Source organism: Shewanella sp. SM68, assembly GCF_025653925.1.
Taxonomy (GTDB): domain Bacteria; phylum Pseudomonadota; class Gammaproteobacteria; order Enterobacterales; family Shewanellaceae; genus Shewanella; species Shewanella oncorhynchi.
Window position 1 is genome coordinate 1 of sequence record NZ_JAKKRU010000015.1, and the last position, 57,671, is coordinate 57,671.

The window sequence follows — 57,671 nt, forward strand, 5'->3', positions numbered from 1 at the left end:
TCCAATCGCGGAAGGCCCGAAGGTCCCCTCCTTTCCCCCGTAGGGCGTATGCGGTATTAGCAGTCGTTTCCAACTGTTATCCCCCTCGACTGGGCAGATCCCTAGGCATTACTCACCCGTCCGCCGCTCGCCACCTCAGGAGTAAACTCCCTTGTGCTGCCGCTCGACTTGCATGTGTTAGGCCTGCCGCCAGCGTTCAATCTGAGCCATGATCAAACTCTTCAATTAAAGTTTTGTTGCTTCCGTCTTACGACTTCAGCGGCTCAATGAATTCTACTGTTTTGATTCGCTTTGCTCACTAAGAAGCATCGCGTTTCAATTCATACATTACTGTATATACATATTACTATGAACACTCAATCATGCTTCCCGTTAAGGAGAATGACTTGAAAACATTGATTTAAATTTTTGACTGCCAACCCGAAGGCTAAGCAGTTTCGATTAACTCAACACCTGTGAGTGTCCACACAGATTTCTTGTTTTATCTTGTTAAAGAGCAACTCAATATTCATAAGAGAACTTGAGTACCACACTGAGCGTCGAACGCTTCCAGTTGGCTAGGGCTGCGTATTCTACGCATTTCCCGTTTCGCGTCAAGGAGTTTTTACAAACTTTCTCAACACTCATCAATCAGTAAACTCATCGATGAACTGTCACATCAGGCAGCTTAACGCCGTCTGCCGTGTCAGTGGATGCGCATTATAGGCAGCAGGAGATTTTGTGCAACCCCTATTTTCAGGAAATTTGCAGTTAATGCTAATTATCTAATCTAGCCACACCATACCCACCACTTACCCCCAAAGTTATCCACAATTCAGTCAAGACTACGCCTTTGTTTCGCATTATGTATAGCCAAAAGCCATCAGATGATTTGTTAGTAGTTATAAAAATAGAAGACTTTCGTCTTTTAAAATGAAGATTAAACGAGGCTAAGCGTGTGATTGACCTACGGATCGGCTTAAATGGATTTGTTTTAATGGCGACAACGCGTGACCATTAGTAAGTAGCGAGTTTGCGATGTAAGAACTAAAGCATGACTATGATAGGGTTCATTGGTGCATATAGATGTAGAAATAAAACAAACCCACAAAAAAGCCAGCTTACGCTGGCTTTTTACATCAACTTACCTTAACGGCAATCGATTACACAGCTGTCTGGAAGATCACTTCCGATGCTTTTTTTGTGTAAGACTCGATTTGATCAAAGTTCAAGTAACGGTATGTGTCAGCTGCAGTTGCGTCTAACTCTTTAGCGTATTCTTGATATTCTTCAGGTGACGGCAGACGACCTAACAGCGCAGCAACCGCAGCCAGTTCAGCAGAGGCTAAGTAAACGTTAGCACCTGTACCTAAACGGTTAGGGAAGTTACGGGTAGAAGTCGATACCACAGTTGAACCTTCAGCTACACGTGCTTGGTTACCCATACACAGTGAACAACCTGGGATCTCGATGCGCGCGCCTACACGACCAAAAATCGCGTAGTAGCCTTCTTCAGTCAGCTGATCTCTATCCATCTTAGTCGGTGGTGCAATCCACAGACGTGTTGGCAGGGTTTTAGCAAACTTGTCTAGCATCTTACCGGTTGCGCGGAAGTGACCGATGTTGGTCATACAAGAACCGACGAACACTTCATCAATCTTAGTTTGCGCAACAGATGACAGTAAAACGGCATCATCAGGATCGTTTGGCGCACACAGGATTGGCTCTTTGATGTCATTTAAGTCGATTTCGATTACTGCAGCATACTCAGCATCTTTATCGGCGCTCATCAGCTCAGGATTGGCTAACCACTCTTGCATGCCTTTGATACGACGTTCAATCGTACGACGATCGCCATAACCTTCAGCGATCATCCACTTGAGCATGATGATGTTTGAGTTCAGGTATTCAATGATAGGTTCTTTGTCTAACTTGATGGTACAACCGGCAGCAGAGCGCTCAGCTGAAGCATCTGACAGTTCGAAAGCTTGTTCAACTTTCAAGGTTTCAAGACCTTCGATTTCCAGTACGCGACCAGAGAAGATGTTTACTTTACCTTTCTTCTCAACGGTCAGCATGCCCAGTTCAATGGCTTTTAATGGGATAGCATGAACCAGATCACGCAGTGTGATACCCGGTTGCATTTTGCCCTTGAAGCGCACTAATACTGATTCAGGCATGTCGAGTGGCATAACGCCAGTCGCAGCAGCAAACGCTACTAAGCCAGAACCTGCTGGGAATGAAATACCGATTGGGAAACGCGTATGTGAGTCACCACCCGTACCAACGGTATCTGGTAGCAGCATACGGTTTAACCACGAGTGGATAACACCGTCACCTGGACGCAGTGATACACCGCCGCGATTCATGATGAAATCTGGCAGAGTATGATGTGTGTTCACATCAACTGGCTTTGGATAAGCCGCAGTGTGACAGAATGACTGCATAGTCAAATCAGCACTGAAACCTAAACAAGCTAAATCTTTCAGCTCATCACGGGTCATAGGACCTGTCGTGTCTTGTGAACCGACAGACGTCATCTTAGGTTCGCAGTATTGACCAGGACGCACACCCGCTACGCCACAAGCTTTACCGACCATCTTCTGCGCAAGTGTATAACCTTTACCGGTATCAGCGACATCTTGAGAACGTACAAAGACGTCAGATAACCCTAAGCCTAATACGTCACGGGCTTTGTCAGTTAAACCACGACCGATGATCAATGGAATACGACCACCAGCACGAACTTCGTCTAACAAGACTTCAGTTTTTAAGCTGAATTCTGAAATCACTTCGTCGCTATCGTGACGCTTAACCACACCAGCGTATGGGTAGATGTCAATTACATCGCCCATTTCCATCTTGTTTACGTCAAGCTCGATTGGCAGTGCGCCCGCATCTTCCATAGTGTTGAAGAAAATCGGTGCAATTTTACCGCCAAGGCAGAAACCGCCAGCGCGCTTGTTGGGTACAAATGGAATATCATCGCCCATAAACCACAGTACTGAGTTAGTCGCAGATTTACGTGATGAACCCGTACCCACAACGTCACCCACATATACTAATGGATGACCTTGTGCTTTTAATGCTTCGATTTTTTTCACTGGGCCAACGGCGCCAGCAACATCAGGCTCGATACCATCACGGGCGTTTTTCAGCATAGCTAACGCGTGCAATGGGATATCAGGACGTGACCATGCATCTGGTGCAGGTGACAAGTCATCGGTGTTGGTTTCACCAGAAACTTTAAATACTGTCAGAGTGACTTTGTCGGCAAGTTTTGGACGGCTTAAATACCAATCTGCATTCGCCCACGCTTCAACCACTTGCTTAGCAAACTCATTGCCCGCTTCCATCTTCTCAACCACATCGTGGAAAGAATCAAACATCAGCAGAGTGTGAGATAACGCTTTAACAGCTAAAGGTGCTAACGCTGGATTATCCAGCTGCGCGATCAGAGGTTCGATGTTGTAGCCGCCTTGCATTGTGCCTAACAACTCAGTAGCACGCTCAGCAGACAGAATCGGTGATTTTTCAGTGCCTTTGGCAACCGCATCTAAAAAAGCAGCTTTAACATAAGCAGCTTCATCAACACCTGGGGGAATTCGATTTTCAAGCAGGTCGAGAACGAAAGCCTCTTCACCTGCGGGTGGATTTTGAACTAACTTAACCAGTTCAGCCACTTGATGTGCATCTAATGGTTTAGGGACTACGCCCTCTGCAGCACGTTCTGCGACGTGTTTACGATATGCTTCTAGCACGGCAACATTCCTCTTTGTTTGGCGCTCTAACAACGAAACTGCACGTCTTCTTAATTGAAGCTGACAGTCCGACATGATCGACCCGTATTTCCGGCCTGCAGTATACTACACCTTTGCAAAAGTATGAATCAGGTCACACTCGGCAAAAAGCGAAATAAGGACTAAATCCGGCGGCGAATGCCAACTTACGGGAAGATTAAAACAAGTGAAATTAGACAATAGTTTGAAAACAGACAAAAAACCATACACTACAAATAGTTAACAATGTTTTATTAATTTTAAATCGAACAAGCAATTTTCCGTGTCAGAGAGCAAATAGGTATAAATTTTTCTCATCTTGCTGCATTTTGGCTTTTAAGATGCAGTGCGAGAACTTACACTCAGGCTTAATTTACTGCATATCTCAGTTATTTCCTTAGTCCATCGGAGTACCAATGACATCCCTTAGCATTCAAGCCGTTATTTTTGATATGGATGGCGTTTTAATCGATTCAGAACCCCTATGGCAGCGAGTCGAGTATGAAGTGTTATCCGCACTCGGCGTGCCAGTGACGATAGAAACGATTCAACAAACCACGGGCTTACGCATCGATCAATGCGTCGATTATTGGTACCACAAGGCACCTTGGCCACACTATGATAATGCCAAGGTCAGCCAAACGATTGTTGATAAAGTTGCAAATGAAATTCTGGTTAGCGGCGAAGCTATGCTGGGCGTTTACGAAACGATTGACCACTGCCAAGCGTTTGGCCTTAAAATCGGCTTAGCGACTTCATCCCCAAACACCATTATCCAAGCAGTATTAACGAAGTTAGATCTCAGTGAAAAGTTTATGGCGATAGAATCGGCTGAACACCTAATCTATGGCAAACCCCACCCAGAAGTTTATTTGAATTGCGCTAAAGCGTTAGATGTTGATCCCCGTTGTTGTCTTGCCATCGAAGATTCCTTTAACGGCTTAATTGCCGCCAGAGCAGCCAACATGCAAACGGTCGCGATCCCTGCGCCAGAACAAAGAGGCGATGCTAAGTGGATTATCGCCCATCATCAGGCCGAGAGTTTGTTGGCATTAACAACAATTTTGGCAAAATAACGTCACAACACACCGAGTTTCTGCAGGGCAGATAAGCTTAGTCTTTGCCCTACGGATAAATGACAGAATGGTGTATGCACCAGAAGGAATTCAATGTGAAGTACCTATCCTTAATACTGCCCATGGGCTTAATACTCATGTCCACCTGTTTACCCGCTAGCGCAGGTGAGACCATGCACTGTAAACAACAAGTGATCAATACGGGCGATACTTTAACGACTGTGCAGGATAAATGCGGCTCGCCCAGCGATATTCGAGAATACAGTCTGCCAGCGACTTATCTCAACGCTAACGGAGACAGGGTGATCGATCCTAGCAAGTTGCCGACTGAGTATCAAGAATGGACCTATGACTTTGGACCAACACGCTTAATGCGCCGCCTGTATGCCACTGATAATAAAGTCACAAAAATTGAATCCTTAGGTTACGGACATTAATCGGCAGCATCCTAGATTATGGTCATCAATAAAAAAGCCAGACATTGTCTGGCTTTTTTATTTCAATCTGCTGAATTTATTACCAAATTTTTACACGTTCATCTGGTGTTAAATACATTTTATCGCCTTCTTTCATATCGAAGGCCTTATAGAAGGCTTCCACGTTACGTGGCGTACCCATGGCACGATAATGGCTTGGTGAATGCGGATCTGTCAGCAAACGACGGCTCAGCTCTTCATCACGATAATTACGGCGCCATACTTGCGACCAACCCACAAAGAAGCGTTGCTCGCCCGTTAAACCATCGAGCACAGGCGCTGGTTTGCCGTTAAGGCTCATCAAATACGAACGTGCCGCTACGGTTAAACCACCTAAGTCGCCGATGTTTTCCCCTAAGGTCAAATCACCATTAACAAACTTGCCGGGCATTGCCTCATAACCTGAGTATTGGGCAGACAACTGCTTACCGCGCTTTTGGAACTCTTCTCTGTCTTTATCTGACCACCAATCACGCAGGTTGCCATCACCATCGTATTTAGCGCCTTGGTCATCAAAACCATGGCTAATTTCATGGCCGATCACGGCACCGATACCACCGTAGTTAACGGCATCATCGGCATCCATATTAAAGAATGGCGGTTGCAGAATCGCAGCAGGAAAGACGATTTCGTTTTTCACTGGACTGTAATAAGCATTCACCGTTTGTGGTGTCATACCCCATTCGGTACGATCAATTGGCTTGCCTAGCTTGTTGATCATGTCTTGATATTCAAACTGAGCGTAACGCATGTAGTTACCCACTAACTCGTCAGCCTTAATATCTAAACCTGAGTAATCTTTCCATTTATCTGGATAGCCAATTTTGTAAGTAAATTTAGCCAGTTTTTCTTGGGCGGCGACTTTGGTTTCTGGCGTCATCCACTCAAGTTCATTAATGCTGACTTCAAAACCTTTGATCAAGTTTTTGATCATGGTTTCCATGCGCGCTTTAGCTTCTGGCTTGAAGTATTGCTTAACATACTCTTCGCCCACTAACTCACCAATCACTTGGTCGGCGCCATCAACTGCTTTTTTCCAGCGTGGCTGCTGCTCTTCGATACCCATTAAGGTTTTGCTCTTAAAGGCGAAGTTCAAATCAACAAAGTTTTTACTCAGTAACTCGGCGTAGCTATCCACTAAGTGGAACGCAAGATAATCTTGCCAAGCCGATACAGGGAATGTCTCAAAACTGGCGCCGAGTTTTTCAAAATAAGAGGGCTGACGCACGATCACTTCAGTCACTTTATCGCCTAAGCCCGCACTCGCAGCAAAGGCATTAAAATCGAATTGACCGGTTAACTTTTGCAGTTCAGCACCATCTAACTTGTTGTATGCCTTGTTGGCATCACGGGATTCGACTCGGCTCCACTGACTTTTGGCGATCATCATTTCGATGTCGGCGACGTTTTTAGCCGCGCGTTTAGCGTCCTTGTAACCCGCTTCGGTCAGTATGTCTGTCACATACTTGGCCATGGCTTGGCGATTAGCGGCAAACTTAGGATCATCTTTTAGGTAATAATCGCGGTCAGGCAACGTAAGGCCAGACTGGCTTAAATACACCGCATACTGAGTTGAGTTTTTAGCGTCATTATTGACGTAAAAACCAAAGGGAATACTAGAACCCGTCGTCAGTAACTTGCCCATAACAGCGGGTAAGTCAGCGTGCGTTCTTGCGGCTGCGATATTGGCCAGCAAAGGGTTTAGTGGTGTAACACCTAAGGTTTCAAGTAAATCGGTATTCATGAAACTGGCATTGAAATCACCGATTTTCTGCTCATTCGAGCCTGCGGCAGGATTCTTTTTAGCGGCCGCTTCGTCGATAATTTTCTTCAATGCATCTTGGCTTTGGTCGTACAACACAGAAAACGCGCCATAATTAGATTTGTCAGCAGGAATAGGCGTATTCGCCAACCATTTTCCATTAACGCTGTAATAGAAATCATCTTGATGGCGGACTGAGGCATCAAAGTTTTGCAATTCAATGCCAGACACCGCGACGGCTTCAGTTTTAGGCTCAGTACTACAAGCCGCTAAACCTAAACTCAAGGCGATACTCAGTGCCAGTGTGCTTATCTTCTTCATTACTTTCCCCAGCTTCCGTTGAGAGTTATTATTTTTCCCGCAAAACCTTAGCATCTTGGCACGCCTCACAGTAGTAAGATTTTGTAAAAGGATATGACACTTTAGCGACACCCTTAGCTATTTCGGCAAGATAACTTCCATAGGGATGACGCTTATAGTTTTTCCATCGACCAAAAAGTAAGGGCACAACCTCAGTCATGCCCTTAAGTTCTTTACACAAATCTCAAACTAGAAGTTTTTACCCACAAATAAATAGAAAGACTTATCGCCAAGATCTGTGATCCCAAAACCAAGTGCCGCGGGTCCCATGGAAGTATCTGTACCGATATAAAGACTCGATGCATAAATCAGATCGGTCAGGGTGACGTCAGTGCGCTCGTCCCAGACATTCCCTGCCTCTAAGCTCCAACCTAGGTATAGAGGATAATCTGTCATACCTAGCGCATCACGCCCGAGATCATATTGATAAATAAAGGCCCCAAACACTTTATGTGCGCCCATAATGGAGTCTTTATGGTAACCAGACAGGTTTAAGAATCCTCCCAGCTCAGATAAATGCAGCATATTGACACCATCATTATTGTTGGTAGCAATCGATGCCTTACCAACAAAAGCGTGGTTACCTACACTCAAGGCACCTTTCCAGTCGGCCTCTATTTGCACGCTAAATTGGTTTTGATTATCGTCGATAATGTCATTGAAATCTTCATTGCGCACATAGACGTTTAAAGTTACGCGATTACCTGATGTTGGAAAGCTAATGCTATCTAAGCTATCGTAACCGAACCTAAAGTAAGCACCATAGGAACTAAAATCTAAGTCCTGCGTTAGCCAAACATCATTGACTATCGACCCCTTCTCTGCGACTAAGCCTAACTCAATCATCCCTTGTAAGGTGTAGTTATAACCTATGCCTAATTCAATAGTATGGGTTTTCTTGTCGAAGGTTAAGATACGACTGTTATTATTGTATAAGTCCCAATCACGGGTATCGTATTGATAGCGGGCACGGCTAAAGAACTGTTGATCCCTATCTAAAGGCTGATAAAACTCAGTTGCAAACAACTTTTCAATACCGAGTTTGACCTCATTGCGCCACTCGCCACCATTAAAGGTCAAATCGGTCATGGTATAAGCCATATCAAAACTGATGGCAGATTCTGAATTAAAGTCATCCTCCCAATTAAAGCCCAGTTGGAAATAATTCGGCCCCCAAGACTTAGCCTTAGTGGTGACTGTGAGTATGCGGCCATCCTCACCTTCTACAAATTCAGCATCGACACGTTCAAATTTATTGAGGGAGTAAATACGCTTTAACGCCTCATTAAGCTCGTCTTTAGATACAGCTTGCCCAGGTTTAATATCCAAGGTTTCCGTCAAGAGATTCAAACTCACCTTAGATTGGTTTTCAAATACGATTTCATTAATGGGATGACGTACATCCGCCATTAATAATTTACCTTTGGCTTTTTTAGCCTCGACGTAGGCGGCATATTCCTCAGGGCTCACGCTCATACTGCTCAACTTATAAAGCTGACCATTAGCGGCTTCTTTTCCAAGGGTTAATGCCAGCGGCATAATAGTGAAATCAGTGGTGCTGAGGGCGTCAATCGCGGGTCGGATCAATACATCTTTATCTGTCAGTAATTGTTTTTGTTTTTCAGTGCTGGCATTGGTCAAAAAATTAGAGAGCTGATCGAGCACTGCGATAGTACTGTCTAATTTATCTTTTTTGACCAGAGGCGAACCAATATCGACGGCGATAATAATATCGGCTCCCATGGCCTTAACCACATCGACGGGCATGTTATTAGCAATACCACCATCGACCAATAACTTGCCTTCAATTTGTGCTGGCTGAAGTGCACCAGGTACAGTTGCAGACGCTTGCATGGCTTTAACCATACTGCCATGACTAATCACCACAGGTAAGCTAGTTTCTAAGTCGGTTGCAACCGCTCGGTAGGGAATGGCTAAATCATCAAAATGACCAAATTGCTGTACCAGATCTGTCGACTGACGTAAAAGTTGTGACATAGTCTGTCCACGTAGCAGACCACTTGGCGCCCTCACTTGGCCTTCGTTATAGCCAATGTTTAACGGAATATTGTAACGGTCGCGTAACTGTTTATCCCTGTAACTCAAAATATTGCGCGGTATGGTGTCCGAGTAGCCACTGTCCCAGTTGACCCCCATCATGATAGCTTCCACTTCACTCGCACTGTAACCCAGTGAATACATGCCAGCGACATAGGCGCCTATGCTGGTGCCCGCGATATAATCGACTGGGATGTTATGTTCTTCTAATATTTTGAGCACGCCCACGTGAGCGGCGCCTTTAGCACCACCACCACTGAGTACGACACCAATTTTAAGGCGCTCTGCAGCCAAAGACGGGGTAACACACAAACACAAAATAATAGAAGCGAGTAGTTGACGCATCATGTGAGGCTACTTTTTATGGGATAAAAATCCGAGTTATATTAACAAACTTATCAATTTAACCGTCAGTCATATTTTATCTGGACCGACTAGTGATAAGTTTGTGTACTCTTTATACAAACAGATGAAGTTTAATTGAATAAACCGCTAAACAAAATATCCATCACCACTGAAGACGATAACGTTTACATCTCAAGCTCACAGGCTTATATCGTGCAGACGATTGCCCATCAGCTGTACAAATATTAAGTATTCGCGAGCCAATAATAGACTATGTTTCTAGCTTAATGATCAATAGAGACGATTTTGTTATCTGTCTCTAAATAGCGCTCAAAATCATCAACGCACATAGGTTTAGCAAAATAATACCCTTGAATAATATAACAGCCACGGCTAAAGACTTGCTCTAACTGCTCAACCGTCTCAATCCCTTCAGCAACCACATTTAATTTAAGGTTACGGGCTAATTCAATAATACTGCTCACAATCGCTTGATCTGCGGTATTAGTGGCGATATCAATCAAAAAGGAGCGATCAATTTTTAGGGTATTGACTTCAAAATTACGCAAATAAGCCAGTGAAGAATACCCAGTACCAAAGTCATCGATGGCAACCTCGATCCCCAAAGATTTCAATCGAGTAAGATGGTCTTTAGCGACATGCAACTCCTTCATCAATACGCCTTCGGTGATTTCTAATCCTAAAGATGCAGTTGGCATTTGGGTTTCTTGTAAAATTCTTTGGATATCTTCAATAAAATCTGGCTGCCTAAAATGCACAGCCGAAATATTAACCGACAACTTAAAGCCCGAGCCATAGCGCTTAGTCCAATTGGCTCCCTGCACACAGGCTTGTCTTAATACCCAGCGGTCAATATCAACAATTAAACCGCAGGCCTCGGCGACTTTGATGAAAATATCGGGACGAATAAACCCGTCCAGCGGATGTTTCCAGCGAATTAATGCCTCCATACCTATAAGCTTATCGTTACGTAAAATATCAATTTGCGGCTGATAATAAAGCTCGAACTCTTGTCGTTCTATGGCTTTGCGTAAATCGGCCTCAAGCCGTAAATGATAGAGGGCTTGAGCATTACGCTCCGAGGAATAATATTGGAAATTCCCTCGCCCTTCTTCTTTGGCATGGTACATAGCAAGATCGGCATTCTTGATAAAAGCCTCTGGCTGCACCGCATCGTCGGGCCAAATACTGATGCCTATGCTGGTCGAAATATAAAATTCCCGACCATATAACTTAAAAGGCGCGACAATTTGCTCCAACAGGCGCTCGGCGACATGGTTAATATCGTCAATGCTGTTTGCATTGCGGAGTAAAATCACAAATTCATCGCCACCAAAACGACAGAGTAAATGCTCGCTGGAAATACAAGATTGCAGTCGGCTTGATGCTTCGACCAGCAGAGCATCGCCCATGCTATGACCATAGGAATCATTAACATGCTTAAATCTATCGAGATCTAAAAACAGTAGCGCCAGTTTCTCACCTGTTTGTTGTGCAGCTTGAATCGACTGTAATAGACGGCTAGAAAATAAGGAGCGATTTGGCAACCCAGTAAGCACATCGTAATTAGCCAAACGGCGTAAATCGGCTTCAGTACGTTTACGCTCCGTAATATCAGAAAATACCACCACATAGTGGGTTACTTTCCCGTTAATGCTTTGCATCACCGACACGTTTAGCCACACAGGACAAAGTTGCTGATTGGCGCGGATTAACTCACGCTCTCCGGTCCAAGACTGACTATCACGGAGAAGTTGCTTAATCTCCGATGCTAACCCGTCATTCATCTGTACGAATTGTGCAAATGGTTGCCCGACTAAGTCGTCAGAATCTATACCAATAATTTGTTGCGCAGCGTAATTCGCAACGCGAATACCGCCTTCGACATCTAAAATCAACACACCTTCAGAGGTATTGCCAAACGCTTTCGCCAATAAATTAATTTCATCTTCTAGCTGGCGTTGCACAGTAATATCGCTATAAATACCCGCGACCCGTTCAATTTCATTTGAGTACTTATTGCGAGCAACTGGCCGCCCTCTAACCCTAAGCCATCCCCAATTACCGTCCTTACGCTGATAGCGATATTCGGCCTCGAATCGGTCAATCTCACCCGCCATCATGTTATCCCACTGAGCGAGAGCTTTCTCCCTATCCTGCGGATGCACAGGTAAATCCTCTAAGCTCACCACAATCTCATTGGCATGCGTACCAAGCACCGAACCGCGATTATCAAGGTGAAATGCCTGAGTATTTTTATGCCACTCCCAGAGATCTGAGTCACTGCCGCGCAAAGACTGCCTTAACCTGTCCTCACTCTCCGTTAATGCCAGATTCATCTGCTTAAATGTATTGATCTGTCGTTGTCGATACCAAGCAAGACTTAAAGCAATAATTGAAAATAACAGCAGCAAAATACCTTTAAAACCTTGGGATAACCACCAATGCTGCTCAACATAAAAAGGATAAGAGAACGGCTTATCTGACCATATCCCATTAACTTGACTCAAAATATCTAACACATAGCCACCCGCCGCTAATCCTGCGAGGTTGATCTGAGATTCCCCCTGCAACAAGACGTAATGGCTATCTTCATCCTGATAACGTAATCGGTATTTAAATTGAATTGGCGAATCATCGAGGTAATCTAAGTTAGTGATTTGAAAACTCACCATATTCGCATCGGGTTTGATGGTCATCAGGTTACGCGGCAACAAGGATACTTCTGTCGTGTTGTTATAGTACACAGAGACAGATTCAAGCATCACATGGTCATCGGTTATACGATTGACCAGCCTATTGACATCGAGTCGCATCACACCTTCAGGTGTTCCTAAGTAAAAGCCTGTTTTTGGCGAATAAAAATAAGCGCCCTCGTTCATTTCATCGGAAATCAAACCATCGAGTTGATTAAACATGGCGATATTGCCAGTTTGAATATCCTGACGAATCAAAGAATCAGCACAACCCACAAGATTTGACTTAGGGGTCTTTTGAATAAAAAACACTGAACTACAATTTAATTGCCATTCGGAAGTCAGTGAAACTAACGATTCCGCCTGCTGCTGATATTCAAACAAACCTTTTTCATAAGAACCAAACCAGATAATTCCCGGGGACATTTCTTCAATATGGCTAATCGTTGGTTGTGCCGCAAAAGCATTAAATAAGTGCCGTTGATCATGAAACTCGTTTTGACTGTCTATGTAACCAAAGACTTTTTTACCGCCAACCCAAAGACGACCGTCAGAGGTACGATAAATCGTGCGGATCACTGGCCGCTTGGGGCCATCAAATTCGTTCGATGACTTATCAATATCAAATGGCTGGGGCTCATAGAGTCCCATTTCCCAAAAATAGAGTCCCGTGGTAGTCGCAATCCAGACGCGTCCTTTCAGTTTGGGATCCCGATAAGTTTTATATATGAGCTTATTTTTAAAGTCATCCTGACCGTGAGTCCATTTAGAAAAACTACTTCCTTGCAAGGTCTCTTTATCAATAACAAAAAGACCACTGGTTGTTGAGATCAGTAAATAATGGTCCTCAAACTCACTAATATCATAAATACTTTCGTGGGGATTAAACCCCTCAATCGGAATGTTAACCGCTTTTTTACTGCCCTTAGCAACAAAATCTACACTGGAAGAACCGAGCCAAACCCCTTCATCACTGGCATGTACAGACCAAGTCATGGCATCGCTCAGCTGATAGGGTTCATCTGCCGCATAAGTATCAAGAATGAAATCAGGCGGTGACGCTAACAATGCCAATCCATCACCAGAGCCTCCAACCCACATCAAGCCTGCATCATCAAACAACATGGCTTTCAGCGTTTCCATGTTGGCCTCAGCCTTCAACTCTTGCTGATAATTCTCAATCAACCGCGTCTCAGGCGACCATTTTAACAAGCCAATACGACTGGCAAACCACAAATACCCTTTAGCATCTTCAATGATCGCTGTGCTCCAATCGGGTAATTCTGGCACAGGTGTAATTTGATGAGCGATTTGATCTAATTGATAAACACCACGCCCTGTCGCAATCCAGATCCTATGTTGAGTATCCTCCAACATATCGAGAATACTGCCCATAGATTCGGTCCAAGGGTATTGGAACAGCCGTTCGCCCTTGTTATCGAGGAGCTCTAGTTGCAACTGCCCCGCAACCAACATGTGTCCATTGGGCATAAGCAATAACTTGCGCCAAGGAAGGTCGCGATTAACAGCTAATTGGGTGATAAGGCGCAGTTCAGACTTTGAAGGGGAAAACTCATAGATCTGACCATTATCAATTAATAATCGCCATGTTTTGCTATTCTTGCGGGCTGCCGATATCAGCGCACCACCTGGAAACTGCGGGAATAGATAGGGAGAACCAAACGCGGTAAATTGATTTTGTACTATATCGTAAAGGTAAATCGCGGCATTGGTGCTGACCAATAACTTGTCTCGGTCGATGTTTACCACTGTCGTTAAAAAGTCATCCGCAAGCCGTGATTCCGTGCCAATTTTATCAATGCGCCGCACCTTAGAATTACTGACCCGATACAAGCCCTGCTCAGTCGCTGCCCATACAAAACCATAGTCATCTAAGGCTAAACCTCGGATGCTGGTGACAGCTAAACCGTCTCTATCGGTAAAAACACGCTGCACAAAGCCGCCCGCCCAAGCCGAATGGACGCTAATCAGTGAAAGGATGAAACATGTCAGAATTGTTCTAATTATTTTTGTTTGCATGTGACAACTTACTTCATACATATACCCAAACCACCTCAAAATGCAGCATTCAGCGGGAATTTAACGCACTTTAGGCAAGACGGCTATTTGCAGGCCTAGTGGGCTAAGTCAAAAATAGCCAACACCGCATAAAGTGCGTTACCCCGTGGTTAACATCAGCCACCGGGACGGAGCACCCAGAGCACTCCACTTCCGTGTTGCATCAATTCAAAAGGTGGCCACATTTTTTCATTGATGCGCCTTGAATTGAAGCACCCTGGGCGCTCTGAAACTCGTATTTTGAGGTCGCTTGGGTATAACTGTACTGTAGCAGCTCAATCCCTTCAATTCATCCGCTTGTTTACATAAAAGTTACAAAAAAATACAGGCAATAAAAAAGCGCTCAAGTGAGCGCTTTTTTAATCGACAGCTAAATTACTTTTTCTTTGCCTTTGGGTTTGGCAAATCAGTAATAGAACCTTCGTACATTTCAGCCGCTAAGCCGACTGATTCGTGCAGTGTTGGGTGAGCGTGAATGGTTAATGCTAAATCTTCAGCATCACAACCCATTTCAATCGCTAGACCGATTTCGCCTAACAGCTCGCCGCCGTTAACACCCACAATAGCACCACCGATCACGCGGTGAGTGTCTTTGTCGAAAATCAGCTTAGTCATACCTTCAGAACAATCTGACGCAATCGCACGACCACTTGCAGCCCATGGGAAAGTTGCGGTTTCGTAAGCAATACCTTGCTCTTTCGCTTCTTTCTCAGTCAAACCAACCCAAGCGACTTCTGGGTCAGTATAAGCAATTGATGGGATGACTTTTGGATCGAAGTAGTGCTTCATGCCAGCGATAACTTCAGCCGCTACGTGGCCTTCGTGCACGCCTTTGTGAGCCAACATAGGTTGACCAACGATGTCACCAATTGCATAGATGTGCGGTACGTTAGTACGCAGTTGCTTATCAACCTTGATAAAGCCACGCTCATCAACGTTAACACCTGCTTTTTCAGCATCTAACGACTTACCATTAGGTGCACGGCCAATAGCCACTAATACGGCATCGTAACGAACGGCTTCAGTTGGCGCGCTCTTACCTTCCATAGAAACATAGATACCGTCTTCACGGGCTTCGACCGCTGTGACTTTAGTTTCAAGGATCAGGTTGAATTTCTTCTTGATTTGCTTAGTAAATACGCGAACCACATCTTTATCAGCCGCAGGGATCACTTGGTCGAACATCTCAACCACGTCGATTTGGCTGCCTAAAGATGCGTACACAGTACCCATTTCTAGACCGATAATACCGCCGCCCATCACTAACAACTTGCCTGGAACTTCTTTCAGTTCTAATGCGTCAGTCGAATCCCAAATACGTGGATCTTCATGCGGAATAAATGGCAGTTTGATTGGGCGAGAACCCGCTGCAATGATCGCTTGCTCGAAAGTCACTTTAGTCACAGTGCCATCTTCAGCAGTCACTTCTAGCGTGTTAGGGCCAGTGAATTTACCAAAACCGTTAACCACGTTAACTTTACGCATTTTGGACATGCCGCCCAATCCGCCAGTTAATTGGCCAATGACTTTTTCTTTAAAGCCACGTAACTTATCTAAATCGATAGTTGGCTCGCCGAAGACCACACCGTGAGCGGCAACCGCTTTGGCTTCTTCGATAACTTTAGCAACGTGCAGTAAGGCTTTAGATGGGATACAACCCACGTTAAGACACACGCCACCTAAAGTGCTAAAACGTTCAACTATGATGGTTTCCAGACCTAAGTCAGCAGCACGGAAAGCCGCAGAATAACCTGCAGGACCTGCACCTAATACCACTACCTGAGTTTTGATTTCGTTACTCATGTTTTCCTCTAATTCTCATTCAATCCGTTGGAGGAGCTATCCTGCCAACCGAAAATGCGCCAGCGCGTAAGGTGGGCGCATTTTAACCTGTGTTTGATACTGATCACAATAAACAAAAGGCTGCTCAAGATGAGCAGCCTTATATGCTTACAGAACCAAAGTACGAATATCGGACAGAATTCCTGACAGCGTTACACTAAAACGTGCAGCCATGGCACCATCGATCACGCGGTGATCGTATGACAGTGACAGCGGCAACATCAATTTAGGTTCGAACTCTTTACCATTCCACTTAGGCTTAATTTCAGATTTAGACACACCTAAAATCGCCACGTCTGGGTAGTTCACGATAGGCGTAAACGCCGTACCGCCAATACCACCTAAACTTGAAATGGTGAAACAGCTACCTTGCATATCAGCAGATTTCAGCTTGCCATCACGGGCACGGATAGAGATATCAGCCAGTTCACGAGATAACTCGATAATGCCTTTCTTATCCACGTCACGCACGACTGGCACAACCAAACCGTTTGGCGTATCAACCGCCACACCGATGTGGAAATACTTTTTCTGGATCAGTGATTCGCCATCAGAGCTTAAGCTCGAGTTGAACACAGGGAACTGTTGCAACGTTTTAGCCACAGCTTTCAGCATAAACACTAAAGGCGTGATCTTGTAATCGGCTTTTTTCTTCGCCGCTACATCGTTTTGCTGCTTGCGGAACTCTTCCATTTCAGTGATATCAGCTTCATCGAACTGAGTCACGTGAGGGATAGTCACCCAGTTGCGGTGTAAGTTAGGGCCAGAAATCTTCTGGATACGGCTTAATGGAATCTCTTCCACTTCACCAAACTTACTGAAATCAACTTTAGGTGCTGCAATCACTTGCAGACCACCGCCGTTACCTGAACCAACAGAAGTTGCAGCAGTCGCTTTCGGACGCGACAGTTCGTATTTCACATACGCCTGCACATCTTCTTTCATGATGCGACCTTTACGGCCAGAACCAGTCACTTGGGTCAAGTCGACACCAAACTCACGGGCTAAACGGCGTACTGCAGGAGACGCATGTACCGCACCAGTAGACACAGGTGTACCTGCGCTTGGGTGATGGGGTACTGGTGGACGGCTTGCAGGTGTTGGGGCTGCAACGGGTGCAGCGCTCACTGGAGCAGGAGCCGCCGCTTGTGCAGCAGGTGCTGGCGCACTTGCTGTTGCAACAGAAGTCGTCTCAATCGTCGCAATGACGCTACCTTGAGAAACCTTGTCACCCACTTTAACAGTCAAAGACAGCAGTTTACCGGCGAATGGCGCAGGCACTTCCATGGTGGCTTTGTCAGTTTCAAGCGTAATCAAACCTTGGTCGGCAGTGATTTCATCACCGACAGAGACGAGCACTTCGATCACATCGACATTGCTGGCATCGCCAATATCCGGCACTTGAATTTCTTTTACCGCAACCACACTTGCCGCTGGTGCAGCAGGTGCTGCGGCCACTGGCGCTACCGTAGTGGCAGGAGCAGCTTGGGCAGCAACAGTTGGCGCGGCTGCAGGTGCAGCGCCGCCCACTTCAAGCATGATGACTAAAGAGCCTTGCGACACTTTATCGCCAACCGCAACTTTAACGTCTTTAACCACACCCGCGAAAGGTGATGGCACGTCCATCGTCGCTTTGTCTGTTTCTAGGGTAATTAAACCGCTATCAACTTCAATCTTGTCACCGACAGCAACCAGGACTTCGATAACCGATACATCTGTGTCGCCACCGATATCTGGTACTGTCACTTCAACCACTTTGGTTGCGCCCGTCGCAGGAGCCGCAGCCACAGGGGCAGGAGCCGCTTGAACTGGTGCAGATGCTGGTGCCGCCTGAGCGGGTGCTGCAACTGGAGCCGGAGCGGCTGCTGCCGCGCCCGCCGCTTGCATCATAGCAATCAAAGTACCTTCAGATACTTTATCGCCCACAGCCACTTTCAATTCGGCTAAAACACCGGCGAAAGGCGCTGGAATATCCATAGTCGCCTTGTCGCTTTCGACGGTAAGAATCGATTCTTCTGCCGCTAGGGTATCACCCACAGCCACACAAATTTCGATCACTTGCACTTCATCGCCGCCGATATCAGGAACAAAAACTTCTTTTAATTCAGCCATTTTCATTGCCTCTTACGCGTACTGTGGATTGATCTTGTCAGCGTCGATACCATATTCTTTAATGGCTTTTGCTAACACATCGACAGGCAGCTCTTTGCGATCAACCAGTGATTTCAGTGCCGCAATAACGATAAACTTAGCGTCCACTTCGAAGTGGTGACGCAGATTCTCGCGGCTGTCTGAACGACCGAAACCGTCAGTACCTAACACTTTGTAATCGGTAGGAATATAAGCACGTAACTGTTCGCCGTAAATCTTCATATAGTCAGTCGCGACGATTGCAGGTGCATCACTTGAAATCACTTGGCTGATATAGGCTTGTTTTGGCGTTTCGGTTGGGTGCAGCATGTTCCAACGTTCAGCGGCTTGACCATCGCGAGTCAATTCGTTAAAGCTGGTCACACTGAATACGTCGGCAGTAATACCAAAGTCTTTCGCCAGTGCTTGCGCCGCTTTACGAGTTTGTTCAAGGATAGTGCCACAGCTCATTAACTGAACTTTGCCTTTACCTGAACCCGCAACCGTTTCTAACTTGTAGATACCTTTCACTATGCCCACTTCCGCGCCTTCTGGCATGGCTGGTTGCTCATAGTTTTCGTTCATTGTGGTCAAGTAGTAGAAGATATCTTCTTGATTCTCGCCGTACATACGACGGATACCATCTTGTACCACAACGGCGATTTCGTAGCCGTATGTTGGATCGTAAGTAATACAGTTAGGGATAGTGTTCGCCAATACGTGGCTGTGACCATCTTGATGCTGTAAACCTTCGCCGTTAAGCGTTGTACGACCGGAAGTACCACCGACTAAGAAACCACGAGCACGCATGTCACCCGCTGCCCAAGCCATGTCGCCAATACGTTGGAAACCGAACATTGAGTAGTAGATGTAGAACGGGATCATAGGTGTATCGTTGACTGAGTAGCTCGTCGCTGCTGATACCCATGAAGACATAGCGCCGAGTTCGTTAATCCCTTCTTGCAATACTTGGCCGGTTTTATCTTCACGGTAGTAAGCAACTTGGTCAGAATCCTGCGGAATATATTTTTGGCCTTCGTGAGCATAAATACCCACTTGACGGAACAAACCTTCCATGCCGAAAGTACGGGCTTCGTCAGGAATAATTGGCACAATATTTTTGCCAATTTTCTTGTCTTTCAGCAGGGCTGTCAGAACACGAACGAATGCCATAGTCGATGAAATTTCACGGCCGTTAGAGCCCTGTAAAATCGAATCGAAAATCTTCAGTGATGGCACTTCCATCTCTTCGGTGAACTTTTGACGACGTTGTGGCACGCTACCATACAGCGCTTCACGACGGCTCATCATGTACTTCACTTCTTCAGAATCTGGACCTGGGTGATAGAAAGGCAGATCTTCTAACTGGTCATCTGGGATCGGAATATTGAAACGATCGCGGAAGTAACGGATAGACTCGATACCCATTTTCTTCACGTTGTGAGCGATGTTTTTACCTTCACCCGCATCACCTAAGCCATAACCTTTTACAGTTTTAGCTAAAATCACCGTTGGGCGACCTTTGGTTTTTTGTGCGTGATCTAAGGCAGCGTACACTTTCACGGGATCATGACCGCCACGGTTTAAACGCCAAATGTCATCATCTGACATATTAGCAACCATTTCGGCCGTTTCAGGATACTTACCAAAGAAGTGTTCGCGAGTATAAGCGCCACCTTTGGCTTTACAGTTTTGGTATTCACCGTCAACGGTTTCTTCCATTAACTGCAGTAACTTACCGCTAGTGTCACGGGCCAATAATGGATCCCAGTAACGACCCCAAATCACTTTGACCACTTCCCAGCCTGCGCCGCGGAATTCGCCTTCAAGTTCTTGGATGATCTTACCGTTACCACGTACAGGGCCATCAAGACGCTGTAAGTTACAGTTAACGATGAAGACTAAGTTATCTAATTCTTCACGGGCCGCTAAACCAATCGCACCTAAGGCTTCTGGCTCGTCACACTCACCGTCACCTAAGAAACAGTAAACGGTTTGTGCTGAACAATCTTTCAGACCACGGTCAGTCAGATATTTCAGGAAACGCGCCTGATAAATCGCTTGGATAGGACCTAAGCCCATAGAAACGGTTGGAAATTGCCAGTAATCCGGCATCAGTTTTGGATGTGGGTATGAAGACAGACCCTTGCCATCCACTTCTTGACGGAAGTTAGCCAGTTGGTCTTCGCTTAAACGACCTTCTAAGAATGAACGCGCATAAATACCAGGGGCAATATGGCCTTGGAAATACACTAAATCGCCACCGTCTTTTTCATTGGGTGCGCGGAAGAAGTGGTTAAAACATACGTCATAAATAGTCGCGCTTGAGGCGAAGCTTGAAATATGGCCGCCTAATTCTAAATCTTTCTTAGAACCACGAAGCACCATAGCTAAAGCGTTCCAACGGATGATGGCGCGAATGCGACGTTCCATCTCTTGGTTGCCAGGCATGTGCGGCTCTTGACCCGCAGGGATAGTGTTCAGGTAAGCCGTTGTGGCGTTATAAGGCAAGTGAGTGCCATTACGACGCGCTTTATCGATCAGCTTTTCTAGTAAAAAATGCGCGCGCTCTGGGCCTTCCTGTTCCAACACGGCTTGCAGGGCATCAACCCATTCCTGAGTCTCTAACGGATCTACGTCTTGTAGCATATCTTCAGACATGACACTGTCCTTCTCTATATACATGATAATGAATGGTGTTTGCGGCATATTCCGATTTAGCTGGCAGCTAAATCACAGAACTTAAGCGCCACTCTTTAAACGGCGCAAGCTTCGCTGCAACCGGCTATCTTCTTCCCGCACAGATAACATCACCTCTTCGATGTAACTTAAGTGTTCATTCGAGGCTTCTCTGGCGGCGTCGGGATCACGACGAACGATGGCAGCGAGCAAGGCCCGTCTGTGATCGTTAGCCATAGTAGAAGCTTCTTCGCGGCGGCTTAAAAGCTCCAGGTTTTGCGCCACATTTTGATGCAGCACAGGGGTTAAACTAAGAACGAGGTGTAACATAGCCACGTTATGTGACGCTTCCGCCACAGCACGATAAAAACGCACAATCGCAGCAGCTTTTTGTTCGATATCGGTGGCGGCTTCCACCTCGAGGATCATACGCTTGATATTTTGCATATCGGCGTCGGTACCACGCAGGGCCGCAAAATAGGCCATCATGCCTTCGGTGGCATGGCGGAACTCCAGTAAGTCGTACTGACTCTCTGGATCTGAATTCATCAGTTCAACAATAGGATCGGCAAGGGTCTGCCAGAGTTGTTCTTTGACATAAGTACCACCGCCTTGGCGGCGCATTAACAGTCCTTTTGCCTCAAGCTTTTGAATAGCTTCACGCAAAGAAGGTCGAGACACTTCAAACTGGATCGCCAGTTCGCGTTCAGGCGGTAACTTCTGACCGGGCTGTAAACTACCCTCTAAGATCATTTGCTCTAATTGCGCCATGATCACGTCAGAAATTTTTGGCTGATTAATTTTACTATAGGCCATCAGGCGCTCAGCTCCGTTGTAAATTGGTCTTACCAATTTTTTTGAGTGAGCGCACTTTATCAAATCAGCGTTTTGATGTCCAGATTGAAGATCACTCCTTAAAAGCGATCTCGATCAAAAGCACTCACGAAGAGAGAGCATAGCGGAAAAAAATGTTTATGGGGTCAGACCATTTGACAAAAGCATGGGCTTCGCCCTACTAGTCGCTGCAAAAAGCGCAGCGGATAGATTCTAGGCTCTAGACTCTAGACTAGAAGGAGCACAGTGACACCCTAGCAGCGAAGCGTTCTCGATTCTCGCTGCGAAGCGTCCTTCTTTCAACTCACCAATCCAAAAATGGTCAGTAATGAAAGTATTGCAACAATAAGTGTAAAGTTACGTTTACTGAGCACTAATAATGCTAAGGTTGATTGTACACATATAGGTGCACTTGCGACCTCAGGTAAAGGTTGTGCCGCTAATGCCGTTTCAGCAACCACAGTACGAGCGCTCACATTTAAGGTCAATCCATTACGGCGCCACGCCGCTAAACCTTCACTAAATTGACCACTTAAGGCATAACCAAAGGCGAAAATCCGGCTCGGTAACCAATCCAGTAGCCTAATCACTTCGTTGACTAAGGGTAGCTCTAGAGATTTACGGGCATTCTCTTCGGCATAAAAACGTACCGTGCAATACAGTACCGCACCGACTGGGCCTAAAAAAATGAAAAACAGCGCCACGGCACCATAATAACGATAGTTAATCCAAGCAACACTTTGACCCACTTTGGCACCTAGGTCTTTCTCGGATACAGCATCTAAACACTCGCTACAATCGAGTTCGGCGGCATAATGGTAACAAGCTTGGACGTCTGAGCGGCAAGCCGCTTGCATATATTTTTTGAAAATATCACGCTGTTTCTGATGGTTAAAACAAACCACGGCCACAACAATCCATAGGGCTAAACTCAATAAACCCCAAAACATTCCCGCCACTAACCAAGATAAAACATATACCAACAAGGCTGGCAGCACTAACGCCAACGCCATCATCACGCTTGTCAGTGACGCTTTATCACCAAAAAATGTTGTCTGATAGGATTGCAGTAAACGATCAAATTGCCATGATGAAGGAAGAAATTTAAGTCGCTCCACTAAAATGGCGACCAAAAGTGAAAATAATGCCATGGGCTGTACCTCTATAATTTGTCCATAAATAGTCTAGGTTTATATGGAATACGTCTAAAATCCAAAAAGTTAAGTGATTAACTAAGAGCGCAACGCCTAAGTATATTCCTTTAACTTGCCTAAATATCCTTCCCAATCAAAACTTTGCCCGGGGTCCGTTTTCCGCATTGGCGCAATATCACAATGACCCACAATCCGTTCAATACTCAGCAATGGATATTCTACCAGTAGGGCTTGTGTTAACTCGATAAGTGACTGATATTGCCTAGGAGTGTAAGACTCAGTATCTGTGCCTTCCAGTTCAATACCAATGGAAAAATCATTACAATTCTCTCTCTCGCCATAACGAGACACCCCAGCATGCCAAGCCCTGTCATTACAGCTTACATATTGGACACGCTCGCCATGGCGGCGGATCAAAAAGTGCGCCGACACTTGCAACCCCTGCAACGGTGCAAAGCTGGAATCGGCATTAGTATCTAAACACCCTTGAAATAATTGATCAATGTAAGGTAATCCAAAGCAGCCTGCGGGCAGACTAATATTGTGGATCACTAACAAACTCACTTCATTCAAGGGACGTTGATTAAAATGTGGCGACTCACAACGCCTCGCACTATCACACCAACCCGAATCAAACCGCATTATGAGCTTATCCTCTATGCCACATATACTGGCTTACTCTAACAGTATTCCTCCAAGCAAAGAAGAAACCCTGCGCACGGAACTTACTGACTGAGCTCTCTTTTAACATTGAGATCATGGAGCAAACCATCCACTCTCAATTTAAATAAGGCTGCAGCTTACACCTTTTGCCCAATCTTCCAACCTGTTCCGTGGGACCTAAGGCCGTGGTAATCTTAACCTAAAATGCAAGTAGGCCGTAATGCAAGGACTCCGCTTATGTTAGAAAATGATATCCGCCAATCAGTAAAATCTGCCCTCAGTGAAGACTTAGGTGGCACCGAAATCAACGATCAAACCAAAGCCATCGCTTATGGCGACATCACAGCAATGTTGATCCCCGCCGATAAGTACGCTGAAGCCACTTTAATCACCCGTGAAGAAGGCGTTTTTTGTGGTAAAGCATGGGCAGAGCAGGTTTTTAACCAACTCGGTGGTGAAGTCGCACTACATTGGCATGTGGATGATGGCGATCTAGTATTACCCAACCAGCTATTATGTGAATTATCAGGTCCTGCGCGCGCTATTCTCACTGGCGAACGCACGGCAATGAACTTTATCCAAACACTTTCTGGTGTTGCCACCTTAACCAAACATTATGTCGATAAACTGGCGGGGACTCACACTCGCTTGTTGGATACTCGCAAGACAATTCCAGGCCTACGCACGGCACAAAAATATGCCGTCACCTGCGGTGGCGGAAAAAACCATCGTATTGGTTTATATGATGCTTTTTTGATTAAAGAAAACCACATTATGGCCTGTGGCGGTATTCGCCAAGCCGTAGATACCGCCCGCAGCTTGTACCCGAATAAACCCGTTGAAGTCGAAGTGGAGTCACTCGAAGAGCTCGCCTTAGCACTCGACTCTGGCACAGATATCATAATGTTAGATAACTTCGACATCACTAAGATGGTCGAAGCGGTTGAAATGAACAATCAATATAAAGCTAAAGGCGCCGGCGCTAAGCTCGAGGTCTCTGGTAATGTCACCTTAGATACCTTAGCCGAATTCGCCAAAACAGGGGTGGACTATATCTCAGTTGGCGCACTCACTAAGCATGTTCGCGCCTTAGATTTATCACTCAGATTAAAAGCTTAAAACCGCTGGATGTTAGCTGGTAGTGGAATGTTCTCGCAAAGTACCGTAAGCACATTCCACTCATAAAATATTAAGGCGAAATGCATTTTTTTGTAGGACTCCTCCAAACCAAATGTGAAATCGTGCCAGCACTATCATACTCAGCATTCACCCTCACGATTCCCCCACCCCGTCACCATTTCATGTCACCAATTTGACAATATAGAGACACACGCCAGCTAAACAGATATTGTCAAAAAGTTGTTATAACCTAATATGTCGATAAGTTAGCCTTTTATACAAAAACAACACTTTATTAGTACTTTATACTTAATTTTTGTTTCCTTTTACCTAACTTTGTACTAACTTTTACCAAGGCGAGATGGCCGTTTGGTCAACCTCACCTAAGGTCAGCACTGGGATTCTTTTTAAAATTGCCTAGTTCACGTTTTTTGAGAGGCATATTTTTGAAAACGTTAGCCTAAGGTGCGGTTGCCGAAACAATTTATTCAAACAAGCGCTAACCCAGCATTAACTTAGTGCTAATTTAGCAAAACTAGCTTGGATAAATCAGCATGAGTCATTACACATGGGTCATTCAAGATCATCGGTGTACTGTTAATGTTACATAGATCATATAAATGATTTTATTGACATAAATGAGTAATAAAGTTTGATGAGATAACACAATTTATAGAGTAAAACAGCGGTTAGGTTAAACACTCTATTCAACCACAGTAAGTCACTAAATAGTTAGCTGGAGAGAAAAATGAAGGCCATGCATTTAAACAAAAGATTAAACAAAGCATTAAATAAAAAAGCTCAGGGTTTTACCCTGATCGAACTGATGATCGTAGTCGCCATTATCGGTATTTTGGCTGCGATCGCATTACCTGCCTATAAGGATTATGTGACTTCCGCACAAGGTAGTGCAGCAATGAAAGGTATTACTGCATTTACTCAGAAAGTTCAGACTTGTATTGAAACTGGTGTTGGATGCAATACATTAGCAGCGGAAGTAGCTTCAAATAGTAAACTAGGTACCACAATCGCTTTCGCTCAAGACGCTACAGGCACATTAACTTGGACTGATACTAGATGTATACTCACTGCAACATTTGCTGCAGCAACTGACACCACACCCGGCTTAGAATTTGAGATGACAGCAGGGAATGATGATGATTTACCTCTATGCCAAAAAGGTGCTGGTATAGGTAGCTAATTCAACTAAATTCCAAAAGCCCCTGTAAGGGGCTTTTTTGTCGAACAAAAAAACAGTTAAGCGTTAATTGTTGATTAACCCCTGCAACCATAAACGTGGATACATCTGATCTTTCAAATCTGGTTTTGCAAGGCTACTCACTAATATCCCTCCAAAAACTAACACTACCGTGACAGCAACTATCCGCCGTGAAATCGATAACTCTACTACCTTGTTATCACGACAATTAAGTGCCAATATCGCCATCAATAATGCTTGGGATAATGGCATCACAATTACCCCATCAAACATGGCATAAATCCATACCGCACACAGGGAAAATACCAGCACAATATCGGTTGTGCCCGTGTCTATGTCTGAGTCGATGTCGAGGCTTTTGTCGAGGTTTTTGTTAATGCAGCTTTGTGGTTTTGCAGCCAAAAGATCACTCAGCTTTGCCCCCAATAATGTCAGCATCTTTAATATTGCCCGTAATTTCATCACTGACCAACTCGCCAGCAAGATAAACGCAAATACACCAAACTCATATAAAAACTGCAGTAGGGCATTATGGGGATGGGCATTAGGCAAAGGTCGTGCTTCTGCCCATGCAAAACTCATTGGCCCGTAACCTAAGCCAATACGTTCAGGGATCGTTTGTAAAATATAAATCCACATGTCAATGCGACCTGAGCTATTGGTTCTTAATTGCCAAATTGGGCTATCAAAAATAAACAGTGGAATGATAATGATCAGCACCAGCCATAAAAGCGTACCGCAAACCACCGCCTTCAGCATTGGGCGAATAAATGCTTGACCTAAGTTGGCGGGTAAAAAGCGATACACCACAACAGCCGCCACTAACAGTGCTAATAATGCCCCACGAGCCTCTGATTGCAGCAAGATTAACCACAACACACTAAAGGCCAACATGGCTGCCTGCTTATATTTATTGAGTTGTTCAATATAAAAAGATAAGCACAATAGTGGCATCAGCATAACTTGCAACTGATTGAAAAATCTTACATTAATAAAGTCAGCAACTAAAGAATGCACATCGGGCCGATTAGCATCGAGGGCATGAAAAAGCAGTAGCAAAAAAAACTTAACTGAAATACAAACCGAAAAAAATAATGCAAACCAAAAAAAATATTGCGGTACAACAGTTTTGCCTATATCCGCAATCAGTACACCGACGATGTAAAACAAGCAGAGCAACAATAAAAAGTTGGCTAACTCAAGCAATGACCAAAATGTGTGCTTACTATTTAATGCAGAAATAAAACCCAAAATAAATATTGCACTGACAACCCAACATGTGTAAGGAGAAAGTATAGCTATCGGTACAGATTTTCTGTATGAAAGCAACACCATAGCGACCATCACAAATACGATAACTAAAATCCGTTTCAGATCATAAGAGTTACCCAGTCCAGCGAAACCACTGAAATAGCCCGAAAGAAGAGAGCCCATAAAAAAGATGGCAAAAAATAAAAAAAGGATTATTCGAGAAACGGCATGAGAGAGTATCAACTTGAACATCCTTATTGACGATTTAGACCATCGCAATGATTATTAAAAATAATATTATTGATTTTAAAAGGAAACTATATTTTCAAAAAGGACTTTATTCATATAAAACAATAAAAGTCGATTTTAAAATGCCCCCAATCAGAACACTAATAAAGATCCAAAAGTAGAAACTAACAGTACCCGATCGCTAAAGCATATACATCAAACTGCATCTCTATGATGAACATCATTTTTCTTCGATTATTGAGCCTTTATTATATATGACAAATGCTTTTTTTGGCGCTATTATGAGCTACTTTATCAAGATAGGAGTGTGTTATGCCATCTACAGGCCTTCACTTAGGGCTGTCGACCCTTTTTATCCGCAAAGGTCTGCTAAATGAAGAGCAGATGGCTAACGCTATCACTAAATCTCGACAAAACAAACACGCCCTTGTAAGCACCTTAGTTCAAAGTAAGCTAATCTCAGCCCGTGCAATAGCCGAGCTTTGCTATGAAGAGTACGGCACGCCACTACTCGACCTCAATGAGTTTGATCTTGCTTCCATTCCTGAGGACTTCCTCAACAAAAAACTGATTGAAAAGCACCGCTGCTTACCGCTGTTTAAACGGGGAAATCGCCTCTATATAGGCACATCCGACCCGACCAATATTGCCGCCCTCGAAGATTTCCAATTTAGTGCAGGCCTGCACGCCGAAGCGATTCTAGTTGAAGAAGATAAATTGGCTAAAGCGCTAGAAAAAATCCTCGAAGAAGACATCAGCGGCCTAGATTTAGGCGGCATGGATGAAGCGGCACTGGCGAGCATTGAAATTACCGACACAGACAGACGTAATGAAGAGTCCGCAGGCGAGGCCAGCGATGATGCACCTATTGTTATCTATATCAATAAAATTCTAACCGATGCCATTCGTAAAGGAGCCTCGGATTTACACTTTGAACCCTATGAGAAGCGCTACCGCATTCGTTTTCGCATCGACGGTATTTTACACGAAGTCTCTGAACCCCCTATAAGCCTTGCAGGTCGTTTATCAGCGCGCCTAAAAGTAATGTCGAAACTTGATATTGCCGAACGCCGCGTGCCGCAAGACGGCCGAATCAAGATGAAACTTTCCCGCACTAAGTCCATCGACTTTCGGGTAAGTACCCTGCCGACCCTGTGGGGTGAAAAAATTGTAATGCGGATCTTGGATTCATCCTCCGCACAACTGGGCATTGAAAAGCTCGGCTACGAGCCTGACCAAGAAAAACTTTACCTTGAGATGTTGGCAAAACCCCAAGGGATGATTTTAGTTACCGGCCCTACAGGCTCAGGTAAAACCGTCTCCCTCTATACAGGATTAAATATTCTCAATACTGAAGAGCGTAATATTTCTACTGCCGAAGATCCGGTAGAAATAAACCTTGAGGGCGTAAACCAAGTTCACATTAACTTAAAAGCCGGTCTCACTTTCGCCTCTGCTTTACGCTCATTCCTGCGCCAAGACCCCGATGTGGTGATGGTGGGCGAAATTCGCGATCTTGAAACCGCCGAGATAGCCATTAAAGCGGCACAAACAGGCCACTTAGTATTATCGACCTTACACACGAACTCGGCCGCAGAAACCTTGACTCGTTTAATTAATATGGGCGTGCCTGGTTATAACATCGCCAGCTCAGTTAACCTGATTATTGCACAGCGTTTAGCGCGTCGACTTTGCCCCGAATGTAAGCAGGCTGAAATCATCCCCGAGCACGAACTATTACGTTTAGGTTTTGCCCAAGCACAAATTACACAAGGTTTTACCACCTTTAAACCTGTGGGCTGCGAGCATTGCTCCGGCGGCTACAAAGGCCGGGTTGGTATTTACGAAGTGATGAAGATGTCCGATGAGATAGCGCGTACTATCATGGAAGGCGGTAACTCCTTACAAATCGCCTCCCAAGCTAAAGCGCAAGGGATGCGTGATTTACGTCAGTCAGGATTATTAAAAGTAATTCATGGTGTTACTAGCATCGCAGAAGTCAATCGCGTAACGAGTTTTTAAGCGTAGAGTGCTGCAAAAAGCGCCCCGCTTTTACAACCTAACAGAGATTATTTATGGCTACGGCAACAACAGTAAGAAAGTCTCGCGGCAAAAAAAACGAGCAAAAAAGCCAGCCCAAAATCTATACCTTCGAATGGAAAGGCGTAAATCGCGACGGTAAAAAAACGGCAGGGGAGCTTAGAGGTGCAACCGCAGCCGAAATTCGTAGCCAGCTAAAATCCCAAGGAGTAAACCCTAAGAGCGTTCGTAAGCAGTCATCTCCACTATTTAAATTAGGTGAAGCCAACATCACCCCTATGGATATTGCCATGATGACACGTCAAGTCGCGACTATGTTGGCGGCAGGCGTTCCTTTGGTAACGACATTTGAACTACTCGGCCGTGGCCATGAAAAAGCTAAAATGCGGGAATTACTGGGTACTATTTTAACCGAAATTCAATCGGGTATTCCCTTATCCGATGCTATGCGCCCCCATAGACGTTACTTCGACGAATTATATGTTGACTTAGTCGCCGCGGGTGAGCACTCAGGTTCACTCGATTTGGTTTTCGATCGCGTCGCCACCTATAGAGAAAAAACGGAAGCGCTAAAATCAAAAATTAAAAAAGCCATGTTCTATCCTGCAGCTGTCGTCATAGTCGCGCTTTTAGTCACGACATTGTTATTACTCTTTGTCGTACCTCAATTCGAGGAAATTTTTAAGGGCTTTGGTGCAGAACTGCCCGCCTTTACACAACTGGTACTGCATATTTCCCGCGGCTTACAATCCTCTTGGTATATCTTTTTAGCCGCTATTGTCGGCGGCGTATTTTTGTTTGTACGCGCGCACCGAAACTCGCAAATGGTGCGAGATAGAGTCGATGAAGCCGTGCTAAAAATCCCAGCCATTGGACCGATTTTACACAAAGGTGCCATGGCTCGTTTCGCCCGCACCTTAGCTACCACATTTGCAGCAGGTGTGCCGTTAATTGATGGCTTAGAATCCGCCGCTGGCGCATCGGGTAATGCCGTTTATCGCAAAGCCATATTGAATATTCGCCAAGAGGTCATGGCGGGAATGCAGATGAATGTCGCGATGCAAACCACAGGGCTTTTTCCCGATATGTTAGTGCAGATGGTGATGATAGGCGAAGAATCCGGCTCGCTGGATAACATGCTCAACAAAGTCTCAACCATCTATGAAATGCAGGTCGACGATGCGGTTGATGGTTTATCAAGCCTAATTGAACCTATTATGATGGTAGTCATAGGTACTGTGGTCGGCGGGTTAATTGTCGCTATGTATCTTCCTATCTTCCAAATGGGTAAAATCGTCAGTTAATTCATTCGATTCAAATAAAATAAGAAAACTAAATGTCAGAATTTATCTCTCTTTTGGGCCACTCTTTTGATCAGAGTCCTTGGCTCTTTATTACGCTAAGCTTTATTTTTGCCGCCACCATAGGCAGTTTTTTAAACGTAGTGATCCACAGATTTCCTGTGATGATGAAACGAGAATGGCAGCAAGAATGTAATCAGTATTTACAGGAATACCACGAAGATATAGTCAAAAAAATAGGCATAGACCAACTCAATACACCTATAGATAGCTTCCCCGAAAAATATAATCTTGTGGTGCCAGGCTCTGCTTGCCCTATGTGCAAAACGGCGATTAAACCTTGGCATAATTTACCTGTATTCGGTTGGTTAATACTCAAAGGAAAATGCGCCGCCTGTCACGCACCGATTTCCGCCCGCTACCCTATTATTGAATTCATCACAGGGCTACTTGTTGCGACTTTAGCGTGGCACTTTGGTCCAAGCTGGCAATTTGTCTTTGCGAGCATACTGACATTTGTACTTATTGCCCTTACTGGTATCGATCTTGATGAGATGCTGCTCCCCGACCAAATGACGTTACCGTTACTTTGGCTCGGCTTGATCATCAATCTAAATCATACCTTTGCGAGCCCAACCGATGCCATTATCGGTGCGGCAGCAGGCTATTTAAGCTTGTGGTCCATTTTTTGGCTATTTAAGATCCTCACTGGCAAGGAAGGCATGGGCTATGGGGACTTTAAACTGCTCGCCGTTTTTGGTGCTTGGCTCGGCTGGCAAATGCTGCCGCTGGTGATTTTACTTTCGTCCTTAGGCGGAGCAGTTGTCGGCATCACTATGATTGTCAGTAAACGCCTCAAGCAAGGTAATCCCATCCCATTTGGGCCTTATATTGCTGCCGCAGGCTGGATAGCCTTGCTATTTGGACAACAGATTGTTGATTGGTATTTAGGAACTCTATAGAGCGGACTTCGTCCTTCTAGGGTGCAGCAAAAAAATGCAGCGGCTAGAAAATGCAGAACGGGCTTCGCCCTTATAGATTCTCGCAGGACAAAGAAGTCCGCCTTAGCAGCGAAGCGCTCTAGCTCCTAGTAGAGATGCGTCCTTCTTGGCTTTTAAGAGAAAGTTATGTCCAAATTTATTGTTGGTTTAACGGGTGGGATTGGTAGCGGTAAAACGACTGTAGCCAATTTATTCGCCGCAGAAGGCATTACCTTAGTCGACGCCGATATCGTTGCCCGCGACGTTGTCGCTCAGGGTTCAAAAGGACTTGAGGCCATCGTTAGCCATTTTGGCATTGAGATGTTAACGCCTGAGGGTGAACTCGATCGCGCCAAACTGCGGCAACGGATATTTAGCCACCCTGAAGAACGTAAATGGTTAAACCAGCTATTGCACCCCATGATCCGCCAAGAAATGCTAGCGCAGGTAGAAAAAGCAACCTCAGCCTATGTAATTATGGTCGTACCCTTGCTATTTGAGAACGGGTTAGATAGGTTAGTCAATCGGACTTTAGTGGTGGATATTTCGCCTGAGTTGCAAATCAGCCGCACCATAAAAAGGGACAATGTTGATGCATCTCAAGTAAATAACATCATTAACAGCCAATTGAGCCGCAGCGAAAAACTCGCCCGAGCCGACGACATTATTGATAATCAGGGAGAGATATCAACCTTAAAACGAGAGGTGCTAGCATTGCACCAACGCTATTTACAACTATCTGGTACTCATAACGCCCATGACTGAATTAGTTTACGAACAGCCCCTAAACGAGAAAATTCGCAGCTACTTGCGGCTCGAATACCTCGATAAACAGCTGCAAAGTAACCTAAGCAATGACCACCAACATAGATGTTTTTATCCGCTGTTTTCCCTCTGTGAATTATCTGAACGCTGCGATTATCGCAATGAAGTATTAAAAGATATTGAGCGGCACTTGCTGCAACTGAACAAATGGCAAGAATTAGATCACGTCGACCACCAGCAAATCAATATCTATATCAATGCCCTCACCCAAGCCCGCGAACCGTTACAAAAGCCTGAACGCTTCGGCAGCCAATTAAAACAAGACAAATTTATTTCCGCACTACGACAACGCTTCGGCATGCCAGGCGCTTGCTGTAACTTCGACCTACCGCAACTGCATTATTGGCTATCTAAACCTTGGGAAGAAAAACAGCACGATTATCGCTCTTGGATAGCGCATTTCGAACCCTTACTTACCCCGATCACGTTACTACTTCAACTTACTCGTAGCACGTCCCATTACGACAATGCCATTGCCCACGCAGGCTTTTATCAGGGCGACAGTGCCCAAGCACTTGCTTTGGTAAGGGTTAAAGTCGATGCTTCCCACGGGTGTTATCCTACGATTAGCGGCCATAAAAACCGTTTCGCTATCCATTTTGTGCAGTTTGAACAACAACGCCACTCCGACCGTTCAATTGATTTCTTACTGGCTACCTGTGCATGAAGCCTTTACACTAATGGCCTGAAAGACATTCGTATTGGCGGCCGCTTTATCGCCGTTAACCAAGAGAACAATTATGCCATTGACCGTTAACTGCCCTATTTGCAAAGCCCCTGTCGAGTGGGTGCCACAATCTGCATTTAAACCTTTTTGCAGCGAGCGCTGTAAGTTGATCGACCTCGGCGATTGGGCGTCAGAAAAACACGTCATCCCAGTCAAAGCCGAATTTGATCCAGAAGCATTTGATGAATTTGATCTCGATGAAGGCGATTTTTTTAAAGAGTAATTTTGGGTTTACACACGAATAACTCAGCTCAAGCCTTTAATGCACTTACCTTTACCCACTCATTAATCGATAAATATTATGACTAAACGCATCCATGTTGCCGTCGGCATTATTACTAACTCGGCCGGTGAAATTCTGTTGGCAAAACGCCCAGATCATTTACATCAAGGTGGGAAATGGGAATTTCCTGGTGGTAAAGTTGAGACAGGCGAAACTGTCACTCAGGCATTGATCCGTGAACTCAAAGAGGAAGTCGCGCTCAATGTCACTGATAGTCAGCCATTTATGGCGTTGAGTTTCGACTATCCCGATAAACAAGTGCTACTCGATATCCATTCAGTCACAGAATTTAACGGCACAGCTCAAGGCCTTGAAGGTCAGCTTATCGCTTGGGTCACTAAAACCGACTTAACCAATTACGACTTCCCAGAAGCTAATAAGCCTATTCTTGAAAAAATTCTGGATCAGTAATCCAGCAATTTACCTTATCCTCTCAATGTGTTCTGTCCCCGAATCACAATTCGGGGATGAAATTTTTCAATGCCTTAACTCCGAAAAACATGTAATTATGTGATCGTTAAGCTTATAAATATTAGCAATGCGTGATCTTGCTTGCAGCAAATCAATTAATCGCTTTAATCGTATCCAGAATAATGTTTGAATCGAATTTCATTCTTTCTCTTCGATTTCGAGGGCGCATCATGCACAATAACGTTAAGGCATTCCTAGCCACTACCGCCTTATTTTTTAGTTGTCAGGTACTAGCCAATGGTGGCTGTGGATTTGAAGAACAACAACAGGGTTTAATTGCGACCTGCAGTGAGGAGAAACAAGAAGTGATTTTAACTGGTATAGTAGAAGCACAACATTTAGTCACAGATCTCAATGAGTTTGCTGAAGGGTATAAAACCTATCAAGTCGATACCACTGCAATCACCCCGCTTAAAAGCATCACTGAACCTACAGAAATTGTTGTGATCATTGGTACTTGGTGCCCAGATTGTCACCGGGAAACGCCGCGCTTTATCCGTATTATGGAAGAAGTCGCTAATCCCAATATTAAAGTGACCTATATTGGTGTCGACCGAACGAAAAAAGATCCAGAAGGCTTAGCCGCAAAATACGACTTTACCCGCATTCCAACCTTTATTGTGCTGCAGCAAGGTAAAGAAGTTGGCCGCATCGTAGAGCGTCCAACGGTTTCCTTAGAAAAAGATCTCGCCGATTTATTGAAATAATCGCCACAGTACAAACAATAAAGGCCGCATCGCGGCCTTTGGTTTTTATCATGTTTCAATAAAATATTAGCTGACTTCGTCAATAATCCGCTGAGCTAACATCACTAAAACACCTTCACGTAATGCGCCGCCAGATAAGGCTAAATGCTCGATCCCCAGCAACTCAAACAAAGCCAATAGAATAGCGACACCCGCAGCAAAAGTCGGTGCTCGCTCACTGCAAAGCCCAACAATCCCCATTAAGCTAATATCTTCTTGAGCGAGGATCTCAGCCTTCAACTGAGTAAGCACATCGAGTGTGATAGTTTCAGATAACCCTCGGTGTAGTAACACTTCTACCACGGACTGTACAGCGCCGGAGGCACCAACGACACAATGCCAACCAAGATCACGTAGGGTTTGTCTATGCTCAGCTAATGCGGTTAGCACTTGCTGCTTAGCATCATCGAAATCTAACTGCTGCAGCGGCAAACTGCTGAAAAATTGGCGATTATAAGTCACGCTACCAAAGGGCAAACTGGTTTTGAACAGCACTTGATGCCCATCGCCAATGATAAACTCTGTACTCGCCCCACCGATATCAATAACCAAGCGACGGCCTTGACCACAAGTGGTCGCCACCATACCTTGATAGATGAGCTCTGCTTCACGCATACCAGAGATAATTTCGATCGGATGACCTAAGAGTGGCAATGCACGCTGATTAAACTCATCAGCATTGCTAATACTGCGAAGAGTTGCAGTTGCAATCACAGCAACATGGTTTGCTTCAATCTTATGTTGCACCAACATCTGGGCAAACATACTCAAACAGTCGAGGCCGCGCTGCATGACATCGGGGCTTAATTTGCCATCGTTGCCTATGCCTTCGGCGAGCCTCACCTTGCGTTTATATTTCGCAATAATATGCGGCTGACCACCACGCGTTTTGGCGATCAGCATATTAAAACTATTTGAGCCTAATGTTATAGCGGCATAAGCGGGTGTTGGCATTTACGAATGTCTACGTGTCCTATCATGACGAGGAGGGCGAGCACCACTGCGTTGAGCACCTGGGCGGCTTGCCCCTGAACGATCACGCAAGTTTCGAGTGCCGCTAGGGTGTTTACGGTGGATCTTCGCTGGCGTAGGAATATCGGCCAGTAAAGCTTCACTGTCGTAGTTACTTACTGGAATCGAATGATTGATGTAGCTTTCGATTGCAGGCAAGTTCAATGCGTACTCTTCACAGGCAAAGCTTATCGACATGCCTTTATTACCCGCACGACCCGTACGACCGATTCGGTGAACATAGTCTTCGCAATCATCAGGTAAATCATAGTTATACACGTGTGAAACGTCAGAAATATGTAAACCACGAGCCGCAACATCAGTAGCAACCAATATATCTAGTTGGCCACTGGTAAATTGCTCAAGGATACGAATACGCTTTTTCTGTGGCACATCACCCGTTAATAAACCCACACGATGTCCGTCACCTTCAAGCCAAGACCAAAGCGTTTCACAACTGTGCTTAGTGTTGGAGAAAACGATGGCTTTTTCTGGCCAATCTTCTTCAATCAAGGTCAACAGCAAACGCATCTTCTCTTCTTGGGAAGGATAGAAGATTTCTTCTTTGATGTTTTTGGAGGTTTTTTCTTCGGGGGCGATTTCAACTTTAACGGGCTCATTCATATGATCATAAGCCAGCTCTTGTACTTTCATGGACAAGGTTGCCGAAAATAACATATTAAGACGTTGATTTGCCTCAGGCATACGTCTAAATAAGAAGCGAATATCTTTAATAAAACCAAGATCAAACATACGATCGGCTTCATCAAGTACCACAGCCTGAATTGAATTCAAGCCAATAATACCTTGGCGAACGTAGTCGATAATTCGACCCGTTGTACCAATCAAGATATCAACACCTTGATCTAATACTTTACGCTGCACATCGTAACTTTCACCGCCATAAACAATACCCACCTTTAAGTGTGTATGCTTAGCGAGTAAAATCGCATCTTTGGCAATCTGAATCGCCAGTTCACGAGTCGGGGCCATAATGATGGCGCGGGGCTGATTAATCAGTCGCCCTTCAGGTATGGGAGTCGATAATAAATGATTAAACGTGGCGACCAAAAAGGCCATTGTCTTACCAGTGCCCGTTTGTGCTTGGCCTGCGATATCTTTTGATTGGAGTAATACAGGCAGTGATAACGCCTGGATCGGCGTACAAAATTCGAAGCCGTTCTCGGCAAGGGCCTGTTTAACCTCAGGATGTAGAGGTAGGTCGGCAAACCTTTGGGTAGATAGATGTGTTTCGCTCATAGCGCAAGCTTACCTGTTGAGGTTGCAATAAGATACTCGATCGTTTGAAATAGCCACATTGTAAAAAGGTAACTTGAAAAGCTATTTTTCAGCCCCAATATACATGGTAAGCCATTAACAAACCAGCAATGGCACCCAAACTGGAGAACATCATGAGCGATAAAATTATATACCTGAGTGACGACAGCTTCGAAAACGACGTATTAAAGTCTGATTTGCCAGTATTGGTAGACTTCTGGGCCGAGTGGTGTGGTCCTTGTAAAATGATCGCTCCAATTTTAGACGATGTGTCTGAAGAATATGCAGGTCGCTTGACTATCGCTAAATTAAACGTTGACCAAAACAATGTTTCTCCAGCGAAATATGGCGTTCGTGGCATCCCAACTTTACTGCTATTCAAGAACGGCGAATTAGCCGCGACTAAAGTTGGCGCACTCTCAAAAACGCAATTGAAAGAGTTTATTGACGCTCAAATCTAATTTGACGTCGTAATGAGTGACCTCCGGCACAAGCTATAAATTAATTGTGCCGGAATTTCCCTAAATTTCTGGACGCCCCGCTTTGTTAGTGCTACTTTAATAACCAGATTCTTTCTAATAACCTCTTCTCGCTCGTCAATCACTATCCTGAATTACATCCTTACTGATTGATCGCGGTAAGCTTTGTCGCGTAACACAAGACCCCCAAAATGAACTTAACTGAATTAAAAGACACGCCGATTTCTGACCTAGTCTCGCTAGCTGAAAATATGAAGCTCGAAAATATGGCCCGCGCTCGCAAGCAGGACATTATTTTCTCAATCCTTAAAGCCCACGCAAAAAGTGGAGAAGACATTTTCGGTGGTGGGGTATTAGAAATACTCCAAGACGGTTTCGGCTTCTTACGCAGCTCAGACGGTTCTTATTTAGCTGGTCCAGATGACATCTATGTCTCACCAAGCCAAATTCGCCGCTTCAACATGCGAACGGGTGATACCATTTTTGGTAAAATTCGCCCACCAAAAGAAGGCGAGCGTTATTTTGCTCTATTGAAAGTCAACGAAGTTAACTTCGATAAACCAGAAAACTCCCGTAATAAAATCCTCTTTGAAAACTTGACTCCACTCCACGCAGAAGAACGTATGCGTATGGAGCGCGGCAACGGCTCAACTGAAGATATTACAGCGCGTATTCTGGATTTATGCTCACCGATTGGTAAAGGTCAACGTGGTTTGATCGTTGCACCACCAAAAGCCGGTAAAACGCTATTACTTCAAGGTATTGCTCAAAGCATCAGCTACAACAACCCAGAAGTGGTGTTGATGGTATTGCTTATCGACGAACGCCCAGAAGAAGTAACAGAGATGCAGCGCCTCGTTAAAGGCGAAGTTATCGCATCAACCTTCGATGAGCCAGCCAGCCGTCACGTTCAAGTTGCCGAAATGGTGATTGAAAAAGCAAAACGTTTGGTTGAGCACAAGAAAGACGTCGTTATCTTACTCGATTCGATTACCCGTTTAGCCCGTGCCTATAACACTGTTATCCCGTCATCGGGCAAAGTGTTAACTGGTGGTGTGGATGCAAACGCTCTACACCGTCCAAAACGCTTCTTCGGTGCGGCACGTAACATCGAACACGGCGGCAGCTTGACCATTATCGCCACAGCCTTGGTTGATACGGGTTCTAAGATGGACGAAGTAATCTACGAAGAATTTAAAGGTACAGGTAACCAAGAGCTACATTTGTCACGTAAAGCGGCAGAAAAGCGTGTGTTCCCAGCCATTGACTTCAACCGCAGCGGTACCCGTCGTGAAGAAAAACTCACGACTCAAGAAGAACTGCAAAAAATGTGGATCCTGCGTAAGATCCTCAATCCTATGGATGAGGTCAGCGCAATGGAATTCTTAATCGATAAATTGGCGATGACCAAGACTAACGAAGAGTTCTTTACCGCCATGAAACGCACTAAGTCTTAAATCTCACTCAGTGAGTCTCTAAACTAAAAGCCGCATTATGCGGCTTTTTTGTTATCTAAGATTTTTTCACTGCTAATATTTTACTCAAGTTTTTACTCAAAGCCTGTGTTCGCTGCCGGAGCATTTCCCGTAGTAAGAGCACGACAGGCGTGACATGTTCACGTCCTGGGCACACTAAGTACAAATCGACGGGCTCCCCCTGATACTCAGGCAACAAACGTACTAATCGCCCTGAGATTAAGTCATCGGCCAGATCTAGACTCGACTTAAATACCAACCCTTTGCCAGCCACAGCCCAACGGCGGGCAATCTCGGCATCATTAGCACTACGATTGCCCGTGACACGCACTTTGAATTCTTGAGCATCACGCCTAAATAGCCATTGATCGTGGGTGCGATCATCTAACTTATAAAACAAGCAATTATGCTCAACTAATTGTTCTAATGAATCAAGCGCACCAAACTTGACGAGATATTCAGGTGAAGCGCACAAGACACGATCAACACTGCAGATAGGGAAAGCCACTTGGTTAGAATCCTGCGGTTTTCCATAGCGCACGGCAACATCAATTTTATCGTGGTAAAAACTGCTGATATTGTCGCCAAGGTGCAAGCGCACTTGCAGTTGAGGGAAATCGAGCAAAAACTCGTCGAGCCAAGGCACAAACAGATTACGGCCAAAGTCTGAAGAAACCGACAGGCTTAAGGTGCCAGATATTTTACCTTTATCACTGGCGATAGCCTGTTCGCCAAGCGCTAAATCGCTTAGCGCACGTCGGCAATGAATAAGATAACGCTCACCTTGCACAGTCAAACGTAAGCTGCGTGTCGTGCGGATAAATAAACTAGTATCGAGCTGTTTCTCAAGCCGTTTTATTGCTGCACTGGCAGAAGCAGCCGAGATATCCATCTCGGCTGCTGCGGCAGATATATTGCCGCAATCAGCGACTCGCACGAACAAAGCTAAATCATTAATTAGCATGATTATCAAAAATCCTTTGAAAAAATTACAAACTTTATCCTGTTTATCTCTTGGCTAATATTCCACACAATGGCTACACGATACAAGTACACTCAAACAAGTAAACTCCAGCAAGTACACCCAGAGGAATAAACATGAAAGCCATTGGTTACCAGACAGCAGGTGCAATCACAGCGCCCAATGCATTAGAAAACATCACGCTAGCCGAGCCAACTGCGACAGGTTTTGACCTTTTAGTGGAAATCAAAGCCATTTCTGTCAATCCGGTTGATACAAAAATCCGTGCATCTAGCTCAGCGTCTGCAGGCGAATACAAAATTATCGGCTGGGATGCGGTCGGTGTCGTCAAAGCCGTTGGTGAGAAAGCCAGTCTTTTCAACGTTGGCGATGAAGTGTGGTATGCGGGCGATATCAGTCGCAGTGGAAGTTATGCAGAATATCAATTGGTTGATGAGCGAATTGTCGGCCATAAACCTAAAAGTTTAACCTATACCCAAGCCGCGGCATTACCTTTAACGGGGATTACGGCATGGGAGATTTTATTCGACCGTTTAGCTTTACCCCAAGATGGTTCGGCAACTGACGCCCGTATTTTAATTATCGGTGCGGCCGGCGGTGTGGGTTCAATCATCACTCAGCTTGCAGTAAAACTCACTGGTGCAGAAGTGATAGGCACTGCATCTCGTCCTGAATCCGCCGCTTGGGTGCACAAACTTGGTGCCGATGCTGTCATCGACCACACCAAGCCACTTTCGCAGGAACTTGCCAATATTGGTATTACTGATGTGACTCATGTGATTAGCTTAACCCAAACCGATCAGCATTTTGATGAAATAGTACAAGTGCTTAAGCCACAAGGAAAACTAGCATTAATCGATGATCCTAAGGGGCCATTAGATGTGATGAAACTTAAGCGTAAAAGCTTATCCTTACACTGGGAACTGATGTTTACCCGCAGCCTTTATCAGACCGAGGATATGATTGCGCAACATCACTTACTCAACCGCTTAAGCGCCCTTATCGATACAGGCGAGTTACAGAGTACGTTCGGTAAACACTACGGCACCATTAATGCCCAAAACTTAATCAAAGCTCACGCTCAGATAGAGTCTGGCAAAGCGATCGGTAAAATTGTTTTAGAAGGTTTTAACCAATGAAAATAACAGTGTTTGCTCAAATCATAGCGAATCAAGGCCAAAGCGATACGCTATTTAAGATACTCAAGCAACTCGTGACAGACACTCATACCGAGGCTGGCTGCATCGAATACAAACTGCATCACTCATTAGATGATGAAAATATCTTCTGGATGTACGAAATTTGGCAATCCCAAGCCGCACTGGATGAACATATGGCGAGTACGCACTTTCAAGCATTCGTCGCTCAAACCGCAGACATAATCAATCAAGCTGACATTCACAAAAGCTACGCCTGCTAATCAACAAAAAAGCGCCAAACACGTTGGCGCTTTTCATCATTTATACTTATCAAATCAAAGTCATGGCCATCTTGCGGCGTAAATACGCGATTTGCTGCATGTGTGGCAAATCCTTAGGACAGTTGTCTTGACAGCCGAGTAACGTCATACAACCAAATACGCCATCCTGATTGCCAATCACATGGTAAAAATCCTCGGCAGTACGAGCGTCACGGCTATCCATCTCAAAACGAGCTATTTTCATCATGCCCACAGCGCCGACAAAAGTTTCACGCATTTGTTTAGTCGCACAGGCAGAAACACATACGCCACATTCAACGCAGCGCTCTAGCTCATACAAACGCGCAGCTTCATCTGGATCCATAGGATCTTCAAGCCGATGCACGCTTATATCATTGGCCTTAGGGTGTAACCACAGCTTTAAGCGTTCGGCCAGTTCCCGCATAAACTTACCAGTGTTAACCGAGAGATCACCAATCAACTCAAAACCTGGCAGCGGCATTAAGGTGATTTCGCCCTTAGGATATTTGGCCGTTAAGGTGCGGCAAGCTAGCGTCGGGAAACCGTTGATCACCATAGCGCAGCTACCACAGATACCAGCACGACAGACAAAGTCGAACTGCAATGAAGTGTCTTGTTCTTCCCTGAGTTTATTAAGGGCGATAAATACCGTCATCCCCGGCGTTTCGGTGAGCTGATAACGCACCATTTTCGGCTTATCGTTTGGCTCCTGCGGATCATAACGAAAGATATTAAAGGTTAACTGACGACCTTGGCTCATTATGATTTTTCTCCTAACGCATTGGCAGATGGACTTTTTAAAGTATCACTTAAACGTTCGTTATTAGGTTGTAAGCTCTCGGGTAATTCAAAGGGCATAAGAGCCCGCTGCCTTTGATAACGGTCAGCATCATCACCTAGCTCAGCTAAAATCTCGGCAATTTGCTGTTCACGCTTTTCGGTATCGGGATGCACTATGGCGTTGTTGATGCCATAACCACGATAACCCGGCGGGAGTTCCATCTTCATCACATCGAGTGCTTCGTAGTTAAGCACAGGTTCGAGTGCCTCGGGATCAGGCCAGCTGGCCAGGGTGCGATTCAGCCAGTCTCGATCATTTCGCTGCGGATAATCCTCGCGAGCATGGGCACCACGACTCTCTGTTCGCGCTGCGGCCCCGCAGGCTACGGTTAGCGCCACTTTTAGCATACGCTTGACCCGCAGGGCTTCAACTAACTCGGGATTGGCGTGACGCTTTTTACACTTAAGTCCGAGTTTACGCGAACGCTCGAGCAACACTTTTAGCTCGGCAACCGCTTTTTCAAGCTCGGGGCCATTACGGAAAATCCCCACATAATCCATCATGATGCGCTGCATTTCGCGCTTGAGTTCAAAGGCGCTCTCGTGACCATCACCCTCGACCAGCACATCGATTTCACTCTGCACCTGCTGCATAAACCGTTCAGCAAGCTGAGTATCGATCTCAAGGCTATTGTTCTCACAAAAATCGGCGACATATTTACCAATAATCATGCCGCCAACCACGGTTTCGGCCAACGAATTACCGCCTAAACGGTTAAAGCCGTGCATGTCCCAACAAGCCGCCTCACCTACGCTAAATAAGCCTTTAAGCTGCGGACTTTCACCTGTGGCATTAGTCCGAATACCACCCATAGAATAATGCTGAGTTGGGCGTACAGGGATCCAATCTTTAGCGGGATCGATGCCGAGGAAATTCTCACAAATTTCCTGCACTTCCCTAAGATTCGTTTCAATATGCTTGCGACCTAAAAGGGTTATATCTAGCCACAAATGCGGGCCATAAGGGCTATCGACGCCCTTACCTTTACGTATATGTTCGGTCATGCGACGCGATACGACATCCCGCGATGCCAACTCCTTTTTATCGGGCTCATAGTCAGGCATAAAGCGATAACCGTCTTTATCGCGCAATAAGCCGCCATCACCACGGCACCCTTCCGTTGTTAAAATGCCCACGGGGACAATGGCAGTGGGATGGAATTGTACCGCCTCCATATTGCCAAGCCTTGCCACGCCAGTTTCCAATGCCAACGCTTGGCCAATACCTTCGCAGATAATCGCATTGGTCGACACTTCATAAATTCGGCCATAACCACCAGTGGCTATCGTAGTGGACTTAGCCACATAGGCTCTAAGTTCACCCGTAATCAAACAACGAGCAATCACGCCATGACAACGCTTACCATCGTGAATAAGTGCCAAGGCTTCGATACGTTCATGGACGGGAATATCCATGGAAATCGCTTTGTTATCCATAGCGTATAACAGCGAATGCCCCGTACCATCGGCGGTATAACAAGTGCGCCATTTTTTAGTCCCGCCAAAATCACGGGCGTTGATAAGACCATGGGCTTTTTGGGCCTCATGTAGCGTGACTTTTTGCGCATTGACTATCACTTCTCTCGGGCCAGCAGTCACCCGAGACCAAGGCACGCCCCAATTGGCCAGCTCACGTACTGCCTTAGGTGCACAGTGGGCAAACATTCGTGCGACATCTTGATCGCAGCCCCAGTCGGAACCTTTTACCGTATCTTGAAAATGCACATCCTCATCATCGCCCATTCCCTTAACTGCATTGCCTAAACTCGCCTGCATCCCTCCTTGAGCGGCAGCAGAGTGGGAACGTTTTGCAGGAATGAGTGACAGAACTAAAGTGTCAAGCCCACGCTCTTTCGAAGCGATAGCGACCCTTAAGCCCGCGAGCCCAGCTCCTACCACCAATGAATCGGTATAAATCAGTTTCACGCCTGCTCCTTAATGGGGTCTATTGTTTTGTGCTGTTTTTTTATGTTCGACATTCTATTCACTGATTAACTTAATCATTGATTAAAAGCGGAATTAACTCGCGTAGGGTAAAAATGCCAGAAGTGAGGCGACGCCGACAGTGACAAATAGCACACTCACTATGGTCTTGATCTTACGTAATCGACTGCGGTTGTTGAGATCCCGCGCCGCGCCCCATTTCAAAGCCACACGGTAAATGCCAATTGCTGCATGTAACTCCACAGTGAGCAGTAAAGGCAGATACACCATCCAGACACCTTGATTCCAAATACGATCGGCGCTTCCCTGAGGGCCAATGGTTTCGGGAGCCGAGCCAATAAGCCACAAATGCACAGGCAACAGCAATAGAATCACTACACCGGTAATGGCTTGCCAGCGCCACAAGCGAGTATCGCTGTGGTTGATCACTTGCATTTGTTGGCGTAGAGCCCTTTGCTGACGCAGACTCATGGGTAATTTTTGCAATGCCACTAACACGTGCACTAACGCCAAAATGGCAATACCAATGGCAATACAAGTCACTACCCAAGGATAACCGTGTCCATCAGCGGACAGAAAACTCAGCTCCATGGTGCGTGCCACCCAACTCATGGCATCCGCACCCAATAAAATCGATGACACTAACACTAAGTGGGTCCACAAAAAGACTGCGAGTATTACCCCTGACAAACTCTGGCTTAAATCCAGCCAAGCACTCCATTTTTTAATATTTAATTTGATCGCCATCCTATCGCCTCACGCCGTTGACCTTATCGAGCCAATCTCATTAAGTCTTATCGCAAACTAATATCGCTCACACATCCACACGAAAACGTGAGCCAGATCAATTGAGTGCTGAATAATTAACCTAATGCTTAATAATAGCAGTGAAACAAAATCCTGCTGCTAGCTTAAAGCCTACTCAGGTACGAAGGGCTGCACAGGAATACCGAGCTCGCTACCGATAAATAGATATGAAACAAGGCTCGCAGTACCAAGGCATAGCAAATAAATAATCAGCACCTTAGCGAGTTTTCGCAGGCCTGAGCGCTGAGTGGTTAAGCCCCACTTTACCGCTACGCGATAGAGACCAATCATGGCGTGTACCACTACAGCAGGAAGTAACAGCGCATACAGCAACCAAGCATTATCGTGATAAACCCGCTCTGCCGATAAATGCGGGCCAATTTCGGGATTCAAAATCATAGTGAAGAGATGAACTGGAACGAGGAAAAATAAGATAAAGCCGGTGATCAGTTGCCAAAACCACGCATGGGTATCCTTATGCTTGATATTCCCCATGTGCGAACGCAGGGCTCGCCATTGCCCTAGCTGCGCCGGAAAACGCCGTAGCGCCACCGCGGCATGTACTATTACCACCAATAGCATAAACACCGAAAACACTTTAGTGACCATCGGAAACCCGTGGCCAGTACTACTAAACATGCCGCCTTCAAGCAGTTGTACTACTTGGTAAAAAGCCTCTTTACCCAGCAAAATACTCGATTCAAAATGCATGTGTAATAGTAAAAAGCTGCCAAGCATAATCCCTGTCGCACTCTGCAGCCTATCAGCCTTAGCCGACCAAGGATGACCTAGCGGTGTACTCACCCTATTGTGAACTCGAGTTATGCTTGTCATCTTGAATTAACCTATGTCGTTTATCGTTGGCACCTCTTGGCAAACTACACCATAGCAGCAACTCAAATCAGGCTTCAGTGTCACAGATTTAAAGCGTGAGCCAACTCACCTGACGGAGTTAAACTCTTAGAAGATGATCACAAAAAACGTATCGAAACCAAACAAAGGTAAAACCAATTAACCAATATTTTTCATAGTGTTATATCAAATAATAAAACTGACAATTCGTTTTTTAACACCAATCCATATCTACCAGCTAACCCCTTGTCTGTATAGACAAAAGCGCAATACCAGGATAGCCAGTCGTCGAACCTAAAGCCTAGTGATAACCAAACGACCTTACCTAAAGCGCTTTAAATTCCCGCTACATCATGCATTTTGGGATAGTTTGGGTATACAATACCGCGATATTTTGAACCCTTAGTTTATGAACACTCAGTCACAGGATGCCCCCATGCCTTGGATCCAACTCCGTATAAACACCAATAGCGATGACGCTGAAACCATCAGCGACTTGCTCATGGAAGAAGGTTCAGTCTCTATCACCTTCGAAGACGGTAAAGATACCCCTATTTTTGAACCTAAATTGGGCGAAACCCCACTGTGGCGCGATACCGTGGTAGTGGCCTTATTCGATGCAGAAACTGATCTGACACCGACCATCGCCATGCTGAAAACCTTGCCTTTCCTCGGTGAGAACTTCAGCCATAAAGTCGAACAAATTGAAGATAAAGACTGGGTACGCGAATGGATGGATAACTTCCACCCAATCCAATTCGGCACACGTTTATGGATCTGCCCAAGCTGGCGCGAAATCCCAGATCCAACCGCAGTTAATGTGATCTTAGATCCGGGTCTTGCCTTCGGCACAGGCACTCACCCTACGACAGCTCTGTGTTTAGAGTGGCTAGACAGCTTAGATTTAAGCGATGAAGAAGTGATCGATTTTGGCTGTGGTTCAGGTATCTTAGCCGTAGCCGCACTGAAACTGGGCGCGAAAAAAGTCACAGGTATCGATATCGACTATCAAGCCATCGACGCCTCGCGTGCCAACGCCGAGCGCAATGATGTCGCTGACAAGCTAGCCTTGTACTTGCCAGAAGACCAACCCGCCGATCTCAAAGCCGACGCACTGGTAGCCAATATTCTTGCCGGTCCACTGCGTGAATTAGCGCCTTTGATCGCAGAACGCGTAAAAACCGGTGGCAAACTTGCCCTTTCCGGTCTCCTCAAAGAACAAGCCCAAGAAATCTCTGACTTTTATAGCCAATGGTTCGATATGGACGCAGCGGCTCACAAAGAAGATTGGAGCCGCTTGACAGGTAAGCGTAAATAGCGCTAAAGGGTGGCGCAACATGCGCCACCGCTGGCTTCCAACAATTTGGCCTCTGACTTCTCGTCGATTAAAAGTCAAGAAAAAAAATTACCTCTAGGTCATTTATTGACCTTTTCACGGCCAACAAAAAGGGCTACTATAGCGCCCCTTTGAAGAGCTAAGGTGAAACATAAAATGCAGATTGGACCCTATCAACTGAACAATCAGCTGATCGTGGCACCAATGGCAGGTGTCACCGATCAAGCCTTCCGCAATCTTTGTCTTCGTTATGGCGCAGCCTTAGCGGTTTCCGAGATGCTTTCATCCAATCCCGAGGTTTGGGATACAGATAAAAGCCGCCAGCGCATGACGCATTCTGGCGAGGAAGGCATCCGCTCAGTGCAAATTGCAGGGGCTGATCCTGATTTAATGGCGCAAGCCGCCTTGTTCAATGTCGAACAAGGTGCTCACATCATTGATATCAACATGGGTTGCCCGGCGAAAAAAGTGAATAAAAAGCTGGCAGGCTCGGCGCTAATGCAAAATCCACCGCTGGTAAAAGAGATTTTACAAGCCGTGGTCGCCGCAGTGAACGTGCCTGTCACGTTAAAGATTCGCACCGGCTGGGAGCCAGAGCACAAGAATGGTGTTCAAATCGCCCAGATTGCAGAGGATTGTGGCATAGCCTCGCTCGCCGTTCACGGCCGCACGAGACAATGTATGTACAGAGGCAACGCCGAATACGACACGATCAAAGCAATCAAACAGAATGTCTCGATTCCTGTTGTCGCCAATGGGGACATCGACAGTCCGGAGAAAGCCCGCTTTGTGCTGGAATACACCGGTGCCGATGCCTTGATGATAGGACGGGGTGCTCAAGGACGGCCTTGGATTTTCAGAGAAATCCAGCACTACTTGGAAACGGGTAATAAGCTAGCGCCCATTGAGGTTGCCGAACAGCGTCAAGTGATGCTGGAACACCTCACCAAACTGTATGACTTATATGGTGAATACAAGGGTATCCGCTTCGCCAGAAAACATATGGGATGGTACCTAGACCAAGAAGCTCAGCGCCAATTTAGGGCTGACTTTAATCGGCTGGAAACCGCTGCAGAACAGTATTCCCTCGTGGAATGTTATTTTGATGAATTAGTACAGAATTAATAAAGAGCAGAATAGAATGTTTGATCAGACAACTAACACAGAAGTTCACCAGCTTACCGTTGGCAAAATCGAAACAGCAAACGGCACTATCAAGCCCCAGTTATTACGTGACGCCGTCAAGCGTGCCGTAACTAACTTCTTCGCACAGTTGGACGGTCAGGAAGCACAAGAAGTTTATGAAATGGTGCTAAGCGAAGTTGAAGCGCCTCTGCTTGACATCATCATGCAACACACTCGTGGCAACCAAACCCGCGCAGCAAACATGCTAGGTATCAACCGTGGTACTCTGCGTAAAAAATTGAAAAAATACGGCATGAATTAATCCGCAAAGATTAAGCTGTTGTATTGAAAAAAGAAAAGGCCTGAAGAGATTCAGGCTTTTTTGCTTTCTGATACACGCCTTTCTAATACATAGTTACACACAGTCAAAATCATGCTTGGTTTATCATTCATCTCACTTCAAACTAAGACCTAGTTAACGAATACCTAAGTTTTGCTCCATCTAGCGACCAAAATTAATAAATAATCCATACAGCCCATAGCACAACCTTAACACGAGCCATCGGGTTTTAAGTTATAATGCATTTATAAATCAGTCTGTTAATTCTAAAACTTTTTAGCCGTAGGTTTTACATTGTCATTGAATCACTCTGAACAAGATATCAAACACAGTTGGTTTGGCCGTTTCTTTATTGGCAAAGCTGATGCGGTAAAACTCACCACGAGTGGTATTAGCATTAATCGCACTAAAGGCGGCTTTTTTGCTCACTCTCGCAGCGCTAACAAAGTAGAAGCTGACGAATGTTTTACCTGGCAACAGCTCGATTCCCCACCATTTTTTACCTTAAGTCCACTAGGTTATCTACTCGGTTTCACGGTATTAGGCAAAGCCTATCAACTGCCGTTTCTCAGCTATTTTGCACAACATCAATTTAGCTATCAAATCGCACAGTATTGGGCAAATGCCAATGGGCCGCGCGTTGCTGAGTTAATGGCGAAAGTGGATAAGACACTGACACACACTTATTTACGTGAATCACGGGTGGAAATGATACAAGCCAGAGTCGCGCGCGAATATCAGCGTTGGTTCCCTTGGTGTGAAAACCTGCCATTGTCTGCACATTTACACACAGTGTTAGCGAAGCTTAAGCAAATCCACCGCTGGACTCGCGCCGATATAAAGCAACTGCGTGAAGATTATATTCAGTCGCAGCTCATTAAATTTGCTGACTATTTTGAGCATGTAGAATCTAATCCCTTAACCGAAAAACAGCGCCGAGCTTGTATTATCGATGATAACAATAACTTGTTATTGGCAGGCGCAGGCACGGGAAAGACCAGTGTGATGGTTGGTCGAGCAGGATATTTGCTTAAGAGTGGTCAAGCAAAAGCCGATGAAATATTGCTATTAGCCTATGGCCGTAAAGCGGCTGACGAGATGGATGAGCGGATTAAAAACAGGCTCGGTACGGATGATATCAAGGCGAGCACCTTCCACAGCTTAGGCTCAAAAATTATCGCCGACGTTGAGCGAGCGAAACCGAGTTTGTCCCCTTTAGCGGAGGATGACAAAGCCAAAGAGCTGTGGGTGCACAATACCCTTGAGACTTTGATTGAAAATGAGGCTTACCGTAAACAGCTTTTCGAGTACTTCAGTCGTTTCTATTATGTTGAAAAAAGCCCATTCGAGTTCGATATGGAAGGCAAGTATTTTCAATACTTGAATGATAACGATATTCGCAGTCTTAAAGGTGAGCGAGTCAAAAGCTTTGGTGAGCTCTACATTGCCAACTGGCTATTTAGCAATGGCATCGAATATGTCTATGAAGCTAAGTATGAGCATGATGTGCGCAGTATTGATTTTCGTCAGTATCAACCCGATTTCTATCTGCCTGAATACCAAATTTATCTTGAATACTATGGTATTGATGAACACCAGCATACCGCTCCTTATATCGATAACCAGAAATACTTGGAATCGATGGCATGGAAACGCCAGCTACATCAACAGCATGGCACTAAGTGTGTCGAGCTATTTTATTACCAACATAAAAAAGGGTTGTTAATCAGTAAGCTTGAGCAAGCTTTACAGGTCTTTAAAGTACAATATGCGCCCTTACCCGATGAAGCCATACTAGCAACCCTACATGAACTTGGCCGCGTGACCGAATTGGCAAAAATGTTTAGTCAGCTGATAAGGCTGTATAAAGCGGCTTGCCTTGATGAACATGGGCTTGAGGGTGTATTTGCTCGCGCCGCCGATGCTCAGCAGACCCGCAAGGCATTCGAACTGCTTGAGCCCATACTCACGCGCTATGAGCAGCATTTAGCGATAAATGGCGACATTGATTTTGAGGACATGATTGGCAAAGCGTTGACGTATCTACAACGCGGGCAATTCATTAGCCCGTGGCGTTTTATTATGGTGGATGAGTTCCAAGATATTTCAGAACCACGTGCCCGCTTAGTCCGTGCCTTGAGGGATTCCAGTGCCCCCCATTCTAAAGCGTTGGCGTCTTTATTTTGTGTCGGGGATGACTGGCAGGCCATTTATCGTTTTAGCGGTGCAGATGTGAGTTTAACTACGCAATTTAGCCAATATTTTGGCCCAACAGCTCAAAGCTACTTGGATCTGACTTTTAGGTTTAACAGTAGTATTGGGCAAGTCGCCACTCAGTTTGTCACCCAGAATCCCACGCAATTGAGGAAGGACATTCGCTCCCTCATGCAGGTCGCCTACCCTGCAGTCTCAATATTACGCCGCGGAGAAAACGAGCAGTCAAGCCTAAATGAACCAAGCCCAAATGCACTGGAACAAGCATTAACGGCCATTAGTGCAAGGATAAGCGCTAGAAGTGACAAACTTAACAGCGTAGCAAGCGTCTATTTACTGGCACGTTTTTGGTTTCAGTTACCCGATAACATCCAAGTTAACCAACTTAAAGCTAAATATCCCAACTTGAAGATTGAGTGCCAATCTTTTCATGCTTCGAAAGGGAAAGAAGCCGATTATGTAGTGATCATGGGGATGAAAACGGGAATGCATGGCTTCCCTTCAATGAAAATCACTCCTCCGATACTAGATGCATTTTTACCAAAAACAGAAGCGTTTGAATTTGCAGAAGAACGTCGACAGTTTTATGTCGCGTTAACGCGGGCAAAACACCGCGCCTATGTGATTGCCGATATGACAGACGTGAGCCCATTCGTCACCGAACTGCTTACAAAAGGCTACGCAATTGAACAAGATGAGTTCAGCACCTCTTTAGTACAAAGGTTATTTGAAGACATAAAATGTGTACGTTGTAGCACGGGAACACTTAAGCCTAGAACGGGAAAATTTAAATCGTTTTATTCCTGCTCACATTTTCCCCTTTGCGATCACAAGGAAGAAGGTTGTGAGCTCTGTGCTAGCCCAATGACCCGCACACGCTTTGCTGGCTTTAAGGTATGTTTAAATGAGGACTGTGGTCATATAGCACCGCTTTGTAGCCTCTGTGGTGGCGATATGCTGTTAAAGGATGGTCGATTCGGCCCCTTTTGGGCTTGTCGCAATTACCGCGGGCAAAACCTACCCAGCTGCATGAATATTCTAAACAAGGCCAAGTTGTCGCTCCCATGCGAGCGACCCAAAAAGCATGTGAGCTAGATGCAAGAATGCTCAACAAAAGCCTATAACAATGAGTCGCAACTCATTTTTATAGGCAGGGGATTTAGAGTAAAAAGAAGAAATAAACAACGAGGAAAAAGGAGCTGAGTGCGCCAATAACCACTGGGTAAATAAGATAAGCATCTTGCGCTCTAGCAGCACGAATAAAACATAAATGAGCCAGAAAATAATTATAGATAAAAATCATAATTGAAATCATAACACCATGGCTAAAGCGTAATGTATTCATATTGAGTGCAACAATAATAAGCAATAGCCAATTCAGCAGAATAAGATACAGAAAGACCTTCTGTAATTTATCCGAGCCGTTTCGATGAAAAGATGCAGCCATTGCATATCCTATATTTTCGCCCGTAGTCTAATTGCATCAATCAAGTTCTGGACTTCAGCTTTATCACGATAAATCCAGCGAGCGCCTAAGAACTTCAATCGACCTTTAATCGTCTGTTCTCGAGTTACCTCACATAAGACTCGTGTTTGCTCAAGTTCAATATAGAATCTCCTCCCTACTGGCAGTGGTTCATTGCACAAAATCCCAACACCGCCAATGCTAATATCTTTTATATTTGCAGTTCCAATCGGCGTAATAACAAACCAGCGAGTTGTTGATAAATTCACTGTCAGGCCATCGCATGCAAATGCGAGTGGCGCTCTTTTATTTCGTCTCAGGCTAAATCTTTGATGAGTTCGACGATTATCAAATTCAATAATCTGATACTCAGGGGTCGCTTCAACTTCATCCTCAGAATGTACAAACTCTTCATACAGATTCATAGTCATCCCTAACAAATGAGAGCAGGTATTAACACTAACGAGTGTTTGCTTGGCGCTTAATTTCGTTGATTGTAACGCCACTTGGGACTGTATCGATCGGAGCGCCAATCATGCCTCTTAATAACCGTTCAGCAGAGGAGGTTAAAATAAGCGCCTCAATCCGACGATTAGCCGCCGCAGCAGTATCCGAAGTGATGTAAGGAACCTGATCAGCCATACCCGTCACCTGAATAACCTGATCGCGTTTAACACCGCCACGCTCAAGCACTCTTCGTGCTAATAGTGCTCTTTCACTCGATAATTCCCAATTAGTAAATAAACTGCCCGCATAAGGCGTTGAATCCGTATGACCAGAAATAACCATGCTATTAGTTATATTTTTTAAAATAGGCCCTAAAGATAAAAGTAATTCTTCAAAATAGGGCTGCATCTGTGCACTGCCCCGCGTAAACATAAATTGATTCACATTATCGTGAATTAAGATGCGTATGCCTTGAGGCACAATAGTCACAGAAATGTTCTCAGCCATGCTCGAGCTTTGCACGACTCGATTCAATTCTCTGGCGAGCACAGTTAATTGCGCCTGAGTATCAAATTGCCCGGGGATGAGCGCACCTTCCTCTAATCCTTCTGACTCTGAACCTCTAGGCATAGAATTGGAAGGTATGATTGGAGGGGCAATAGACATATTACCTTCTAAATCAATAATTGAAGATGACTGACTTAGCTCAAATGGATTCATTGGACCAGTGGGATTCATATCTCCACGTAAATACTGCACTATCATGGTTCGCTCTTTTTGATCAGCGATTTGCATGATCCACAGCACCATAAAGAGCGCCATCATAGCAAGCGTGAAATCGGCAAAAGCGACTTTCCACGCACCACCATGTCCATGATTACGCTTTCCTCGCTTTCGCCGCTTGATAATAATCGGCTCATTTTTATGGAGCATTAGCTTCTCTGCCCTTCCATCCAACGTTCTAACTCGATAAATGAAGGACGATTTTCACTTTGTATTTGTTTCCGTCCCGCATCAATAGCCATCATTGGTGGTTTACCTTTTGAAAAGGTCACTAAAATAGCGGCTATGCACCGAAGCTGTGCCGATTTGCGATCAACTAGATGTTCTAATGCCTTTGACATTGGGTCAAAGAAACAATAACACGCGAAAATACCAATAAATGTACCGACTAATGCCGCGGCAACTTTGACACCAATCATAGTAATTGGGCCATCAATATTAGACATAGTAATGATAATACCGAGTACAGCAGCTAAAATACCAAAGCCAGGCATAGCCTCTCCCACCTTACTAAAAGCTTCCGATGGCCGTAATCTGTCCTCTTCTATACGATGAATTTCTTCTTCTAGGATATGCTCTAAGTCATGGGGAGATATTTTCCCAATAGACTGCACTCGTAAGTTATCAATTAAAAACTGTAAAACATTTGGGTGATTGAGCACGGCTGGGTACATTAGAAAAATAGAGCTCTGATGAGGATTTTCTAAATGTTCATCGAGCACTTTTAAGCCTTGAGATTGGATCTGAGCCATTAAAGTGCCCATCAAAGGAAATAACTGAGGATATAATTCAGGATCTTCTTTGCCCTTATTAAATAATTCTTTTAACTGCTCAAGCATTTCTTTTAATACTGATTGTGGGTTAGCAATAATAAGCGCTCCAACTCCGGCCCCCATAATGATTAAAATTTCAGCAGGCTGCCACAATGCAGACAAAGCTCCACCCGCCCAAACATATCCACCAAACACAGAAGCTAAAATGATTAACAGCCCAACTAGTTTACTCATTACGATCTTCTCACTTTTAAACTTTAGCGCTGCAATATTGTTTTTAACTGTGAAATAGCTGATTTATGCAGCTGGCAAATACGCGTTTCAGTCAATCCCAATGCCATAGCTATCTCTTTTAAATTCAGCTCATGATGATAGTAAAGCGACAGAATTAGCTGTTCTCTTTCATTTAATTTTGAAATAACTTTGATCAAAGTTTGCTTCAGTATTAACCGCTCAACATCATTACTTCTGTCTACTGGATGATCACCGCCCAATAGCAACTCATCTAAGCTTTTCATCGACTCTGCTTGCGTCGAGTATAAACGTTCCCGATAATCCTCCGCGCTCAGCCCAAGCGCACTGGCCACTTCAAGATCGCTTGGTTCACGTCCCATCTCTCGACTCAAACGTCTAACAACATCATTAAGCTCATGGGCCTGCTGTCTAACAGGTCTAGGACGCCAATCCTGCCGCCTCAACTCGTCGAGTATAGCACCGCGAATCCGTTGCCCAGCGAAGGAAATAAATCCATTATCCAGCTCGCCAGGATACCGACGTGATGACTCAAGCAAGGCCATCATGCCAATTTGCTCCATATCCTCGAGTGATAACATCACGCCGCAGTGACTGCGCATCTGCGAGACTATACGTTTGATTAATGGCAAGTATTGTCGAATAATCTGTTGTTCAGATTGACGCTCTTCGACTGGATAATCACAGGTTTGTTGATATGCGAGTTGGCCCGCTGCTGTCATGATAAGGCCTCTTACTGGATCACCATGCGAGTAAAGAGTACTTCATCAATATCTGAAGGTAATTGGTTATCTGACAGCACTTTAACCATCAATATCAACGCCTCTGATTGTAAACTGTCAAGCTGATCTAAGTGGTTCAACTGCTCAAATGTTTTACGTGAGAACATCTTCATCATAGCGTTTCGTATAAGTGGATCTGACTCCAGCAACACCGTTTTCATATTGGGATTACGGCTTTTTAATGACATTTCAAGCAGCATGTAATGGGGATACTTATCCCCGGGAATCGATATCACAAACTTTTCTAACGGGTAAAACTTTGCAACTGGTACAGGTTCAACTTCAGGTTCCGATGCAAAAAGCTCTGCTAGCTTCCAATCTCCACTACTTGTCCCAATCCAAAATGCACCTGCGGTCGAACTAATGAGCACAAGTAACGCTAAAATGATCTTTACTAAACGAGATTTTAAAATTGCCATTAAACGACTCCGGCACTTAAGCCAATAAATCTAATTGGGATTTCTCTCTCGCCATCACATCGACTACATTATCCGTTGTAGTTTCAGCCGCTATCGACGAGGAGAATAATGCAGTTTCCTGTTGATGCTGTTGCGATTCTCCTTGGCCAATATCGACATCAATTTGACCGCCATGATCCATTGCTAAATCCACCCTCAAACGATCTAAACCATTGAGCAATGCATCTCGAATTGCCGGATTTACTGCATGCATTTGCACCTGTAAACGATCGCCCTCTAAACGAATATTGAGCTCAATCTTGCCGAGTTCTGGCGGATCTAACCTTAATTCGGCTTTCTTAATATGTTGATCGACTTGGAAACGAAGATGCTCTCTTAAGGGAGTAAGGATCTCCTGAGAGTGCTGCGCTAAAGAAGCCATGGGAGTGAGAGATACAGGGCCCCATTGAGTAGCACTTGCAGCCTGCGTACCCGCAACCTGCTGAGATCCTATCGCATTAATATCTTTAACTTCATGCCCCCTCAGTTCTGCCAACACACGCTGAAACACTGACGAGTCAGATTTCAAATGCTCAAAATCCCCAGAGAAAGTTGCCAGCGTTGAATCCTGCGTAAATACGCCGCTCATTTTCAAGGATTCGCCACTCATACCCGCAGGCTGAGTACGACTTCCTGCAAGAGCCATAGATGAGGTCATCCCTGAGCTAAATAGGATTCCTCTTTGATCTGTGACTGAGAGCCCAATTAAAGACGCAGGAGTTCGACCTATCGGATCCGCTTTAACAGTTTCCGCAGGAAAAATCACAGGAACAAACGGCGCGACAGCAGTCGGTGAAACGAGACTAGCCTGAGGCGTGGCGGCTAAGCCATCTTGAATAATAGGCGCTGAGTTGATCTCAGTATTTAACAGTGGCTGAGACAATACTGGTACAACAGGAACAAAAGATACTGAGTCAGATAAATTGCTATTAAAATATTGATTTGAAAGAGTATCAACATCTCTTTCTAAAGTATGTTCGGCATTCTGAGTCCACAGAGTTCCCTCTAACGGGAGAGGTGCTGCAGACAATCCGACTGGCAACCCCAACAAGGTAAATGACTCTGATTTATCTTGATCAACTGCACTTGCCACTTTAGTCGTCAAGCTGGTATTTGTGCCAACAGGACGAGTTGAAAGAAGATCAGAGATCATCCAAAGCTCCACTTACTTGTGTTAATTGATAGGCGGCTAAACCTGGTTGTTGCGCCTTAAAGCGGCCCATTTCAGCAGCTAATTCATCACGAGCCAAGATCAACTCTTGTAGCACTTGGGAATGAACCCGCTTTAATTCTGCACGTGCTAATTTCTGCTCAATATCATGAGCCTCACCAGCCTGTTGCAGTGCTTTGATCAAAGCGATGTTCACTTTTCGGACGCTTTCCCAATCCTGAGCATCTGCATATTGGCGTAAAGCATTCGCAAAACGCGCCCACTGCTTAATT

Annotated in this window: 47 protein-coding genes and 1 rRNA gene (2 of these 48 only partly in view); 20 read left to right on the forward strand and 28 right to left on the reverse strand. The window is 45.1% G+C overall.

Annotated elements, in window-relative coordinates; translation table 11 throughout:
• A 16S ribosomal RNA gene (locus tag L5M40_RS19610) occupies positions 1 to 228 on the reverse strand; the annotation flags it as partial.
• A gap of 914 nt (positions 229 to 1,142) precedes the next feature.
• Positions 1,143 to 3,740 carry a bifunctional aconitate hydratase 2/2-methylisocitrate dehydratase gene (acnB, locus tag L5M40_RS19615; protein ID WP_105250395.1) on the reverse strand — a complete coding sequence of 866 codons (2,598 nt, stop codon included), beginning with the start codon at positions 3,738 to 3,740 and terminating at the stop codon, positions 1,143 to 1,145.
• A 434-nt stretch (positions 3,741 to 4,174) separates the two neighbouring features.
• On the opposite strand from acnB, the gene hxpB reads away from it, so the two are divergent.
• Together hxpB and L5M40_RS19625 are read left to right on the forward strand one after the other, a co-directional pair.
• On the forward strand, positions 4,175 to 4,834 hold the full coding sequence (gene hxpB, locus L5M40_RS19620) for a hexitol phosphatase HxpB (RefSeq protein WP_198573086.1): 660 nt from the start codon (positions 4,175 to 4,177) through the stop codon (positions 4,832 to 4,834).
• A 95-nt stretch (positions 4,835 to 4,929) separates the two neighbouring features.
• Positions 4,930 to 5,271, forward strand: coding sequence for a DUF2845 domain-containing protein (locus L5M40_RS19625; RefSeq protein WP_028759308.1), 342 nt, complete (start codon positions 4,930 to 4,932; stop codon positions 5,269 to 5,271).
• Between the two features lie 79 nt (positions 5,272 to 5,350).
• Here L5M40_RS19625 and L5M40_RS19630 read toward each other — a convergent pair whose 3' ends face one another.
• The 9 genes from L5M40_RS19630 to ampD form a co-directional block, all read right to left on the reverse strand.
• A complete protein-coding gene (locus L5M40_RS19630) occupies positions 5,351 to 7,393 on the reverse strand; it encodes a M13 family metallopeptidase (RefSeq protein WP_263257109.1) in 2,043 nt (680 codons plus the stop codon).
• Between the two features lie 228 nt (positions 7,394 to 7,621).
• Positions 7,622 to 9,838 (reverse strand): patatin-like phospholipase family protein, encoded by a 2,217-nt coding sequence (locus tag L5M40_RS19635; protein WP_263257111.1) that lies wholly within the window; start codon positions 9,836 to 9,838, stop codon positions 7,622 to 7,624.
• Positions 9,839 to 10,119: 281 nt separating this feature from the next.
• Positions 10,120 to 14,613, reverse strand: a complete 4,494-nt coding sequence (locus tag L5M40_RS19640; protein WP_263257113.1) for an EAL domain-containing protein — start codon at positions 14,611 to 14,613, stop codon at positions 10,120 to 10,122.
• Positions 14,614 to 15,006: 393 nt separating this feature from the next.
• On the reverse strand, positions 15,007 to 16,434 hold the full coding sequence (lpdA, locus tag L5M40_RS19645; RefSeq protein WP_105250398.1) for a dihydrolipoyl dehydrogenase: 1,428 nt from the start codon (positions 16,432 to 16,434) through the stop codon (positions 15,007 to 15,009).
• Between the two features lie 147 nt (positions 16,435 to 16,581).
• Positions 16,582 to 18,585: a dihydrolipoyllysine-residue acetyltransferase gene (gene aceF, locus L5M40_RS19650; protein WP_173496214.1), complete on the reverse strand. Its 2,004-nt coding sequence runs from the start codon at positions 18,583 to 18,585 to the stop codon at positions 16,582 to 16,584.
• 12 nt (positions 18,586 to 18,597) lie between these two features.
• Positions 18,598 to 21,264 carry a pyruvate dehydrogenase (acetyl-transferring), homodimeric type gene (aceE, locus tag L5M40_RS19655; protein WP_173496213.1) on the reverse strand — a complete coding sequence of 889 codons (2,667 nt, stop codon included), beginning with the start codon at positions 21,262 to 21,264 and terminating at the stop codon, positions 18,598 to 18,600.
• Positions 21,265 to 21,345: 81 nt separating this feature from the next.
• Positions 21,346 to 22,098, reverse strand: coding sequence for a pyruvate dehydrogenase complex transcriptional repressor PdhR (gene pdhR, locus L5M40_RS19660; protein ID WP_105250401.1), 753 nt, complete (start codon positions 22,096 to 22,098; stop codon positions 21,346 to 21,348).
• Positions 22,099 to 22,415: 317 nt separating this feature from the next.
• Positions 22,416 to 23,267, reverse strand: coding sequence for a beta-lactamase regulator AmpE (gene ampE / locus L5M40_RS19665; protein ID WP_168825821.1), 852 nt, complete (start codon positions 23,265 to 23,267; stop codon positions 22,416 to 22,418).
• Between the two features lie 96 nt (positions 23,268 to 23,363).
• Positions 23,364 to 23,912, reverse strand: coding sequence for a 1,6-anhydro-N-acetylmuramyl-L-alanine amidase AmpD (gene ampD, locus L5M40_RS19670; RefSeq protein ID WP_263169631.1), 549 nt, complete (start codon positions 23,910 to 23,912; stop codon positions 23,364 to 23,366).
• Between the two features lie 258 nt (positions 23,913 to 24,170).
• Between ampD and nadC the strand changes: the two genes are divergently transcribed.
• Together nadC and L5M40_RS22590 are read left to right on the forward strand one after the other, a co-directional pair.
• A complete protein-coding gene (gene nadC / locus L5M40_RS19675; RefSeq protein WP_105250404.1) occupies positions 24,171 to 25,052 on the forward strand; it encodes a carboxylating nicotinate-nucleotide diphosphorylase in 882 nt (293 codons plus the stop codon).
• Between the two features lie 748 nt (positions 25,053 to 25,800).
• Positions 25,801 to 26,253 carry a prepilin-type N-terminal cleavage/methylation domain-containing protein gene (locus tag L5M40_RS22590; protein ID WP_317629678.1) on the forward strand — a complete coding sequence of 151 codons (453 nt, stop codon included), beginning with the start codon at positions 25,801 to 25,803 and terminating at the stop codon, positions 26,251 to 26,253.
• A 63-nt stretch (positions 26,254 to 26,316) separates the two neighbouring features.
• On the opposite strand, the gene L5M40_RS19685 is transcribed toward L5M40_RS22590, so the two are convergent.
• On the reverse strand, positions 26,317 to 27,705 hold the full coding sequence (locus L5M40_RS19685) for an O-antigen ligase family protein (protein WP_263257116.1): 1,389 nt from the start codon (positions 27,703 to 27,705) through the stop codon (positions 26,317 to 26,319).
• 378 nt (positions 27,706 to 28,083) lie between these two features.
• Between L5M40_RS19685 and pilB the strand changes: the two genes are divergently transcribed.
• From pilB to L5M40_RS19725, 8 genes are all read left to right on the forward strand, one after another.
• Positions 28,084 to 29,793, forward strand: a complete 1,710-nt coding sequence (gene pilB, locus L5M40_RS19690; RefSeq protein WP_263257117.1) for a type IV-A pilus assembly ATPase PilB — start codon at positions 28,084 to 28,086, stop codon at positions 29,791 to 29,793.
• Between the two features lie 53 nt (positions 29,794 to 29,846).
• Positions 29,847 to 31,115: a type II secretion system F family protein gene (locus tag L5M40_RS19695; protein WP_263257118.1), complete on the forward strand. Its 1,269-nt coding sequence runs from the start codon at positions 29,847 to 29,849 to the stop codon at positions 31,113 to 31,115.
• Positions 31,116 to 31,147: 32 nt separating this feature from the next.
• Complete coding sequence (locus L5M40_RS19700; RefSeq protein ID WP_263257120.1) at positions 31,148 to 32,074, forward strand: prepilin peptidase; 927 nt, start codon at positions 31,148 to 31,150, stop codon at positions 32,072 to 32,074.
• A gap of 165 nt (positions 32,075 to 32,239) precedes the next feature.
• Entirely contained in the window at positions 32,240 to 32,857 is a 618-nt protein-coding gene (gene coaE, locus L5M40_RS19705; RefSeq protein WP_263257122.1) for a dephospho-CoA kinase, read from the forward strand.
• Positions 32,850 to 33,584 carry a cell division protein ZapD gene (gene zapD, locus L5M40_RS19710; protein WP_198573099.1) on the forward strand — a complete coding sequence of 245 codons (735 nt, stop codon included), beginning with the start codon at positions 32,850 to 32,852 and terminating at the stop codon, positions 33,582 to 33,584. The genes coaE and zapD overlap by 8 nt, the downstream gene beginning before the upstream one ends.
• Before the next feature lie 73 nt (positions 33,585 to 33,657).
• Positions 33,658 to 33,867 carry a DNA gyrase inhibitor YacG gene (gene yacG / locus L5M40_RS19715; RefSeq protein ID WP_006083355.1) on the forward strand — a complete coding sequence of 70 codons (210 nt, stop codon included), beginning with the start codon at positions 33,658 to 33,660 and terminating at the stop codon, positions 33,865 to 33,867.
• Positions 33,868 to 33,945: 78 nt separating this feature from the next.
• A complete protein-coding gene (gene mutT / locus L5M40_RS19720; RefSeq protein ID WP_198573100.1) occupies positions 33,946 to 34,338 on the forward strand; it encodes an 8-oxo-dGTP diphosphatase MutT in 393 nt (130 codons plus the stop codon).
• Positions 34,339 to 34,568: 230 nt separating this feature from the next.
• The gene (locus L5M40_RS19725; protein ID WP_113940794.1) at positions 34,569 to 35,105 is read left to right on the forward strand and encodes a thioredoxin family protein; all 537 of its coding nucleotides are present in this window, start codon (positions 34,569 to 34,571) and stop codon (positions 35,103 to 35,105) included.
• Between the two features lie 66 nt (positions 35,106 to 35,171).
• On the opposite strand, the gene L5M40_RS19730 is transcribed toward L5M40_RS19725, so the two are convergent.
• Positions 35,172 to 36,098 (reverse strand): exopolyphosphatase, encoded by a 927-nt coding sequence (locus tag L5M40_RS19730; RefSeq protein WP_219255455.1) that lies wholly within the window; start codon positions 36,096 to 36,098, stop codon positions 35,172 to 35,174.
• A complete protein-coding gene (gene rhlB, locus L5M40_RS19735) occupies positions 36,099 to 37,415 on the reverse strand; it encodes an ATP-dependent RNA helicase RhlB (RefSeq protein WP_063884693.1) in 1,317 nt (438 codons plus the stop codon). It abuts the gene before it with no gap.
• Between the two features lie 152 nt (positions 37,416 to 37,567).
• On the opposite strand from rhlB, the gene trxA reads away from it, so the two are divergent.
• Both trxA and rho read left to right on the forward strand, forming a co-directional pair.
• Positions 37,568 to 37,894 (forward strand): thioredoxin TrxA, encoded by a 327-nt coding sequence (gene trxA, locus L5M40_RS19740; RefSeq protein ID WP_105250415.1) that lies wholly within the window; start codon positions 37,568 to 37,570, stop codon positions 37,892 to 37,894.
• Between the two features lie 209 nt (positions 37,895 to 38,103).
• Positions 38,104 to 39,369, forward strand: a complete 1,266-nt coding sequence (gene rho / locus L5M40_RS19745; protein WP_011787892.1) for a transcription termination factor Rho — start codon at positions 38,104 to 38,106, stop codon at positions 39,367 to 39,369.
• Positions 39,370 to 39,424: 55 nt separating this feature from the next.
• Here the strand turns inward: rho and L5M40_RS19750 are convergent, their stop codons facing one another.
• Entirely contained in the window at positions 39,425 to 40,351 is a 927-nt protein-coding gene (locus tag L5M40_RS19750; RefSeq protein ID WP_263176920.1) for a LysR family transcriptional regulator, read from the reverse strand.
• A 134-nt stretch (positions 40,352 to 40,485) separates the two neighbouring features.
• On the opposite strand from L5M40_RS19750, the gene L5M40_RS19755 reads away from it, so the two are divergent.
• Both L5M40_RS19755 and L5M40_RS19760 read left to right on the forward strand, forming a co-directional pair.
• Complete coding sequence (locus L5M40_RS19755; RefSeq protein ID WP_263176919.1) at positions 40,486 to 41,508, forward strand: zinc-binding alcohol dehydrogenase family protein; 1,023 nt, start codon at positions 40,486 to 40,488, stop codon at positions 41,506 to 41,508.
• Positions 41,505 to 41,789 (forward strand): putative quinol monooxygenase, encoded by a 285-nt coding sequence (locus L5M40_RS19760; protein ID WP_263176918.1) that lies wholly within the window; start codon positions 41,505 to 41,507, stop codon positions 41,787 to 41,789. Before L5M40_RS19755 ends, L5M40_RS19760 begins: the two co-directional genes overlap by 4 nt.
• A 49-nt stretch (positions 41,790 to 41,838) precedes the next feature.
• On the opposite strand, the gene L5M40_RS19765 is transcribed toward L5M40_RS19760, so the two are convergent.
• The 4 genes from L5M40_RS19765 to L5M40_RS19780 form a co-directional block, all read right to left on the reverse strand.
• A complete protein-coding gene (locus L5M40_RS19765) occupies positions 41,839 to 42,570 on the reverse strand; it encodes a fumarate reductase iron-sulfur subunit (RefSeq protein ID WP_113940800.1) in 732 nt (243 codons plus the stop codon).
• Positions 42,570 to 44,576 (reverse strand): fumarate reductase flavoprotein subunit, encoded by a 2,007-nt coding sequence (locus L5M40_RS19770; protein ID WP_263257123.1) that lies wholly within the window; start codon positions 44,574 to 44,576, stop codon positions 42,570 to 42,572. Before L5M40_RS19770 ends, L5M40_RS19765 begins: the two co-directional genes overlap by 1 nt.
• A 93-nt stretch (positions 44,577 to 44,669) precedes the next feature.
• Complete coding sequence (locus L5M40_RS19775) at positions 44,670 to 45,341, reverse strand: fumarate reductase cytochrome b subunit (RefSeq protein WP_173247897.1); 672 nt, start codon at positions 45,339 to 45,341, stop codon at positions 44,670 to 44,672.
• 171 nt (positions 45,342 to 45,512) lie between these two features.
• Positions 45,513 to 46,235 (reverse strand): fumarate reductase cytochrome b subunit, encoded by a 723-nt coding sequence (locus L5M40_RS19780; protein ID WP_263257124.1) that lies wholly within the window; start codon positions 46,233 to 46,235, stop codon positions 45,513 to 45,515.
• 454 nt (positions 46,236 to 46,689) lie between these two features.
• On the opposite strand from L5M40_RS19780, the gene prmA reads away from it, so the two are divergent.
• From prmA to L5M40_RS19800, 4 genes are all read left to right on the forward strand, one after another.
• Positions 46,690 to 47,571, forward strand: coding sequence for a 50S ribosomal protein L11 methyltransferase (gene prmA / locus L5M40_RS19785; RefSeq protein ID WP_263257126.1), 882 nt, complete (start codon positions 46,690 to 46,692; stop codon positions 47,569 to 47,571).
• Between the two features lie 174 nt (positions 47,572 to 47,745).
• Entirely contained in the window at positions 47,746 to 48,714 is a 969-nt protein-coding gene (dusB, locus tag L5M40_RS19790) for a tRNA dihydrouridine synthase DusB (RefSeq protein ID WP_105250428.1), read from the forward strand.
• Positions 48,715 to 48,730: 16 nt separating this feature from the next.
• Positions 48,731 to 49,036 (forward strand): DNA-binding transcriptional regulator Fis, encoded by a 306-nt coding sequence (fis, locus tag L5M40_RS19795; RefSeq protein ID WP_006083371.1) that lies wholly within the window; start codon positions 48,731 to 48,733, stop codon positions 49,034 to 49,036.
• A gap of 312 nt (positions 49,037 to 49,348) precedes the next feature.
• A complete protein-coding gene (locus L5M40_RS19800; RefSeq protein ID WP_263257128.1) occupies positions 49,349 to 52,363 on the forward strand; it encodes a UvrD-helicase domain-containing protein in 3,015 nt (1,004 codons plus the stop codon).
• A gap of 64 nt (positions 52,364 to 52,427) precedes the next feature.
• Here L5M40_RS19800 and L5M40_RS19805 read toward each other — a convergent pair whose 3' ends face one another.
• On the reverse strand, positions 52,428 to 52,715 hold the full coding sequence (locus tag L5M40_RS19805) for a hypothetical protein (protein ID WP_113940804.1): 288 nt from the start codon (positions 52,713 to 52,715) through the stop codon (positions 52,428 to 52,430).
• 8 nt (positions 52,716 to 52,723) lie between these two features.
• Positions 52,724 to 53,158: a pilus assembly protein PilZ gene (locus L5M40_RS19810; RefSeq protein ID WP_263257129.1), complete on the reverse strand. Its 435-nt coding sequence runs from the start codon at positions 53,156 to 53,158 to the stop codon at positions 52,724 to 52,726.
• Between the two features lie 34 nt (positions 53,159 to 53,192).
• Positions 53,193 to 54,113 (reverse strand): flagellar motor protein MotB, encoded by a 921-nt coding sequence (locus L5M40_RS19815; protein WP_263257130.1) that lies wholly within the window; start codon positions 54,111 to 54,113, stop codon positions 53,193 to 53,195.
• Complete coding sequence (motA, locus tag L5M40_RS19820) at positions 54,113 to 54,970, reverse strand: flagellar motor stator protein MotA (RefSeq protein ID WP_113940807.1); 858 nt, start codon at positions 54,968 to 54,970, stop codon at positions 54,113 to 54,115. The genes L5M40_RS19815 and motA overlap by 1 nt, the downstream gene beginning before the upstream one ends.
• Positions 54,971 to 54,993: 23 nt before the next feature.
• Positions 54,994 to 55,710 (reverse strand): RNA polymerase sigma factor FliA, encoded by a 717-nt coding sequence (locus L5M40_RS19825; RefSeq protein WP_173496201.1) that lies wholly within the window; start codon positions 55,708 to 55,710, stop codon positions 54,994 to 54,996.
• Positions 55,711 to 55,721: 11 nt separating this feature from the next.
• Positions 55,722 to 56,189: a flagellar basal body-associated protein FliL gene (gene fliL / locus L5M40_RS19830; protein WP_131523400.1), complete on the reverse strand. Its 468-nt coding sequence runs from the start codon at positions 56,187 to 56,189 to the stop codon at positions 55,722 to 55,724.
• Between the two features lie 16 nt (positions 56,190 to 56,205).
• Positions 56,206 to 57,381: a flagellar hook-length control protein FliK gene (locus L5M40_RS19835; protein ID WP_263257132.1), complete on the reverse strand. Its 1,176-nt coding sequence runs from the start codon at positions 57,379 to 57,381 to the stop codon at positions 56,206 to 56,208.
• Positions 57,371 to 57,671, reverse strand: the 3' portion of a protein-coding gene (locus tag L5M40_RS19840; protein ID WP_113940811.1) for a hypothetical protein. 26 nt of this gene lie beyond the right edge of the window; the window shows 301 of its 327 coding nt (coding positions 27-327); its start codon lies beyond the right edge, outside the window — the gene reads right to left on this strand; the stop codon is at positions 57,371 to 57,373. Before L5M40_RS19840 ends, L5M40_RS19835 begins: the two co-directional genes overlap by 11 nt.
• Positions 57,666 to 57,671, reverse strand: partial view of a flagellar export chaperone FliS gene (gene fliS, locus L5M40_RS19845; RefSeq protein WP_113940812.1) — the 3' end only. 375 nt of this gene lie beyond the right edge of the window; only the last 6 of its 381 coding nucleotides appear in the window; its start codon lies off the right edge, out of view; the stop codon is at positions 57,666 to 57,668. The genes L5M40_RS19840 and fliS overlap by 32 nt, the downstream gene beginning before the upstream one ends.

Excerpts from the sequence above, each read along its gene's own strand:
- hxpB (WP_198573086.1), top strand. The coding sequence starts at position 4,175 with ATGACATCCCTTAGCATTCAAGCCGTTATTTTTGATATGGATGGCGTT.
- L5M40_RS19630 (WP_263257109.1), bottom strand. The coding sequence starts at position 7,393 with ATGAAGAAGATAAGCACACTGGCACTGAGTATCGCCTTGAGTTTAGGT.
- L5M40_RS19635 (WP_263257111.1), bottom strand. The coding sequence starts at position 9,838 with ATGATGCGTCAACTACTCGCTTCTATTATTTTGTGTTTGTGTGTTACC.
- L5M40_RS19640 (WP_263257113.1), bottom strand. The coding sequence starts at position 14,613 with ATGTATGAAGTAAGTTGTCACATGCAAACAAAAATAATTAGAACAATT.
- lpdA (WP_105250398.1), bottom strand. The coding sequence starts at position 16,434 with ATGAGTAACGAAATCAAAACTCAGGTAGTGGTATTAGGTGCAGGTCCT.
- aceF (WP_173496214.1), bottom strand. The coding sequence starts at position 18,585 with ATGGCTGAATTAAAAGAAGTTTTTGTTCCTGATATCGGCGGCGATGAA.
- aceE (WP_173496213.1), bottom strand. The coding sequence starts at position 21,264 with ATGTCTGAAGATATGCTACAAGACGTAGATCCGTTAGAGACTCAGGAA.
- pdhR (WP_105250401.1), bottom strand. The coding sequence starts at position 22,098 with ATGGCCTATAGTAAAATTAATCAGCCAAAAATTTCTGACGTGATCATG.
- ampE (WP_168825821.1), bottom strand. The coding sequence starts at position 23,267 with ATGGCATTATTTTCACTTTTGGTCGCCATTTTAGTGGAGCGACTTAAA.
- ampD (WP_263169631.1), bottom strand. The coding sequence starts at position 23,912 with ATGCGGTTTGATTCGGGTTGGTGTGATAGTGCGAGGCGTTGTGAGTCG.
- nadC (WP_105250404.1), top strand. The coding sequence starts at position 24,171 with ATGTTAGAAAATGATATCCGCCAATCAGTAAAATCTGCCCTCAGTGAA.
- L5M40_RS22590 (WP_317629678.1), top strand. The coding sequence starts at position 25,801 with ATGAAGGCCATGCATTTAAACAAAAGATTAAACAAAGCATTAAATAAA.
- L5M40_RS19685 (WP_263257116.1), bottom strand. The coding sequence starts at position 27,705 with ATGGGCTCTCTTCTTTCGGGCTATTTCAGTGGTTTCGCTGGACTGGGT.
- pilB (WP_263257117.1), top strand. The coding sequence starts at position 28,084 with ATGCCATCTACAGGCCTTCACTTAGGGCTGTCGACCCTTTTTATCCGC.
- L5M40_RS19695 (WP_263257118.1), top strand. The coding sequence starts at position 29,847 with ATGGCTACGGCAACAACAGTAAGAAAGTCTCGCGGCAAAAAAAACGAG.
- L5M40_RS19700 (WP_263257120.1), top strand. The coding sequence starts at position 31,148 with ATGTCAGAATTTATCTCTCTTTTGGGCCACTCTTTTGATCAGAGTCCT.
- coaE (WP_263257122.1), top strand. The coding sequence starts at position 32,240 with ATGTCCAAATTTATTGTTGGTTTAACGGGTGGGATTGGTAGCGGTAAA.
- zapD (WP_198573099.1), top strand. The coding sequence starts at position 32,850 with ATGACTGAATTAGTTTACGAACAGCCCCTAAACGAGAAAATTCGCAGC.
- yacG (WP_006083355.1), top strand. The coding sequence starts at position 33,658 with ATGCCATTGACCGTTAACTGCCCTATTTGCAAAGCCCCTGTCGAGTGG.
- mutT (WP_198573100.1), top strand. The coding sequence starts at position 33,946 with ATGACTAAACGCATCCATGTTGCCGTCGGCATTATTACTAACTCGGCC.
- L5M40_RS19725 (WP_113940794.1), top strand. The coding sequence starts at position 34,569 with ATGCACAATAACGTTAAGGCATTCCTAGCCACTACCGCCTTATTTTTT.
- L5M40_RS19730 (WP_219255455.1), bottom strand. The coding sequence starts at position 36,098 with ATGCCAACACCCGCTTATGCCGCTATAACATTAGGCTCAAATAGTTTT.
- rhlB (WP_063884693.1), bottom strand. The coding sequence starts at position 37,415 with ATGAGCGAAACACATCTATCTACCCAAAGGTTTGCCGACCTACCTCTA.
- trxA (WP_105250415.1), top strand. The coding sequence starts at position 37,568 with ATGAGCGATAAAATTATATACCTGAGTGACGACAGCTTCGAAAACGAC.
- rho (WP_011787892.1), top strand. The coding sequence starts at position 38,104 with ATGAACTTAACTGAATTAAAAGACACGCCGATTTCTGACCTAGTCTCG.
- L5M40_RS19750 (WP_263176920.1), bottom strand. The coding sequence starts at position 40,351 with ATGCTAATTAATGATTTAGCTTTGTTCGTGCGAGTCGCTGATTGCGGC.
- L5M40_RS19755 (WP_263176919.1), top strand. The coding sequence starts at position 40,486 with ATGAAAGCCATTGGTTACCAGACAGCAGGTGCAATCACAGCGCCCAAT.
- L5M40_RS19760 (WP_263176918.1), top strand. The coding sequence starts at position 41,505 with ATGAAAATAACAGTGTTTGCTCAAATCATAGCGAATCAAGGCCAAAGC.
- L5M40_RS19765 (WP_113940800.1), bottom strand. The coding sequence starts at position 42,570 with ATGAGCCAAGGTCGTCAGTTAACCTTTAATATCTTTCGTTATGATCCG.
- L5M40_RS19775 (WP_173247897.1), bottom strand. The coding sequence starts at position 45,341 with ATGGCGATCAAATTAAATATTAAAAAATGGAGTGCTTGGCTGGATTTA.
- L5M40_RS19780 (WP_263257124.1), bottom strand. The coding sequence starts at position 46,235 with ATGACAAGCATAACTCGAGTTCACAATAGGGTGAGTACACCGCTAGGT.
- prmA (WP_263257126.1), top strand. The coding sequence starts at position 46,690 with ATGCCTTGGATCCAACTCCGTATAAACACCAATAGCGATGACGCTGAA.
- dusB (WP_105250428.1), top strand. The coding sequence starts at position 47,746 with ATGCAGATTGGACCCTATCAACTGAACAATCAGCTGATCGTGGCACCA.
- fis (WP_006083371.1), top strand. The coding sequence starts at position 48,731 with ATGTTTGATCAGACAACTAACACAGAAGTTCACCAGCTTACCGTTGGC.
- L5M40_RS19805 (WP_113940804.1), bottom strand. The coding sequence starts at position 52,715 with ATGGCTGCATCTTTTCATCGAAACGGCTCGGATAAATTACAGAAGGTC.
- L5M40_RS19810 (WP_263257129.1), bottom strand. The coding sequence starts at position 53,158 with ATGAATCTGTATGAAGAGTTTGTACATTCTGAGGATGAAGTTGAAGCG.
- L5M40_RS19815 (WP_263257130.1), bottom strand. The coding sequence starts at position 54,113 with ATGCTCCATAAAAATGAGCCGATTATTATCAAGCGGCGAAAGCGAGGA.
- motA (WP_113940807.1), bottom strand. The coding sequence starts at position 54,970 with ATGAGTAAACTAGTTGGGCTGTTAATCATTTTAGCTTCTGTGTTTGGT.
- L5M40_RS19825 (WP_173496201.1), bottom strand. The coding sequence starts at position 55,710 with ATGACAGCAGCGGGCCAACTCGCATATCAACAAACCTGTGATTATCCA.
- fliL (WP_131523400.1), bottom strand. The coding sequence starts at position 56,189 with ATGGCAATTTTAAAATCTCGTTTAGTAAAGATCATTTTAGCGTTACTT.
- L5M40_RS19835 (WP_263257132.1), bottom strand. The coding sequence starts at position 57,381 with ATGATCTCTGATCTTCTTTCAACTCGTCCTGTTGGCACAAATACCAGC.